The 57,671-nt window shown below is 70.1% G+C and carries 42 protein-coding genes and 7 pseudogenes (1 of these 49 running past the window's edge); 30 read left to right on the plus strand and 19 right to left on the minus strand.

Annotated elements, in window-relative coordinates; all coding sequences use genetic code 11:
• Positions 1 to 18 precede the first annotated feature (18 nt).
• The 8 genes and pseudogenes from SSOG_RS36985 to SSOG_RS49475 form a co-directional block, all read left to right on the plus strand.
• Positions 19 to 13,941, plus strand: a complete 13,923-nt coding sequence (locus SSOG_RS36985) for a non-ribosomal peptide synthetase (protein WP_245606455.1) — start codon at positions 19 to 21, stop codon at positions 13,939 to 13,941.
• On the plus strand, positions 13,938 to 17,129 hold the full coding sequence (fabD, locus tag SSOG_RS36990; RefSeq protein ID WP_050800072.1) for an ACP S-malonyltransferase: 3,192 nt from the start codon (positions 13,938 to 13,940) through the stop codon (positions 17,127 to 17,129). The genes SSOG_RS36985 and fabD overlap by 4 nt, the downstream gene beginning before the upstream one ends.
• Before the next feature lie 34 nt (positions 17,130 to 17,163).
• Positions 17,164 to 18,387, plus strand: coding sequence for a cytochrome P450 (locus SSOG_RS36995; protein ID WP_009719400.1), 1,224 nt, complete (start codon positions 17,164 to 17,166; stop codon positions 18,385 to 18,387).
• Between the two features lie 45 nt (positions 18,388 to 18,432).
• Entirely contained in the window at positions 18,433 to 19,668 is a 1,236-nt protein-coding gene (locus SSOG_RS37000; protein ID WP_009719401.1) for a cytochrome P450, read from the plus strand.
• Between the two features lie 1,639 nt (positions 19,669 to 21,307).
• The gene (locus SSOG_RS37005; protein ID WP_009719402.1) at positions 21,308 to 22,453 is read left to right on the plus strand and encodes a PLP-dependent cysteine synthase family protein; all 1,146 of its coding nucleotides are present in this window, start codon (positions 21,308 to 21,310) and stop codon (positions 22,451 to 22,453) included.
• Positions 22,453 to 23,778 carry an MFS transporter gene (locus tag SSOG_RS37010; protein ID WP_009719403.1) on the plus strand — a complete coding sequence of 442 codons (1,326 nt, stop codon included), beginning with the start codon at positions 22,453 to 22,455 and terminating at the stop codon, positions 23,776 to 23,778. Before SSOG_RS37005 ends, SSOG_RS37010 begins: the two co-directional genes overlap by 1 nt.
• A 130-nt stretch (positions 23,779 to 23,908) precedes the next feature.
• The gene (serA, locus tag SSOG_RS37015; protein ID WP_009719404.1) at positions 23,909 to 25,498 is read left to right on the plus strand and encodes a phosphoglycerate dehydrogenase; all 1,590 of its coding nucleotides are present in this window, start codon (positions 23,909 to 23,911) and stop codon (positions 25,496 to 25,498) included.
• 144 nt (positions 25,499 to 25,642) lie between these two features.
• Positions 25,643 to 26,221 (plus strand): annotated as a pseudogene (locus SSOG_RS49475) (helix-turn-helix transcriptional regulator); the annotation flags it as partial.
• A 40-nt stretch (positions 26,222 to 26,261) separates the two neighbouring features.
• Here the strand turns inward: SSOG_RS49475 and SSOG_RS37020 are convergent.
• The 5 genes from SSOG_RS37020 to SSOG_RS37040 form a co-directional block, all read right to left on the minus strand.
• On the minus strand, positions 26,262 to 26,945 hold the full coding sequence (locus SSOG_RS37020; RefSeq protein ID WP_050800073.1) for a M23 family metallopeptidase: 684 nt from the start codon (positions 26,943 to 26,945) through the stop codon (positions 26,262 to 26,264).
• Positions 26,946 to 27,322: 377 nt separating this feature from the next.
• Positions 27,323 to 27,829 carry a HoxN/HupN/NixA family nickel/cobalt transporter gene (locus SSOG_RS37025; protein WP_009719407.1) on the minus strand — a complete coding sequence of 169 codons (507 nt, stop codon included), beginning with the start codon at positions 27,827 to 27,829 and terminating at the stop codon, positions 27,323 to 27,325.
• Between the two features lie 83 nt (positions 27,830 to 27,912).
• The gene (locus SSOG_RS37030; RefSeq protein ID WP_009719408.1) at positions 27,913 to 28,773 is read right to left on the minus strand and encodes a F510_1955 family glycosylhydrolase; all 861 of its coding nucleotides are present in this window, start codon (positions 28,771 to 28,773) and stop codon (positions 27,913 to 27,915) included.
• Positions 28,774 to 28,910: 137 nt separating this feature from the next.
• Positions 28,911 to 29,621, minus strand: coding sequence for a DUF305 domain-containing protein (locus tag SSOG_RS37035; RefSeq protein WP_009719409.1), 711 nt, complete (start codon positions 29,619 to 29,621; stop codon positions 28,911 to 28,913).
• Positions 29,622 to 29,707: 86 nt separating this feature from the next.
• On the minus strand, positions 29,708 to 30,160 hold the full coding sequence (locus SSOG_RS37040; RefSeq protein WP_009719410.1) for a DUF6153 family protein: 453 nt from the start codon (positions 30,158 to 30,160) through the stop codon (positions 29,708 to 29,710).
• 512 nt (positions 30,161 to 30,672) lie between these two features.
• On the opposite strand from SSOG_RS37040, the gene SSOG_RS37045 reads away from it, so the two are divergent.
• The 4 genes from SSOG_RS37045 (at position 30,673) to SSOG_RS37060 (ending at position 33,201) form a co-directional block, all read left to right on the plus strand.
• On the plus strand, positions 30,673 to 31,041 hold the full coding sequence (locus SSOG_RS37045; RefSeq protein WP_039942314.1) for a BlaI/MecI/CopY family transcriptional regulator: 369 nt from the start codon (positions 30,673 to 30,675) through the stop codon (positions 31,039 to 31,041).
• The gene (locus tag SSOG_RS37050; RefSeq protein WP_009719413.1) at positions 31,038 to 31,946 is read left to right on the plus strand and encodes a M56 family metallopeptidase; all 909 of its coding nucleotides are present in this window, start codon (positions 31,038 to 31,040) and stop codon (positions 31,944 to 31,946) included. The genes SSOG_RS37045 and SSOG_RS37050 overlap by 4 nt, the downstream gene beginning before the upstream one ends.
• Positions 31,877 to 32,290, plus strand: a complete 414-nt coding sequence (locus SSOG_RS37055; RefSeq protein ID WP_009719414.1) for a BlaI/MecI/CopY family transcriptional regulator — start codon at positions 31,877 to 31,879, stop codon at positions 32,288 to 32,290. Before SSOG_RS37050 ends, SSOG_RS37055 begins: the two co-directional genes overlap by 70 nt.
• 539 nt (positions 32,291 to 32,829) lie before the next feature.
• Complete coding sequence (locus tag SSOG_RS37060; protein WP_245606665.1) at positions 32,830 to 33,201, plus strand: DUF6228 family protein; 372 nt, start codon at positions 32,830 to 32,832, stop codon at positions 33,199 to 33,201.
• Here the strand turns inward: SSOG_RS37060 and SSOG_RS57630 are convergent.
• From SSOG_RS57630 to SSOG_RS37075, 5 genes are all read right to left on the minus strand, one after another.
• Positions 33,188 to 33,310: a hypothetical protein gene (locus SSOG_RS57630; protein WP_267893800.1), complete on the minus strand. Its 123-nt coding sequence runs from the start codon at positions 33,308 to 33,310 to the stop codon at positions 33,188 to 33,190. The genes SSOG_RS37060 and SSOG_RS57630 overlap by 14 nt on opposite strands.
• 148 nt (positions 33,311 to 33,458) lie before the next feature.
• Positions 33,459 to 33,611 (minus strand): hypothetical protein, encoded by a 153-nt coding sequence (locus SSOG_RS52730; RefSeq protein ID WP_154686020.1) that lies wholly within the window; start codon positions 33,609 to 33,611, stop codon positions 33,459 to 33,461.
• Entirely contained in the window at positions 33,589 to 34,893 is a 1,305-nt protein-coding gene (locus SSOG_RS37065; protein ID WP_009719417.1) for a replication-associated recombination protein A, read from the minus strand. Before SSOG_RS37065 ends, SSOG_RS52730 begins: the two co-directional genes overlap by 23 nt.
• Positions 34,894 to 34,992: 99 nt before the next feature.
• On the minus strand, positions 34,993 to 35,361 hold the full coding sequence (locus tag SSOG_RS37070; protein ID WP_039939578.1) for an MmcQ/YjbR family DNA-binding protein: 369 nt from the start codon (positions 35,359 to 35,361) through the stop codon (positions 34,993 to 34,995).
• Positions 35,358 to 35,753 (minus strand): MmcQ/YjbR family DNA-binding protein, encoded by a 396-nt coding sequence (locus SSOG_RS37075; RefSeq protein ID WP_039939579.1) that lies wholly within the window; start codon positions 35,751 to 35,753, stop codon positions 35,358 to 35,360. The genes SSOG_RS37070 and SSOG_RS37075 overlap by 4 nt, the downstream gene beginning before the upstream one ends.
• Before the next feature lie 131 nt (positions 35,754 to 35,884).
• Here SSOG_RS37075 and SSOG_RS37080 point away from each other — a divergent pair, with 131 nt between their 5' ends.
• Entirely contained in the window at positions 35,885 to 36,817 is a 933-nt protein-coding gene (locus SSOG_RS37080; protein ID WP_009719419.1) for a helix-turn-helix domain-containing protein, read from the plus strand.
• A gap of 321 nt (positions 36,818 to 37,138) precedes the next feature.
• On the opposite strand, the gene SSOG_RS37085 is transcribed toward SSOG_RS37080, so the two are convergent.
• The 5 genes from SSOG_RS37085 to SSOG_RS55085 all read right to left on the minus strand — a co-directional run bounded on the left by SSOG_RS37085 (position 37,139) and on the right by SSOG_RS55085 (position 40,714).
• Positions 37,139 to 37,510, minus strand: a complete 372-nt coding sequence (locus SSOG_RS37085; RefSeq protein ID WP_039939580.1) for a hypothetical protein — start codon at positions 37,508 to 37,510, stop codon at positions 37,139 to 37,141.
• A 35-nt stretch (positions 37,511 to 37,545) separates the two neighbouring features.
• Positions 37,546 to 37,686 (minus strand): hypothetical protein, encoded by a 141-nt coding sequence (locus SSOG_RS52735; protein ID WP_154686021.1) that lies wholly within the window; start codon positions 37,684 to 37,686, stop codon positions 37,546 to 37,548.
• A 65-nt stretch (positions 37,687 to 37,751) separates the two neighbouring features.
• A complete protein-coding gene (locus tag SSOG_RS37090; RefSeq protein WP_039939581.1) occupies positions 37,752 to 38,774 on the minus strand; it encodes an alcohol dehydrogenase catalytic domain-containing protein in 1,023 nt (340 codons plus the stop codon).
• 59 nt (positions 38,775 to 38,833) lie between these two features.
• Positions 38,834 to 40,270, minus strand: coding sequence for a carboxylesterase family protein (locus SSOG_RS37095; RefSeq protein WP_009719422.1), 1,437 nt, complete (start codon positions 40,268 to 40,270; stop codon positions 38,834 to 38,836).
• Between the two features lie 225 nt (positions 40,271 to 40,495).
• Entirely contained in the window at positions 40,496 to 40,714 is a 219-nt protein-coding gene (locus tag SSOG_RS55085; RefSeq protein WP_208867401.1) for a Rossmann-fold NAD(P)-binding domain-containing protein, read from the minus strand.
• 173 nt (positions 40,715 to 40,887) lie between these two features.
• Between SSOG_RS55085 and SSOG_RS58645 the strand changes: the two are divergent.
• Positions 40,888 to 41,100 (plus strand): annotated as a pseudogene (locus tag SSOG_RS58645) (GMC oxidoreductase); the annotation flags it as partial.
• Between the two features lie 98 nt (positions 41,101 to 41,198).
• Here the strand turns inward: SSOG_RS58645 and SSOG_RS37105 are convergent.
• The gene (locus SSOG_RS37105) at positions 41,199 to 42,080 is read right to left on the minus strand and encodes a helix-turn-helix transcriptional regulator (protein WP_009719425.1); all 882 of its coding nucleotides are present in this window, start codon (positions 42,078 to 42,080) and stop codon (positions 41,199 to 41,201) included.
• A 183-nt stretch (positions 42,081 to 42,263) separates the two neighbouring features.
• Here SSOG_RS37105 and SSOG_RS37110 point away from each other — a divergent pair, with 183 nt between their 5' ends.
• The 4 genes and pseudogenes from SSOG_RS37110 to SSOG_RS37125 all read left to right on the plus strand — a co-directional run.
• Positions 42,264 to 42,914 (plus strand): SDR family NAD(P)-dependent oxidoreductase, encoded by a 651-nt coding sequence (locus tag SSOG_RS37110; RefSeq protein WP_039939587.1) that lies wholly within the window; start codon positions 42,264 to 42,266, stop codon positions 42,912 to 42,914.
• 33 nt (positions 42,915 to 42,947) lie between these two features.
• The gene (locus SSOG_RS37115; protein ID WP_009719426.1) at positions 42,948 to 43,640 is read left to right on the plus strand and encodes a type 1 glutamine amidotransferase domain-containing protein; all 693 of its coding nucleotides are present in this window, start codon (positions 42,948 to 42,950) and stop codon (positions 43,638 to 43,640) included.
• A gap of 34 nt (positions 43,641 to 43,674) precedes the next feature.
• The gene (locus tag SSOG_RS37120; protein ID WP_039942317.1) at positions 43,675 to 45,225 is read left to right on the plus strand and encodes an NAD-dependent succinate-semialdehyde dehydrogenase; all 1,551 of its coding nucleotides are present in this window, start codon (positions 43,675 to 43,677) and stop codon (positions 45,223 to 45,225) included.
• A 3-nt stretch (positions 45,226 to 45,228) separates the two neighbouring features.
• Positions 45,229 to 45,711: pseudogene (locus SSOG_RS37125) on the plus strand (Tn3 family transposase); the annotation flags it as partial.
• A 99-nt stretch (positions 45,712 to 45,810) separates the two neighbouring features.
• On the opposite strand, the gene SSOG_RS37130 reads toward SSOG_RS37125, so the two are convergent.
• The gene (locus SSOG_RS37130) at positions 45,811 to 46,428 is read right to left on the minus strand and encodes a TetR/AcrR family transcriptional regulator (protein WP_009719429.1); all 618 of its coding nucleotides are present in this window, start codon (positions 46,426 to 46,428) and stop codon (positions 45,811 to 45,813) included.
• A gap of 121 nt (positions 46,429 to 46,549) precedes the next feature.
• Between SSOG_RS37130 and SSOG_RS37135 the strand changes: the two genes are divergently transcribed.
• Together SSOG_RS37135 and SSOG_RS37140 are read left to right on the plus strand one after the other, a co-directional pair.
• Positions 46,550 to 47,383, plus strand: a complete 834-nt coding sequence (locus SSOG_RS37135) for an alpha/beta fold hydrolase (RefSeq protein ID WP_039939588.1) — start codon at positions 46,550 to 46,552, stop codon at positions 47,381 to 47,383.
• Between the two features lie 52 nt (positions 47,384 to 47,435).
• Positions 47,436 to 48,173 (plus strand): annotated as a pseudogene (locus tag SSOG_RS37140) (IS701 family transposase); the annotation flags it as partial.
• Here SSOG_RS37140 and SSOG_RS56710 read toward each other — a convergent pair.
• A pseudogene (locus SSOG_RS56710) lies at positions 48,174 to 48,864 on the minus strand (integrase core domain-containing protein); the annotation flags it as partial.
• A 187-nt stretch (positions 48,865 to 49,051) separates the two neighbouring features.
• Here SSOG_RS56710 and SSOG_RS37145 point away from each other — a divergent pair.
• The 5 genes and pseudogenes from SSOG_RS37145 to SSOG_RS56715 form a co-directional block, all read left to right on the plus strand.
• Positions 49,052 to 49,900, plus strand: a complete 849-nt coding sequence (locus SSOG_RS37145) for an oxidoreductase (protein ID WP_009719433.1) — start codon at positions 49,052 to 49,054, stop codon at positions 49,898 to 49,900.
• Positions 49,900 to 50,514 (plus strand): TetR/AcrR family transcriptional regulator, encoded by a 615-nt coding sequence (locus tag SSOG_RS37150; RefSeq protein WP_009719434.1) that lies wholly within the window; start codon positions 49,900 to 49,902, stop codon positions 50,512 to 50,514. Before SSOG_RS37145 ends, SSOG_RS37150 begins: the two co-directional genes overlap by 1 nt.
• A 163-nt stretch (positions 50,515 to 50,677) precedes the next feature.
• Positions 50,678 to 51,022: a hypothetical protein gene (locus tag SSOG_RS58650; protein WP_009719435.1), complete on the plus strand. Its 345-nt coding sequence runs from the start codon at positions 50,678 to 50,680 to the stop codon at positions 51,020 to 51,022.
• Positions 51,023 to 51,088: 66 nt separating this feature from the next.
• Positions 51,089 to 51,508: pseudogene (locus SSOG_RS49500) on the plus strand (IS110 family transposase); the annotation flags it as partial.
• A gap of 64 nt (positions 51,509 to 51,572) precedes the next feature.
• A pseudogene (locus tag SSOG_RS56715) lies at positions 51,573 to 51,802 on the plus strand (NF041680 family putative transposase); the annotation flags it as partial.
• A 158-nt stretch (positions 51,803 to 51,960) separates the two neighbouring features.
• On the opposite strand, the gene SSOG_RS37160 reads toward SSOG_RS56715, so the two are convergent.
• The gene (locus tag SSOG_RS37160; RefSeq protein ID WP_009719437.1) at positions 51,961 to 52,671 is read right to left on the minus strand and encodes a GntR family transcriptional regulator; all 711 of its coding nucleotides are present in this window, start codon (positions 52,669 to 52,671) and stop codon (positions 51,961 to 51,963) included.
• Positions 52,672 to 52,790: 119 nt separating this feature from the next.
• Between SSOG_RS37160 and SSOG_RS37165 the strand changes: the two genes are divergently transcribed.
• From SSOG_RS37165 to SSOG_RS37185, 5 genes are all read left to right on the plus strand, one after another.
• Positions 52,791 to 53,627, plus strand: coding sequence for a fumarylacetoacetate hydrolase family protein (locus tag SSOG_RS37165; RefSeq protein ID WP_009719438.1), 837 nt, complete (start codon positions 52,791 to 52,793; stop codon positions 53,625 to 53,627).
• A gap of 14 nt (positions 53,628 to 53,641) precedes the next feature.
• Positions 53,642 to 54,568 carry a VOC family protein gene (locus SSOG_RS37170; RefSeq protein ID WP_009719439.1) on the plus strand — a complete coding sequence of 309 codons (927 nt, stop codon included), beginning with the start codon at positions 53,642 to 53,644 and terminating at the stop codon, positions 54,566 to 54,568.
• A gap of 280 nt (positions 54,569 to 54,848) precedes the next feature.
• Entirely contained in the window at positions 54,849 to 56,057 is a 1,209-nt protein-coding gene (locus tag SSOG_RS37175; RefSeq protein WP_245606456.1) for an MFS transporter, read from the plus strand.
• An 11-nt stretch (positions 56,058 to 56,068) separates the two neighbouring features.
• Positions 56,069 to 57,556 (plus strand): bifunctional 3-(3-hydroxy-phenyl)propionate/3-hydroxycinnamic acid hydroxylase, encoded by a 1,488-nt coding sequence (locus SSOG_RS37180; RefSeq protein ID WP_039939592.1) that lies wholly within the window; start codon positions 56,069 to 56,071, stop codon positions 57,554 to 57,556.
• On the plus strand, positions 57,553 to 57,671 hold the start of the coding sequence (locus SSOG_RS37185) for an SMP-30/gluconolactonase/LRE family protein (RefSeq protein ID WP_050800075.1). 724 nt of this gene lie beyond the right edge of the window; only the first 119 of its 843 coding nucleotides appear in the window; the start codon lies at positions 57,553 to 57,555; the stop codon falls past the right edge of the window. The genes SSOG_RS37180 and SSOG_RS37185 overlap by 4 nt, the downstream gene beginning before the upstream one ends.

Raw genomic sequence — 57,671 nt, forward strand, 5'->3', positions numbered from 1 at the left:
CGGGACAAGTTCCAGCGGTTGCACGACGCGCTGCTGGACCTGCTGGCGGAGGCCGGGTTCCTGACCCGGGACGGTGACCACGTCATCACCACCGACGCGGTGGCCGGGGCACACCAGGCCGAGGGGGCGGACCGCTGGGAGGCCGAGTTCGAGCGAGTGGCGGACGCGTGCCCGGACATCGAGCCCACCGTCACCCTCAACCGGGAGTTCCTGCGGGCCTACCCACGGCTGCTGCGCGGTGAACTGGTGGGCACCGAGGTCATGTTCCCCGACTCCTCGATGGAGCTGGTGCAGGACCTCTACCGGGGGAATCCGCTCACCGACTTTTTCAACCTGCTGGCGGCCGACACCGTACGCGCCTTCCTCGGCGCCCGGCTGCCCCAGCTTCCGGCCCACGAGTCGGTCCAGGTGATCGAGCTGGGCGCCGGGACCGGTGCGACCAGCGAGCGGGTGCTGTCGGCGCTGGTCGAGCACTCCGGCCGGGTCGGCTTCACCTTCACCGACATCTCACCGCGCTTCCTGGAGCACGGCCGCGAGCGGTTCGCCGCGGCCTACCCGTTCGCCGGGTTCCAACTGCTCAACCTGGAACGCGGACTGGCTGAGCAGGACTTCGTACCCGGTTCCGCCGATGTGGTCCTGGCCACCAACGTGGTGCACGCCACCAGGAATCTGCGGACCACCCTGCGCAAGGTCAGGGAACTGCTGAAGCCCGGTGGCCTGCTGGTGCTCAACGAGCTGACCGCCATCCGGCCGTACCTCACGGTCGGTGGCGGCGTGATGGAGGGGTGGTGGGCCTTCGAGGACAGCGAGCTGCGCATTCCGGGCTCGCCGCTGGCCACGCCACCCGCCTGGACCCGGCTGCTCCAGGAGGAGGGCTACGCACGGGTCAGGGTCCTCGGCGCGGAGGAGGGCGAATGGGGCCAGCGGCTGCTGGTCGCCGAGAGCGACGCCGCCGTGCCCGGCGGTCCGTCGGCGGAGCCCGCCGCCGAGGTGGCAACCACGGGCTCGCGGCCGGATCCGGCCGACGGGATCGAGGACCGGCTGCGGGAGCTGTTGGAACGGGTTTTGAAGCTGGACGAGCGGATCGATCCGGATCGTCCGCTGGCGGACTACGGCTTCGACTCGCTGAGCGGACTGAAGATCGTGGCCGCGGTGGATGACGCGTTCGGTGTGCCCGTGCCGCTGGACGAGTTCTTCGAGCGCCCGACGCTACGGGAGTTGACGGCGCATCTGACGTCCGGCTGGCTCACCGCAGTGGTGGCACCTGCCGCGGCCGCCGAAGCCGCCCCCATGACCCAGCCGTCCCCGGTGGCAGCCGCGGCGGCACCGGTCCTGCGCCCGCGCACCGATGCCGAACTGATCACCCACCCGCTGTCGGAGGGACAGCGCGCGCTGTGGGTGATCGAGCAGATCGCACCCGGCAACCACGCCTACAACCTCCCGCTCGCCTTCTGGCTCGACCGCGACGTCGACGTCCTCGCCCTGCGCATCGTCCTCCAGGACGTCTTGGACCGGCACGACGCGCTGCGCTCGACCGTCCGTACCGGCGAGGACGGGCGGCCCTTCGTACGGATAGCCGCCGAACCCGAGCTGCCGTTCCAGCAGGTCTTCCTCACCTCGGACGACGAAGCGGACCTCCGTGACCGGATACGGGTGGACATGCGGCAGCCCTTCGAGCTGTCCCGGGGCCCGCTGGTGCGCGCCACGCTGTACACCCTCGGCGACGGCCGCCACGCGTTGCTGCTGACCGTGCACCACCTGGTGCTGGACGGGGTGTCCATCCCTCTGCTGCTGGACGACGTCGAGCGCGGTTACCGCACGGTCCGCCAAGGCCGTCCGTTGCCGGACAGCCGGCCCACCCGCACTTTCGCCGACTTCACGGCCCATCAGCGCGATCTCCTGGCCGGGCCCGAGGGAGAGCGCCTGCGCGCGTACTGGACGGACCGGTTGCGCGACCGTCGGACGACCGTCCCGCTGCCCCTGGACCGGCCGCGGCCGCCGGTGCCCGGTTTCCGGGGCGCGGTGGTGGAAGGGCGACTGCCCGCGGCGGTGACCGAGGGGGCCCGGGCTCTCGCCACCGCCGAGCGGACCTCGCTGTCCAGCGTCATGCTGGCTGCCTTCTTCGCCCTGCTGCACCGCTACAGCGACCAGGCCGACATCGCCGTCGGTACCCCGACGGCGAACCGTCCGGCCGAGGGCTACGACGATGTGCTCGGCTACTTCATGAACATGGTGGTCCTGGCCGAGCGTGTGGACGGGCAGGAGCCCTTCCACACGCTGGTACGCCGGGTGCACCGGACGGTGATGGACGCCCTGCGGCACGGCGCCTACCCGCTGATCACCCTCGCCGAGGAGCTGAGGCGCGAGCACCCCGCCGCCCATGACAGGCTCTTCGACGTCGCCTTCTACTTCCACAACTGGGCCCGCGACATGCGCAATGACGGCCTCGTCCGGGACCGCGTCGAGGGCGTGCACCAGGAGGGCGAGTTCGACCTGACCCTCGACCTGATCGACCACCCGGAGGGCTGCCGGTACACCCTGAAGTACGACCCCGACCTGTTCGACGCCGCCACGGTGGAGCGGATCGGCGGCCACTTCGGCACCCTGCTGGCCTCCGCGGTCGGCGCCCCCGGGGCCACGGTGGGCGATCTGGAGCTGCTGACCGAGGGCGAGCGTGCCATGCTGGCCCCGCCCGCCACCGCCGCGTACCCGGCCGACACCCTGGTGTGGGAGCTGGTGCGGCGCCAGGCCGAGGCACGCCCTGACGCGGTGGCGGTACGTTTCCAGGGCACGGAGCTGACCTACCGCCGGCTGCGGGAGCGGGTGGACGCGCTGGCCGCCCGTCTGGTCGCCGCGGGCGTCGGACGCGGCCGTACGGTCGGTGTCCTGCTGCCGCGTGACGCCGGACTGCCGGTGGCCCTGCTCGCCGTCCAGGCCGCCGGTGGCGCGTACGTACCGCTCGACCCGGCGTATCCCGCGCAGCGGCTCGCCTACATGGCCGAGGACGCCGGACTGCACCTGCTCCTCACCCACTCCGCCGTCGAGGCCACCTGCGGTGACACGGCGCCCCGACTGCTCGTCGACGGCGACGGGCAGCCGCCCGCGGCCGCCTCGCCGGGCCCCGCGGGGCCGCTGGACACCGCGTACGTGCTGTACACCTCCGGCTCCACCGGCCGTCCCAAGGGCGTCCGCGTCCCTCACCGGGCACTGGTCAACTTCCTCTGGTCCATGCTCCGGGAACCCGGATTCGGGGCCGGGGACACACTGCTCGCCCTCACCACCGTCTGCTTCGACATCTCCGGTCTGGAGCTGTACCTCCCGCTGATCAGCGGCGGCACTGTCGAGATCGTGCCGACCGAGGTCGCCCAGGACGGACTGCTGCTGCGGGAGGAGGTCGAGCGCGGCACGGCCACGGTGATCCAGGCGACCCCGGCCACCTGGAAGATGCTGCTCGCCGCGGGCTGGCAGGGGAATCCGGACCTCAGGGTGTTCTGCGGTGGCGAGGCGCTGCCGTACGACACGGCGCAGGCGCTGCTCGCCACCTGCCGCGAGGTGTGGAACCTTTACGGCCCCACCGAGACCACCATCTGGTCGGCGGTGAGCAGGCTGCGGCGCGGCGAGCCCGTCACCATCGGGACTCCGGTCGCCAATACCGGGCTGTACGTGCTCGACAGCGCGCACAGGCCGGTGCCCACCGGTGTCGCTGGTGAGCTGTACATCGGCGGCGACGGCGTGGCCGACGGCTACCTCGGCCGCCCCGAGCTGACCGCCGAGCGCTTCCTGCCCGACCCCTTCGCGACCCGCCCGGACGCCACGATGTACCGCACGGGCGACCTGGTCCGCAGGCTGGCCGACGGGCGGATCGCCTACCTGGGCCGGATGGACGCCCAGGTGAAGGTGCGTGGCTTCCGGGTCGAACCGGAGGAGATCGAGTCGGCCCTGCGGCGGCTGGAAGGCGTACGCGAGGCCGCGGTGGTGGCACATGGCCGCGGTGGCGGCGACAGCACGCTGCTGGCGTGCTACGTGCTCGACGACGGTGCCCCCGAACCGGCCCGGGACCGGCTCGCCGCCTGGCTGCCGTCCCATATGCTCCCCGACGCACTGATCCGGATGGCTTCCCTCCCGTACACGCTCAACGGCAAGGTCGACCGCACCGCGCTGGCCACACTGGCACCGGCCGACCTGCGGGCGCGCTTCGGCAACCCGGCGACCGAGCGGCCACCGCGGTCCGCCGAACCCGCCGCGGCCACAGGCCGCGTTGCGGCACTGATATCCGAACTCGCTCTTATGACGGGCGAGTTGGCGGACGTACGACCGCAGGACATCGGTCCGGAGACCCCGCTCGGCGAGGTCGGCATGAACTCGGTGCGCTTCACCGCGCTGAGCGCCGAACTGCGCAATGCGTACGGCATCGAGGTCCGTCCGACCCTCTTCTACCGCAAGGGCACGCTGTCCGCGCTGGCCGAGCACCTGTGGGAACACCACCCGGCCGAGCTGACCTCACGGTTCGGTGCCGCCGCGGAACGACCGGCGGCCGAGCCGCGGCCAGCCGGGCAACCGGCCGGGCCGCGGCCCGGCGGCGATGCCGCGATCATCGGCATGGCCGGGCGGCTGCCCGGCTCGGAGAACCTGGACGCGTTCTGGTCCCATCTGGCCGCCGGGCACGACTTGGTGGGCGAAGTGCCCGCCGAGCGCTGGGACTGGCGCGACCAGCCGTCCTCCCGCTGGGGCGGCTTCATCCCCGGCGTGGACCGCTTCGACGCCGCCTTCTTCGGCATCTCGCCGCGCGAGGCGGAGCTGATGGACCCCCAGCAGAGGCTGCTGCTGGAGGTGGTCTGGGCGGCCGTCGAGGACGCCGGTTACCGCCCGTCCGACCTCGCCGGACAGCGCGTCGGAGTGTTCATCGGGGTGGCCAACGCCGACTACCTGGAGGCCCAGCGGGCCGCCGGCCACGCTCCGCAGAGCCACACCGCCACCGGCGCGGCGCTGTCCGTCATCCCCAACCGGATCTCCTACCTGCTGGATCTGCGCGGCCCCAGCATGGCCGTGGACACGGCCTGCTCCGGTTCGCTCTCCGCCGTCCACCTGGCCTGCGCCGCGCTGCGCGACGGCACCTGCGACCTGGCCCTCGCGGGCGGCGTCAACCTCATCCTCACGCCCACGGTGTACGAGGTGCTGAGCCAGGGCGAGATGCTGAGCCCGGACGGCCGCTGCAAGACCTTCGACAGCCGGGCCGACGGCTACGTACGCGGCGAGGGCGTCGGCGCCGTGCTGCTCAAGCTGGACGACCGGGCCAGGCGCGATGGCGACGCCGTGCACGCCGTCATCCGGGCGGCCGCGGCGGGCCACGGCGGCCGTACGACATCGCTCACCGCACCCAGCCCGGACGCCCAGGCGGATCTGCTGGCCGAGGCATACCGCACCGCCGGTGTGCCACTGGAGACGGTCGGCTACATCGAGACCCACGGCACCGGCACCGCGCTGGGCGACCCGATCGAGACCACCGGGCTGAGCACCGCCTTCCGCCGGCTGCGCGCGGAACAGGGCACCACCGCCGCGCCCGGCTGCGCCATCGGATCGGTCAAGACGAACATCGGCCACCTGGAGGCCGCGGCCGGCATCGCCGGGCTGTTCAAGGTGGTGCTGGCCATGAGGCACGGCACCATCCCGGCCAGCCTCCACCTGCGTGAGCAGAACCCCTACCTGGAACTCGACGGCGGCCCGTTCGAGGTGGCTGCCACCGCCCGCCCCTGGCCGCGGCCGCGCGACGCGGCCGGACACGAGCTGCCGCGGCGCGCCGGTGTCAGCTCCTTCGGCTTCGGCGGGGCCAACGCGCACGTCGTAGTGGAGGAAGACCACATGCCGGACACCCGCGAGGACGGTGCGGTGCAGCAGCTGTTCGTCCTCTCCGCCCGCGACCCCGAGGCGCTGCGGCGCTCCGCGCGGCAACTCGCCGACCACCTGGCGGATCACGATGTCCGGCCGGGCGACCTGGCATACACCCTCCAGACCGGACGGGAGCCCATGGGCCACCGGCTCGCCGTGGTGGCGGACGGCACCGCGGGGCTGCGCGCGGAGCTGGTCGCGCACCTGTCCGGTCACCCCTCGGCGGTGCGCACCGGACGGGCCGAACGGGGCGCCACCCCGCACCCGGCGGTCAGCGATACACCCGATGTGGCCACGGTCTCCCGCGCGTGGCTGTCCGGTGCCGACATCGACTGGCGGTCGCTGCACCGGGGCGCCGCCCCGCGCCGGGTGCACCTGCCCACCTACCCGTTCGCCGCCACTCGCCACTGGTTCGCACCAGGGCCGTCCCCGGCGGTGGCACCCGGCCGGGCCGTCACCCCGCCGCGTCCGGCCCTGCTGGATGCCGATGTCCCCACCGAGGGCGGACCGGCCTTCGCCAAGACCCTCACCGGAGAGGAGTTCTTCCTGCGCGACCACGTCGTCGGCGGCGAGCCTGTGCTGCCCGGCGTGGTGTACCTGGAGATGGCCCGGCTGGCCGGTGAACGCGCCCTGGGCGCACCGGTTCGCGGCGTCGACGGCCTGGTGTGGGCGAGCCCCATCCGGGTCCCCGCAGGCAGCGAGCACCGGGTGGTGGTCCGGCTGACCGGCGACGGCGGCACCTCCTTCGAGGTGTGCACCGCCGGTGACGACGTCACGGTGCACGCGCACGGCACGCTGCTGGTCGGCGAAGCCGGGGACCGCCCCGCCCGGATCGACCCGGCGGGCGTGCGGGCGCGCTGCACGGCCGTCCGGGCCGGTGCCGACTGCTACACGGCCTTCTCCCGGCTGGGCCTGGACTACGGTCCCAGTTTCCAGGTGATCGAAGAACTCGCGGTCGGCGAGCGCGAGGCGCTGGCGTCCTTGCGCCTGCCCGGGGCGCGCGTCGCGGATGCCGCTGACTACGTGTTCCACCCGTCGCTCCTGGACGCTGCCCTCCAGACGGCGGGCCGACTCGCGCCCGGCGCCGACGACCTGACCCGCCCGCTGCCGTATCTGCCCTTCTCCCTGGGATCGGTGCGGCTGTACGGCGAACTGCCCGAGCTGATGTACGCGTACGCCACCCCCTCGGCGCGCCCGGCCACCGCCGGAACGCTCTGCTTCGACGTGGCGCTGCTGGACCGGGCGGGCGACGTGGTGCTCGCGATCGAGTCCTTCACGCTCCGCGCGGTGCCCGCGGGCCACATGGTGGCCGCGCGGGGCACGGCGGCCGCGGACGATGCGGTGGCCGCGTTCGAACCGGTCCGGGAGCCCGCGCCTCTCGCCACGCGGCAGTGGCAGGGGACCGTTCTGGTGCTGGATGCCGGATCCCACGGCCCCGCTGTCGGCGCCGCCCTCACGGCAGCCGGTGCGACCGTCCAGCACATCGAGCTGACCGCCGGATTCGACGCCGGGGCGGCGGTCCGCGCCGGAGGGCAGGGACCCGGCCCCGTCCATGTAGTACATCTGGCGGGGGAGGACGCCGACCCCGGCAGCGCGGTCGAGCACGGCTTCCACGTGGCCTTGGCCTTCTGCCGGGAGTGGGAGCACGAGCGGCGCGACGCACTGCGCTACCTCTACGTCCACCGCGCCCCGGCCGTATCGCCCGCCCATCCGGCGATGGCCGCGTTCGCCCGCTCGGTGCGCAGCGAACACCCGTCCCTCGACTTCGGTGTCTTGGCCGTCGCGGACGGCTCGCTCGCCGAGGCGGTGGCCGGTGAACTCGGCGCCGAGGGCGGACCCGAGGTCCGGATCGACGCCACCGGGCGAACCCGCGGCTCCTGGCAACGGGTGAGCCTGCCCGCCGCCACCGGGTCCGCCTTCACGGGCTCGGGAGCCCACGTCATCACCGGCGGGACCGGGGCGCTGGGACTGCTGCTGGCGGAGCACATCGCCGCCGCACGGCGCGCCGCGGGAGTCACGGAGGGCGGCATCGTGCTCGCGTCGCGGACCGCTCCCGACCCCGGGACCGAGGCCCGCGCCCGGGCGATCGGCGCCCGTGTGGTCCAGGCCGACGGCTCCGACGCCGCGGCGGTCCACGCGCTGATCGCCGGGGCACGCCGGGAGCACGGTGCGGTGAGCGGGGTCGTGAACGCCGCCGGGGTGCTCAGGGACGCCCTGCTGCGCCACAAGTCCCGGGCGGATGCGGAGGAGGTGCTGGCCGCCAAGGTGCACGGGACCGCGCTGCTGGACGAGGCGACCCGCGAGGACGCGCTGGACTACTTCGTGACGTTCTCCTCCGCGGCGGCGGCGTTCGGCAACGTCGGCCAGACCGACTACGCCTTCGCCAACGCCTTCCTCGACCACTTCGCCGAGCGGCGCGAGGAACAGCGCCGCCGGGGCACGCGGCACGGCCGTACTCTCGCCGCCGCCTGGCCGCTGTGGGCCGACGGCGGTATGCGCGTCGACAGCAGTGGGCAGGAGCACGCGGCCCGGGTGCTCGGCATGCGTCCGCTGCGCACCCGCCCGGCGCTGGACGCGCTGGAGCGGGCCCTGGCCGGGACCGCGCCGAGGCTGCTGCTCGGGGCGGGCGACCCGGCCCGGATCCTGACCGCCCTGCGCGGCGAGGAGAAGACGAAGCACACGACGAACCCCACCGCGCCAGGGGCCCAGGCGGCCGAGGTGGCGGATACGACGGATGTACGGGCCCGGGCCGAGCGCCTGGTGCTCCGGATCATGGCGGAGGAGCTGAAGCTGCCGGAGGCGGAGATCGCCGTCACCGAGACCTTCGACCAGTACGGGGTGGACTCACTGATCACGCTGAGCGTGACCCGGCGGCTGGAGGAGCACGTCGGCCCGCTGTCGAAGACCCTGCTGTTCGAGTACGTGACGGTCCGCGAACTGGCGGACCACCTGGCCGGAGCACACCCGGAGGCGCTGGCCACACGGCATCCCGCCGCCGATCCCGCCACCGCCGATCCCGCCGCCGTTGAAGCTGTCGCCACCGGGGCCGCCCCCGCCGATCCCGCCACCGCACACACCACCCCCCGCGGCCAAGACATCGCGATCATCGGCGTCGCGGGCCGGTATCCGCAGGCAGACGACGTGGACGAGTTCTGGCGCAACCTGCGCGAGGGCCGGGACTGCGTCGAGGAGATCCCGTCCGAGCGGTGGAACAACGACCTGTTCCACGACGCCGACACCTCGCGGACCGGCAAGACGTACGGCCGGTGGGGCGGCTTCATCCGGGGCGCCGACCGCTTCGACCCGATGTTCTTCCGGATGTCACACATCGAGGCCGAGCACACCGACCCCCAGGAGCGGGTGTTCCTGGAGACCGTCTGGCATCTCCTGGAGGACGCCGGCGTCACCCGGGAGGGGCTGCGGGGCTTCCGCACCGGGGTGTTCGTGGGCATGATGTACGGCCAGTACCAGCTCTACGGTGTCCAGGAGGCGCTGCGCGGCGAGGGCCTGCCCCCGCACTCCTCGTTCGCCTCGGTCGCCAACCGAGTGTCGTACTTCTTCGACTTCACCGGGCCCAGCGTCGCCGTGGACACGATGTGCTCCTCCGCGCTGGTCACCATCCACCAGGCGTGTCAGGCCATCCGCGACGGTGACTGCGATGTGGCGGTCGCCGGTGGCGTCAACATCACCAGCCACCCGGCGAAGTACCTGCAATTGGCGTGGCGTGGCTTCCTCGCCGAGGACGGCCGCTGCCGCAGCTTCGGCGAGGGCGGCACCGGATACGTCCCGGCCGAGGGTTCCGGCGCGGTCCTGCTCAAGCGGCTCGACGCAGCGCTGGCCGACGGCGACCGGATCCTGGCGGTCGTCAAGGCGTCCGCGGTCAACCACGGCGGCACGGGGCGCGGCTTCAACGTCCCCAGCCCCAGAGCGCAGGGAGATCTGGTGCGGGCCGCGCTCGACCGTGCCGGGATGCGCCCGGCGGACCTGGACTACGTGGAGGCACACGGCACAGGTACGGCGCTCGGCGACCCGGTCGAGGTGACCGGCATGATGCGGGCCTTCGGGGACGACATGCCGGAGCGGCTGCCGATCGGCTCGGTCAAGTCCGCCATCGGGCACGCCGAGTCGGCGGCCGGCATCGCGGCCGTCACCAAGGTGCTGTTGCAGATGCGCCACGGTGAGCTGGTTCCCACCCTGCACGCGGACCCGCTCAACCCGAACATCGACTTCGCGGCCACCCCGTTCGAGGTCCAGCGCGCCCTCGCGCCCTGGCCGCGCCGTCCGCTCGCCGACGGCACCACGAGGCCGAGGACCGCGGGCGTCAGCTCCTTCGGTGCGGGTGGCACCAACGCGCACGTCATCCTCCAGGAGTACCCTGCCGTCGCGCTTCCACCGGCCCGCCCGGCCGGTCCGCACCTGGCGGTCCTCTCGGCCCGGGAGCCGGATCGGCTGGCCGAACAGGCCCGCCGCCTGGCGGCACACCTGCGCGCCGAGGGCTCCGGCGCGGCCCCGCAGGAAGTCGCCTGGACGCTACAGTCGGGACGCGAGGCCATGGCGCACCGGCTGGCGGTGCGCTTCGACGACCTCCCGCAACTCGCCACCCGGCTGGAGGAGTTCGCGGCCGGGGGTGAACCGGCCGACTGCTGGACCGGAACAGTCGACCCCCGTAAACCGGCCGACGACGCGACGCCGTCGACCGATCCGACGGCCTGCGCGGTCGCCTGGGCCGCGGGACGGCGGGTCGACTGGGCGGCCCTGCACGGCGAAGCACGGCCCGGCCGGGTGCCCCTGCCCGGTTATCCGTTCGGCGGTGGCCGGGTCTGGCTGGCGGCGGCCGACGCCGAACTGGCGGCCCTCGAAACCGGCCCCACCGCCGGGGGACTGCTGCTGACCAGGCAGTGGATGCCCGCCGAACCCGCGCGGCGGACCATGCCGCCAGGCAGGACCGCCGTCCTGGCCGTACCGGGGACCGAGGGCCCGGCCGCCCGGCTGGCCGCCACCCTGCCGACCGCGGAAATCCTCACCCGCGAACGGCTCCGAGCCGACCTCGACGCCTCGGACACCCGCTGGGACCGCTACGACGCAGTGGTCGACCTGGCGGGCTGCGCACCGGCCGGGGAGCCCGTCGACCGCTCCGTACTGCACACCTGGCTGGGCTGGTTGCAGCGCGTGGTGGACGGGGGCGGGCGCGGGCTGAGCGCCTTGCTCGTCTCCCGGGGTACGACACCGGCCCCCGCGGGCGCGGCCCGGACCGGGCTCTACCGGATGCTGCAGAGCGAGTACCGCCATCTGCGCTCCCGCCACCTCGACCTCGGGCAGGCCGACGACGAGCAGCTGTGCCGGTGGGTGGCCGATGAACTCGGCGCCGGGGATGAGCCGCCCGAGGTCGCCTACCGCGACGGGATCCGCCACCGTACGGTGCTCCGCGAACTTCCGGACCGTACGGGTGAGCCCGTACGGTTCCCGGCCGGACACGTGCTCTGGGTGACCGGTGGCACCCGTGGCATCGGACTGCTGACCGCGCGCCACTTCGTCGCCCGGTACGGCGTCCGCAAGCTCGTCCTCACCGGCCGTGAGGAGCTGCCGCCCCGGGCGGACTGGGCAGCGCACATCGCCGAAGGCGGCGTGCTCGGCCGCAAGCTGCGCCCCCTGGCGGAGCTTGCGGACCAGGGGGTGGAGCTGGAGGTCCTGTCCGTCCCGCTGGACGACCGGCAGGCCATGGCCACGGCACTGGCGGACGTCACCCGCAGGCTTGGCCCGGCCGGCGGGTTGATCCACAGCGCGGGCGTCACCGACACCGCCAACCCCGCCTTCGTCCGCAAGCCGCGCACGGGCATCGAGCAGGTGATCGGCCCCAAGGTCTTCGGCCTGGACACCCTCGTGGAGTGCTTCCGCGACCAGCCACTTGCCCTGTTCGTGCTCTACTCCTCAGTCGCCGCCACCGTGCCCGCACTGGCCGTCGGGCAGAGCGACTACGCGATGGCGAACGCCTACCTGGACGCGGTCGCCGAGGCGCGCCCGCACGGGCTGCCGCTGGTGAGCGTGCAGTGGCCGAGCTGGAAGGACACCGGCATGGGGGAGGCGCGCAGCGCCGCCTACCGGGCCTCCGGGCTGGCCACGCTGCCGGACGAGCAGGGGCTCGCGCTGCTGGACCGGGCGCTCGCCAGTGGCGCCCGCGTGGTCATGCCCGCGGTGGTGCGTCCGGACGCCGACTGGCAGCCCGAGCGGCTGACCGGCCGCCACCTGGCGCCCGCCCCTGTACCGACCGAGGCCCCGGCAGCCCCACCGGAGCCGTCCGGGGCGCACCCGGGAACGGCCGAAGGAGCAGCCCAAGGAGCGGTCCAGGCCGCGATGGACGCCGCGGCCTCATGGCTGCTCGACCAGCTGGCGGTGGAGCTGCGGTTCGACCGCGCCCGGCTCAGTGGCGATGTCCCGGTGCACGACTACGGCATCGACTCGATCCTGGTCACCCAGCTCGTACAGACCCTGGCCAAGCAGCTGGACGTGTCGATCGACCCGTCGGCGCTGCTGGAGCATCCGACCGCCGACGGCTTCGCGGCCCATCTCGCCCGGGAACACCGGGACGAGCTCGTCGCCCGCTTCGGCGGCGCCCCGTCCGATGCGCCGCTGCCCGCGGCATACGTGGCACAGAAGGAGGCCGTCGCCGATCCCGTATCAGCCGTGTCCGTGTCCGCCGAGCCGGTACCCGCCGGTGCGGACATCGCCGTGGTCGGCCTGTCCTGCCTGTTCCCCGGCGCCGGTTCCGCGGGGGAGTACTGGGAGCTGCTGCGCGAGGGCCGCTCCGCCCTGCGGCCCGTACCCGAGGGGCGCTTCGGCGGGTCGGCCGGTCACCTCGCGGGGCTGCTGCCCGATGTGCTCGGCTTCGACCCGGAGGCGTTCCTGCTGTCCGAGGCGGACGTCGCCGCCATGGACCCGCAGGCGCTGCTGCTGCTCGAGCAGGTCAACAGCGCGGTGCACGACGCCGGTTACCGGCCCGCCGAGCTGAAGGGGCGCCGGGTCGGTGTGTACGTCGGCGCCCGGTCGGGCTGGGCCCCGGACGACATCCGGCTGGGCCAGGCGAAGAACCCGGTGATGGCCACCGGACAGAACTACCTCTCCGCGAACGTGTCGCAGTTCTTCGACTTCCGCGGGCCCAGCATGGTGGTCGACACCGCCTGCTCCTCCGCCCTGGTGGCGATGGACATGGCGGTACGGGCCCTGCGGGCCGGCGACATCGAATCGGCGGTGGTCGCCGGGGTGAGCCTGCTCATGGACGGGCGGGCGCACGAGGTCTTCGCCCGGCGGGGACTGCTGAACCCGGGCTCCGAGTTCCACCTGTTCGACCGCAGGGCGGCCGGACTCGTCCTCGGCGAGGGAGCCGGTGCCGTCCTCCTCAAACCGCTGGCCCGGGCGCAGTCCGACGGGGACCGGGTGCTCGCCGTCCTCAAGGGCATCGCGGTCAACAACGACGGCCGCACCGCGGGCCCGGCCACCCCGAATCCGCAGGCGCAGAAGGAGGTGATGGCCCAGGCGCTGGCGCACAGCGGCCATCTCCCCGGGGACATCGGCTGGGTGGAGGCCAACGGATCCGGCTCGACCGTCACCGACCTGCTCGAACTCAAGGCGATCCAGGCGGTCTACCGGTCCGGTTCCGCACAGCCGGTGGCGCTCGGCTCCGTCAAGCCGAACATCGGACACCCGCTGGCCGCCGAGGGGATCGCCGCGTTCATCAAGGTCGTGCTGATGCTGCGGCACCAGGAGCAGGTGCCGTTCCGCTCCGGGCAGGAACCGCCGGCCCACTTCGACCTGGCCGCCTCGCCGCTGTACTTTCCGAGGGAGCCCCGGCCATGGCCGGGGACGGCGGGCATCGCCGCGCTCAACTGCTTCGCCGACGGTGGCACCAACGCACACCTGCTGGTCGGCCCCGCGCCCGTAGGCCACCACCCGGCCCGGCGGCCGCTGCCGGAGGCCGCGCTGAACCGGCGGGTCGTCATCAGGGGCGCCGCCGCACCCGCCGCCCCGGCCGGGGGCCTGTTCTGGGACACCTACCGATGAGCGGCACGGCGGCGGACCGCGCCCGTCCCGGCCGGGCTCCGGAAGGCCCGCTGCCCGTGGTGTTCATGTTCTCCGGTCAGGGCTCGCAGTACTTCGGGATGGGCAAGGAGCTGTACGACGAGAACGAGGTGTTCCGTACCGAGCTGAGGCGCTACGACGCCGTGGTCGCCGAGGAGCTGGGCGAGTCGGTGCTCGCCCGGATCTTCGACCCTGAGCAGCTGAGGTACCACCCCTTCGTCGACACCCGGATCACCCACCCGGGCATCGTCATGATCGAGATCGCGCTGGCGGACACTCTCCGGGCGGCGGGCATCGAGCCCGACCAGCTGCTCGGAGCCAGCCTCGGCGAGTACGCGGCGGCCGTCGTCGCGGGCAGCCTCGACCCGTCCGACTGCCTGCGGGTGCTGGTCCGGCAGGCCGACGCGCTGCGTATGACCCCCCGCGGTGGCATGCTCGCCGTGTTCGGCGACCCCGGGCTGATGGAGTCGGTGCCGGGCCTCGACGCGTGTGAGATCGCCGCCCGCAACTACCCGGGCAGCTTCGTGGTCGCGGGCGCGGAGGTCGCGCTGACCCGCGCCGAAGCCGGACTTCGCGCCCGGAACGTGGTGCACCTGCGGCTGCCCGTCGAATACGCCTTCCACTCCCGGCTGATGGACGGGGCGGTGCAGGAGAGCCGGCGGAGCTTCGACGGAGTGGCCTTCGCGCCGCCGCGCATCCCCTGGGTGTCCTGTGTGGACGGCGCACCGGTGGAGCGGCCCACCACGGAGCACTTCCAGCGGGCCGCGCGCCGGCCGATCGAGTTCGAGCGCGCCATGGCGTGGTTCCAGGAGCGCGGCGACTTCCTCTACCTGGACCTGGGCCCCTCGGGCACGCTGCACAACTTCCTGCGCGCCGTCCTCCCCAAGGACACCCGCTCCACCTCGCTGCCGCTCCTCAGCCCGTTCGCCAAGGACACCGACCTCTTCGGGACGGCCCGGGCACACGCCGCCCCGAAGACACCAAGGAAGGCACACGCCATGAAGGTCTACGGATTCCCGGGTCAGGGGGCGCAGCGGCGGGGGATGGGCGCGGGCCTGTTCGAGCAGTTTCCCGAACACACCGCGATCGCGGACCGCGTGCTCGGCTACTCCATCCGGGAGCTGTGCGTGAGCGATCCGGAGCGCCGCCTGAGGCACACCGAGTTCACCCAGCCCGCGCTGTACGTGGTCGGCGCGCTGTCGTACCTGCGGCGCGCCGACCAGGACCCGGTGCCGCCCGACATTCTGATCGGGCACAGTCTGGGCGAGTACGTGGCGCTCTTCGCGTCCGGGGCCTTCGACTTCGAAACCGGGCTGCGACTGGTGCGGCGGCGCGGCGAGCTGATGGCCGCCGCCGGTGGCGGGGGGATGGCGGCGGTGGTCGGCACCGACGAGCCGACCGTGACCCGTACGCTCGCCGAACCCGGCCTCGACGGCCTGGACCTGGCCAACCACAACGCCATGGACCAGTTCGTCATCTCCGGCCCGGGCGAGCAGATCGATGCGGCGTGCGCGGCCCTGGAGGCCACCGGTGCCAGAACAGTGCGGCTCAACGTCAGCGCGCCGCTGCACTCCCGCTACATGCGCGGGGCGGCCGAGGAGTTCGCCGCCTTCCTGGCCGGGTTCGACCTGCGCGCCCCGGCGATTCCCGTGCTGGCCAACGTGGACGCCATGCCGTACACGTACGACACGTTCAAGGAGCGGCTGGCGGCGCAGATCGCCTCCCCGGTCCGGTGGACCGAGACCGTGCACACCCTGATACGGCAGGGCGACTTCGACTTCGTCGAGCTGGGCCCCGGACAGGTGCTCACCAAACTGGTCCGACGCATCAAGGCGGCCGGTGAGCCCTCTCCGGCCCTCCCCACGGCCACGCAAGCGGCGGCGGTGGCCGATCCTGCTACGCCCGCTGTGCACGCCGACGCACTCGGCGCCCGGAGCTTCCGCGAACGGTACGGGCTGCGGCGCGCCTATCTGGTGGGCTCGATGTACGGAGGTGTCTCCGGAACCCACCTGGTGCGCTCGGCGGCGAAGGCGGGCCTGCTCGGCTTCCTCGGTGTCGGTGGCCTTTCCGCCGACGAGACGGAACGGCAACTGCGCGATGCGGTAAACGAGTTGGGGCCCGGCGGTGCCTTCGGGGTCAACTTCCTGTACCGGTACGGGGCAACCGAGCAGGAGGCCGTGTTGGTCGACGCGCTGCTGCGGCACGGGATCGACCTGGTCGAGGCATCCGGCTTCCCGCTGATCACCGAGCAGTTGGTGCGTTTCCGGCTCAAGGGCGGCCGGATCCTGGCCAAGGTGTCCAGGACCGATGCCGCCGCCGCGTTCCTGGCGCCACCGCCCGAACCGCTGGTCGCCCGGCTGCTCGCGGCGGGCGCCGTGACCGAGGCCGAGGCCCGGGCCGCTGCGGACCGCCCGATGGCGGACGACCTGTGCGTCGAAGCGGAAGGCGGCTGGCTGAGTGGCACGGCCGATCTGCTGTCGCTGCTCCCCGCGACGCTGCGGCTGCGGGACTGGTCGGCCCTGCCCGGCCACCGGGTGCACATCGGATGCGCCGGTGGCATCGGCACCCCGGAGGCGGTCGCGGCGGCGTTTCTGATGGGCGCGGAATTCGTGCTGACCGGTTCGGTCAACCAGTGCGCGGTGGAGGCGGCCACCAGTGACCAGGTGAAGGAGATCCTCCAGGAGCTGCACGAGTACGACGTGGCCGCCGCGCCCTGGGGCGAACTGTTCGAACTCGGGGTCCAGGCCCGCTATGTGAAGCGCGGGCTGCTCTTCCCCGCCCGGGCGTCCCGGCTCCATGAACTCTGGCGCCGTCACGGCTCCCTGACCGAGATCGACGACGACACCAGGACCCAGGTGTTCCACCGCTACCTGGGTGCGGAGGCGTCCTCCCCGCCTCCGGCCCCCGGCACGGAGCCCAAGGCGGCCCTGGCGGCCCTGTTCCGCAAGTACTTCGCCCGTGGCCTGCGCCTCGCGCTGACCGGCGATCAGCGGTCCAGGGTCGACTACCTCATCCACTGCGGCCCGTCGATGGGCGCGTTCAACCAGGCGGTCGCCGGGACCCCGCTGGAACACCGGCGGGCCCGCACGGTCGAGGCCATCGCCGACACCCTCATGGAGGGCGCGGCCGAGCACGTCAACGGCCGGCTGCGCAGTCTCCAGACGCAATAGACCCATGCCCACACATCCGGAACAGGAGCACACCATGAGCACGGTGCCGGAAGGCGAGCCGTTGATCTTCAATCCGTTCACACCGGACTTCATGAACGATCCGTATCCGCACTACGCGGAGTTGCGCAGGGAAGTGCCGGTGCACGAGCACCCGGGCGGCTTCTGGATGCTCTCCCGCTACCAGGACGTGTTCGACCTGCTGCGCTCCAGCCTCTCCGTCGAACAGCGGCATGTCGCCCCGGGGCCCTTCCGCGACGCGTACGAGAAGGCGGGCGTCACGGACGAGCCGCGGTTGAAGGGCCTCGCCCTGCTGGACCGGGACCCCCCGGACCAGACCCGGCTGCGCAAGCTGGTCACCCAGGCGTTCACGGTACGCGCGGTCACCGCCATGGAGCCCCGCATCCGCGCCCTCGTCACCGACGCCCTGGACACCTTCGCCGAGGCCGGGGGCGGCGACCTGGTCGAGACGCTGGCCTTCCCCCTGCCGTTCACGGTCATCTCGGACATGCTCGGCATGCCCCCGACCGACACCCGGCACATGCGGGAGCTGACCGGCACGCTGATGCGCTCGGTCGAACCGACCACCGATCCCGTGGTGATGAGGGCCGTCGAGGCCGCCGACGCGGAGCTGTTCGAGCTGGTCGGTGACGCCGTCGCATGGAAGCGGAACCACCTCGCCGACGATCTGCTCAGCGCGCTCATCGCTGCCGAGGACGACGGGGACAAGCTCACCCACGACGAGCTGGTCGCCCAGGTCACCATGCTCTACGTCGCCGGTCACGAGACCACCGTGAACCTCATCTCCGGCGGCACCCTCGCCCTGCTCCGCAACCCCGACCAGCTGGAACTCCTGCGCGCCAAGCCCGAGTTGGAGGCCAACGCGGTCGAGGAGATGCTGCGCTACGACGCCCCCGTGCACAACAGCAGGCGGGTCACGCTGGAGCCGTACCAGGTCGGTGAGTACGAGATCCCTCCCGGCTCCTTCATTCTCGCCAACCTGGCCGGGGCCAACCGGGACGAGGAGTTCTTCGGACCCGACGCGGAGGAACTGCGCCTGGACCGGGAGAACGCGCGCCGCCACGTGTCCTTCGGCGGCGGTATCCACCTGTGCCTCGGCGCCACCCTGGCCCGTATCGAAGGCCGGGTGGCGATCGGAGAGCTGGTGCGCCGGTTCCCCGATCTCGCCCTGGACGGCGAGGTCGAGTGGAACGGACTGCTCAGCCTCCGCGGCGCGGCACGCCTGCCCATACGGGTCTGAGCCCGCACCGCGGCAGACCGAACCCCTTCGACGACGAGAGTGACGATGAACGAATCAGCACCCACGACGACGGTCGGCCACGACACCGTGCAGCACGTCAGGGACCTCCCGGTGGCCGAACGACGGGACGACGCCTGGCGGACACTGGCCGCCCTGGGCGAGCCCGCCCCCACGGCGGACGGCCTCGCCCTGACCAGCTTCGCCGTCGTCAAGGCGGTGCTCAAGGCGCCGGACCGGTTCTCCCTCGCGAAGGTCTTCGAGGCCGTGGAGACCGGATACCCCCTCATCCCGCTGGCCTTCGACCCACCCGAGCAGACCCACTACCGGCGCATCCTGCAACCCCTCTTCAGCCCCCGCCGGATCCGGCCGCTCACGGACGCGCTGCGCGCCCAGGCCGTCGACCTCATCGAGGCGGTCAAGGCCCGCGGCGGCTGCGACTTCGTCGCGGACATCGCCGTCCCCTTCCCAGCCCAGGCCCTGCTGACCCTCCTGGACATGCCGCTCGCCGACCGGGACCGGCTCATCGCCTGGAAGGACGCCGCCCTCCAGCTCACCGCCGACGCCGCCGGTGAACTCGTCCTCACCGACGAGGAACGGGCCGCCAGGGTGGACCAGACGATGGCCATGGCCGGCTACCTCGCCGAGCTGATCCAGGCCCGTCGCACCCACCCCGGCGACGACATGCTCAGCGAGATCCTGGCCCTGGACGGCGAGGACCGGTTCTCCGACGAGGAGGCGACAGGGCTGTGCCTGATGCTCGTCCTCGCCGGTCTGGAAACCGTCACCGACGCACTGGGCCTCGCCATGGAGCGCCTGGCCACCGACCCCGCTCGACGCCGTGAACTGGCGGACGACCCCTCCCTCGTCCCGGCCGCGGTGGAAGAATTGCTGCGGCTCGACCCACCGGCCCCCTTCCTCCCCCGCATCACCACCGAGGACGTCGAGATCGGCGGTTGTCCCATCCCCGCCGGCACCCTCGTCAACGCCCACCTGACCACCGCCAACCGCGACGAGAGCTGCTGGCCGCACCCCCACGACACCGACTTCCACCGCCCGGAAAACCCCCACACCAGCTTCGGCGTAGGTGTCCACCGTTGCCTGGGCACCCACCTCGCCCGCCTGGAAATGCAACTGATCCTTGAGGAATGGCACCGCCACATCTCCGACTACGCGATCGCCGAAGGCACCCCGCACCGAGCCAGACTGATCCGCGCGAATATCGGCCTGGAATCACTGCACCTGACCTTCGACCCGAGCCCCCCGCCCCACTCGGCCGTCTGACACTCCGGCCCCCGGCGGGCCGACGGACGGAGTCCGTGGCGCGGTGTGGTGGGCTGCGGTGGCCAGCGCCGCGAGCGTCATGGCGACGAGCAGCGTCCGCCATCGCCGCAGGGCGACTTCGGCGATGCTCCCCGCACGAGTGAGGCCATGAGGCCGTCGACGGAGCCGTGAGGCGGATCACGTCTGACGGCGGTCAGATGACCGTGGCTCGTGCGAAAGGGCGCCGAGGGTGGGGCGACCTGCCGTTTCATGAGGACCGAAGCATCAGCCTGATCCATTGCGTGAAATCTGTGTACCGCTGTTAACTCGTTGTTTCGGAGAGAAGTTTGCACCGCGCCGCCGGGCAATGGTTACGATCACGGCATGGTTACGGCTTGGTCGCGCTCCGGCATGCTGCGGCCCCGCTCTGCGGGGCCGTTGCGTCTGCTGTGGCTGGCCGTTCTGGTGCTCGGTGTCCTGGTCACGCACGGCGCGAGTGCTGAGAGTGCGAAGGGGCACGCAGGGGCCGGTGCAACCGGGCCCGCACACGCGCCCGCCGTGATTCAGGCAGGTCACACGAGCGGGGCCGGAGGAGGCTGCGCTGTCGCGAGCGCGTCGCCTGACGTTGCGGCAGCCGATGGCCAGCACGAGGACGATGGCTCGCACCACCCGGTCGAAGACTGCGTCTCCGGCCAGCCCCAGCAGGACCTGCACCTGGCCGCTCCAAGTCTGTCCACCTGGGGTCGTATGCCATCGACGCACGCGTTTGCGTTGGGGAACCCCGATCCCTTCCGATCGGGGTCGGCCGTTCCTTCGTTGACAGGTTCGAGAGTCTCCGTGGTGCAGCAGGTCTAGATTCCGGCGTCCCCCACTGGCCGCCGCTCTCCTGAGAAATGGCAGCCCCGTCCTGCGGGACGGGTCGGCCACGTGCGGTCAGTTCCCGGCACCCTGGACGTCCGTAGCCACGCTTCCTCGCGTTGAACGGACCGCTCCCCGGTGCCTGCCTGCTCGGATGCCTGCTGATCCCGATCCGCCGCTCCCTCCCCGCGCCGTGGGAGCGACGGCCGCTACCCGGAGGAACCGTGCCGTTCCACCCCCTTTCCCGCGCTCACATCAGCCGCCCGGCTACCAGGGCTCAGCTGCTGCGGCTGCTGGTTTCCGTCCTCGGAGTCTTGCTGCTGTGGGCGTTCGACTGTTCCGCCACGCACGCTGACGACAGCCACACGCAGGACCGGCCCTCGGTCTCGGCCGATCTCGTCCCGCTCGCGTCGGCGGACACCGAGCGTGCGATGCCACACGGACCGCATCCACACTCCGGTGCGCATTGCGCGCCGTACGTGATCAGCCAACTACCTTCGCAAGCACGGCAGTTGGTCGCGGACACCGCGGCCCCGGCCGTCTTCGCCGGAGTGGCGGCCGGAGTGACTGCCGCCGTGGCCGGCCCACAGTGGGTAGCTCGACACGGAGGAAGCAGACCCCGGATACGGCGTTCAGGCCGCGCCACCCTCGCCGTCGTCTGCCGGTGGCGGATCTAGACGGGCCTTTCGCGGCCATCGACACGGGCCGCGCGTGCTGCCACCAGGTTCCGAGGCGGATGCCTCTTCCTGGCCCGGACGGCGCGCCCGACGAAACCCCGTCACACCACCGATGAGAGCGGAAGATGCACCCGCAGACCACAACCGAGATCACACTGCCCGCCCGCTCGGCCCTGTCCGGGCTCGTGGGCGACACCCCGGTTCTCCGGATCTCCGATCCCCTCACCCCCGCTGACCGGGGGTTCTGGGCGAAGCTGGAGGGTTTCAACCCCGGCGGGATCAAGGACCGGCCCGGCCTGTACATGGTCGAGCGGGCCCGCGCCCGCGGCGATCTGCGCCCCGGCGCCAGGATCATCGAGTCCACCAGCGGCACCCTCGGCCTGGGACTGGCCCTGGCCGGCATGGTCTACGGCCACCCGGTCACCCTGGTCACCGACCCGGGTCTGGAGCGGTCCATGACCCAGTTGCTGACCACCTACGGAGCCCAGGTCGACGTCGTCTCCGAACCCCACCCCACCGGCGGCTGGCAGCAAGCGCGGCGCGAGCGAGTGGCTCAGCTCATGGCGCAGCACCCCGGCTCGTGGTGCCCCGACCAGTACAACAACCCCGACAACACCACCGCCTACACCCCACTTGCGCTGGAGCTGGCCTCCGAACTGGGCCACCTCGACGTGCTGGTGTGCAGCGTGGGTACCGGCGGTCACTCCGCCGGTGTCTCCCGGGTGTTGCAGGCCCTGTACCCGGAGCTGAAGCTCGTCGGCGTCGACACCATCGGCTCGACCATCTTCGGGCAGCCCGCCCGCACCCGGCTGATGCGGGGCCTGGGTTCAAGCATCTACCCCCGCAACGTCGCCTACGACAACTTCAGCGAGGTGCACTGGGTGGCACCGGCCGAGGCGGTGTGGACCTGCCGCCGGCTCGCCGCCTCCCACTACGCCACCGGCGGCTGGAGCGTCGGCGCGGTCTCCCTGGTGGCGGGCTGGCTGGCCCGCACCCTGCCCGCGGACACGAAGATCGCGGCGATCTTCCCTGACGGCCCGCAGCGCTATCTCGGCACGGTTTACGACGACGACTACTGCGCCGCCCATGGTCTGCTCGACTCCCCGCCGCCCGTCGAACCGGAGACGATCGGCCGCCTGGACGAGAAGGAAGTCAGCCGCTGGACCCGGTGCACCACCGTGGTCGACCCGCTCACCCTGTCCGATCCGGCACAGGGGAACGACGCTGCCGAGCTTGCTGAGTTCGACACCCAGGAGGAGGGAGACCGGTGATGGACCGGCAGTCACATTCCGGGGGAACCCTGGCGCAGATGCGCTCCTACCCGCGCAGCGTCCAGTTGTTGATGGTGAACCAGTTCTCCATCAACCTCGGCTTCTACATGCTGATGCCGTACTTGGCCGCGCACCTGTCCGGCACGGTCGGGCTGGCAGGCTGGGCCGTCGGGCTCGTGCTCGGCATACGCAACTTCAGCCAGCAGGGGATGTTCCTGGTCGGCGGAACCCTGGCCGACAGGCTCGGCTACAAGCCGCTGATCATCGCCGGGCTGATGCTCCGCATCGTCGGCTTCGCGACCCTCGGACTGGTGGACGCGCTGCCCGCGCTGCTCGCCGCGTCCGCGGCGACCGGGCTGGCGGGCGCCCTGTTCAACCCGGCGGTGAGGGCCTATCTGGCGGCGGACGCCGGGGAGCGCAGGGTCGAAGCGTTCGGGCTGTTCAACATCTTCTACCAGGCCGGCATCCTGCTCGGCCCACTCGTCGGCATGGTGCTCACCGGTGTCGACTTCCGCGTCGCCTGCCTGGTGTCGGCCGGGATCTTCGCGCTGCTGAGCATCGTGCAGCTCCGCAGTCTGCCCGCGCGCCGGGCAAACGACGCGCCGACCACCAAGGGAAGCGGCCGGCAGGACGGCGTGCTGTCCCAGTGGCGCACCATCGTGGCCAACCGGCCGTTCCTGCTGTTCTCGGTCGCCATGATCGGCTTCTACGTCATGCAGTTCCAGGTCTATCTCGCCCTGCCGCTGGAAGTGCGGCGCCTGGGCGGCGACGGAACGTCCGGGACAGCGGCGGTGGCGATGCTCTTCGCTGTTTCGGGCTTGAGCACGATCCTCTTCCAGACCAAGGTGACCGCGTGGTGCAAGGCCCGCATGGAGCCGGGCCGGGCACTTGCCTGGGGGCTGTTCACCATGGGCGTGGCATTCCTGCCCCTGCTGGTACCGACGGCCGTGCCCGTGCCGGAGGGCGGAGTGGGGCTGTGGCTGCTCGCGGCCGTGCCGCCCGCGCTCTCCGCTCTGCTCCTGGCGGTGGGGACGATGATCGCCTACCCGTTCGAGATGGACACCATCGTCCGGCTCTCCGGTGACCGCCTGGTCGCGACCCACTACGGGCTCTACAACACCATCTGCGGCGTCGGAATCACGCTCGGGAACCTGCTGACCGGGGCCTCTCTGGACGCCGCCCGCGCGGCTGGCGTCTCCGCGCTCCCGTGGATCGTGCTCTGCGCGCTCGGCTTGGCCTGTGCCGCAGCCCTGTACGGACTGCAGCGCACCGGCCGCCTCGCGCCGCCGGTACGCGAGACACAGCCCGAGTCGGTGTCTGCCTGACCGATGGTCCTGCGGCAGGGGGGACGAGCTTTCCTTCGTCCTCCCTGCCGGCAATGCGTCGAAGCCGCCGCCGTATGCGGCCGCCGGGGGCGGCCGTTCCTCAACGAACCAGTAGGGATGGAAACCAACCGTGAGCTCGAAACCTGTCGTACTCCTGGCTGAAAAGCTGTCGCCCGCCACTGTCGGCGCCCTGGGTCCGGACTTCGAGATCCGGCTCTGCAATGGCGCCGATCGAGCTGAACTCCTTTCCGCCATCGCGGATGCCGACGCGATCCTGGTACGAAGCGCGACCAAGGTCGACGCGGAGGCCATCGCCGCTGCCAAGAAGCTGAAGGTCGTCGCCCGCGCCGGGGTCGGCCTCGACAACGTCGACGTCCCCGCCGCCACCAAGGCCGGCGTCATGGTCGTCAACGCCCCGACCTCCAACATCGTCACCGCCGCCGAGCTCGCCTGCGGCCTGCTCATCGCCACCGCGCGGAACATCCCACAGGCCAATACGGCGCTGAAGAACGGCGAGTGGAAACGCAGCAAGTACACCGGCGTCGAACTGAGCGAGAAGACCCTCGGCGTGGTCGGCCTCGGCCGCATCGGCGTGCTGGTCGCCCAGCGGATGTCCGCCTTCGGCATGAAGGTCGTCGCTTACGACCCGTACGTGCAGCCCGCCCGCGCCGCGCAGCTGGGCGTCAAACTCCTCTCGCTCGACGAACTGCTGGAGGTCTCCGACTTCATCACGGTCCACCTCCCGAAGACCCCTGAGACCGTCGGCCTGATCGGCGATGAGGCACTGCACAAGGTCAAGCCCGAGGTCCGGATCGTCAACGCCGCACGCGGCGGGATCGTCGATGAGCAGGCGCTGGCCAGCGCGCTCAAGGAGGGCCGCGTCGCCGCCGCGGGCCTGGACGTCTTCGCCCAGGAGCCGTGCACCGACTCCCCGCTCTTCGAGTTCGACAACGTCGTGGCCACCCCACACCTGGGCGCCTCGACCGATGAGGCCCAGGAGAAGGCGGGCGTCGACGTCGCCAAGTCGGTGCGGCTGGCGCTCGCGGGAGAGCTGGTCCCGGATGCGGTCAACGTCGAGGGCGGCGTCATCGCCGAGGACGTCCGCCCCTGTGTGCCGCTCGCCGAGAACCTCGGCCGGATCTTCACCGCCCTGGCCGGCGAGGTCGCGGTCCGGCTCGACGTCGAGGTGTACGGCGACATCACCCAGCACAACGTCAAGGTCCTGGAACTCTCCGCACTCAAGGGCGTCTTCGAAAACGTCGTCGACCAGGCGGTTTCCTACGTCAACGCACCACTGCTCGCACAGGAACGCAAGGTCGACGTGCGCCACACCACCAGCTCGAAGTCCCCCGACCACCACCATGTGCTGACCGTCCGCGGTACCCTGAACAGCGGTGAACAGGTCGCGGTCTCCGGCACCCTGACCGGCCCCAGGAACATCCAGAAGATCGTGTCGGTGGGTCAGCACACCATCGACCTCGCGGTCAGCGACCACCTGATCTTCCTGCGGTACAAGGACCGGCCCGGCGTCGTCGGCACCGTCGGCCACGTACTCGGCGAGGCGGGCCTCAACATCGCCGGCATGCAGGTCTCCCGTTCCGTGCCGGGTGGTGAGACGCTCGCCGTCCTGAACGTCGACAGCAACGTCCCAGCCGACGTACTCAACGAAATCGCCCAGGAGACCGACGCCACCTTCGCCCGCTCGGTCAGCCTCGGCTGACCCGCATCAAGGTCGCAGAACCCGGGCCGCTCACTGCTTCGGCGGTGGGCGGCCCGAGGCCGCATGCTCGGTTGAGTACGGTTCTCCTGCTTGGCCGGTGATTCTCCGGCGCCGGGCGCGAGCGCTGGGGCGTCGCTGCGTTGTGTTCTGCCGCCTACCAGGGCGCTGTGGCTGCCCGCAGGAGTCCTCCACCGGACCGGCGCGACCCGGGACGCGGTGCTGTGCGGCATCTACCTCGAACGAGACCGGTGCGGCGTGGACTGGACGGAGCCCACACCGGTTGCTGTGAACGGGCTGCTGGGCGCGCCGAGTCGGTCCTTCCCGATCTGTTGCACCCGTTGCCCGCTCTGCCCATCGACGTGCCGCAACCCGTCGACGAACGGGTGCGTGCCGTGGCCGACGCGCTGCTCGCGGATCCCTCGGACCGGCGGAGCCTTGCGTCGCACGCGCGGGCTGTAGGGGTGAGTCGACGCACCCTGACCAGGCTGTTCGTCGACGACACCGGGATGAGCTTCGACCGCTGGCGCGTCCACGTGCGGCTGCGTGCCGCACTGTCCCTCCTCGCCGAAGGGCAGCCCGTCTCCCGGGTCGCACACGCGGTGGGGTATGCGACACCGAGCGCGTTCCTCGCGGCATTCCGGCGAACCGTCGGCACCACCCCGGCGCTACCTCAACGGCGATGTTCTTGACCCTCAGAACGGCTCTCGGCGATCTGTGCCGTAAAAACGGCTCCACCTGCGCGGGGGCGAGCTGAACCGCACCGTTATGTGGGGTCGAGGCCATGGCTGCGAAGCCAGGCCAGAGGGTCTATCGCACCACCGCCGCCGGGATGCACTTCGAGGTGCAAGTGCGGCCCCGACGAGTTGCCCGAGCTTCCGGAGTAGGCGATGGCCTCTCCCGCCTTGACGTGGCCGGTGCGGACTTTGGCACTGGCGAGGTGGCAGTACCAGGTCTCGGTGCCGTCGGGGGCCGTGACGATGACCATGTTTCCGTAGAACGGATTCCATTTGGATTCGACCGTGCCGTCGGTGACGGCCATCACCGGGGTGTTCATGGGCACGGGGAAGTCGAGACCAGTATGCCGACTCGACCACATGGAGCCAGCCGCGCCGAACAGTTCGCCGACTCCTCGCTGTGCAACGGGGAGAGCGAACTTCGGGCGGAGCGCCTCCTTGCGCGCCGCTTCCGCCTTTTTTCGTGCCGCTTCGGCTGCCTTGCGTCTCTGCTCCTGCTGTTGACGCTGCTTGAGATCGATGCGTTGCTGCGTACGGCTGGCGCGGTCGGCAAGGTCGTCCACGCCGCTTGTCAGACCGGTGAGCTGAGCGTCGAACTTGCCGTTGGCGGCCGATGGCTCGACGGCCGCTGTCGTGTCCGGGGCGGCTTGTGTGGCCTTCTCATCCTGGTTGTCGACGCTGATGGAGACGGCAGCAGCCCCCGTGATGGCCATCACGACAGCGGACGGGACGGCGACGGTCAGGAACGCGGATCGCTGGGCGGACGCACGACGGTTACGGACGTCGGCACGGCACGGGCCGGGAGAGGCGCTCTCGCCTTCCTCGGAGGCGGCGTCATGGAGGTGCGCTACCGCATTGCGCCACTGGCCGGTGAAGTCGTCCCCCCCACTGGGCTATGTACCCGCTCGGTTCTGCCAGGCCAGGGTCGGCCGCGGACGAGCTCATCCCCGCATGACCGGGCGCGTCCCACATCGTGGTGGAGTCATAGCCCGGGTATGACAGCGGATAGGCGGACTCGTCGTAATGGGCTGCCGTGGTGTCGTACACGCTGGGCATCGCACCGAAGAGCGGGTCCTCATCGCCGTAACCGCTAGCTCTCACACCGCCGTGCTGGGCGATCCATGTCACCAGGAATGTCACCACGATGACGATGCCGATCGCATTGAGGTCGATGCGGGTGAGCCACGACCACGGCCGGTGGTCGGCCGCGCGTGCCGTCCGCGGCCGAACCCGCCGCCAGGCCCAGCGCGCCGACCTGGGTGGCGGTATCGAATCCGAGGCCGAAGAGCAGGCCCACGAAGTAGTGCTGCCAGCTGTGCTCGATGAACCGGTTGTAGCGGCCCTTGAAGACGCGGTTCATCAACCCGCGGTCGGCGAGCAGCTGCTCCAGTTCCTCCGGTTCGTGGCGGCCTGCCTTGGCCTCGCGCCAGGTGCGGACGATGCCGCGCAGCACCGCCAGGTTCAATGCGGCGATCGCGTAGAGGAAGACGCCGGAGACCAGAGTCCCGATGACGCCGCCGATCTCCGCGAACCCGGCCTGGAATCGGTTTGCGGCGCCGGCGTATCTCGCCTCGATCCAAGCGGCGGGCTCGTGCACTCGGTAAGCGGGCGCGGGGCAAGCCCGTGCCCCGCCACCACGGCATGATTGCCGACGCGGCCGACATGGCGTTGCATGGCGGGTCAGTGGCCGCCGCTCGACTCGACGGCGAGGCGCTTGGTAAAGGTCTTGCCGCCGTCCTTCGACTCGTACACGCCGCTCTGCGTCGCGGCCAGGACGTGCTGGGCGTCGACCGCGGTGAGTGCTTGAGGCTGTCCGCCGGGGACGGTGGCGAGTTTCTTCCATGTGGCGCCGCCGTCGGTGCTGCGGCTCATCCTGCCGGAGGTGTCGATGCCGTAGAGGGCGTTCTGGGCCTTCCAGGAGAGGAAGGCCATCACCGGCTGCTTGCCCTTGGCGAAGGTCTTGCCGCCGTCGGTACTGCGGGCGACTCCTTCCGCGGTGGTGGCGAGGACGAGGTCGGCGTGGTCCGGATCGACCGCGATGTCGAGCGCCTGGAACGTCGCCCCGTCCTTCCAGGTGGTGCCGTCCTTGGTGGTGCGGAGCAGGCCGTTGGTGGAGTCGTAGCCGTAGACGGTGTCGTGTGCGTAGTCCAGAGCGTGGAAGTCGGACGTCCCTGAGAGGGAGAGCGACTTCCAGGTCCTGCCCGCGTCGGTGCTCTTGATCAGTCCCTTGTTTCCGGGGCCGTCCCCTCCGGAGGCGGGGTGGCCGCTGGCGTAGAAGGTCCTGCCCTGGGCCACCGTGAAGCCCATGAAGTCGTCCTTGCTGTCGCCCACCAGCTTGGGATTGCCCTTGGAGTCGGGGGTGTAGATGCCTTCGTGGGTCGCGACGTACAGGCGCTGCTCGGACGGGTCCAGCCCGAGTCCGTGGATGTGACGGACGGTCGTGACGGCATCGGACGAGTCCGTGTCGCCGTCTCCGCTGGAGCAGGCGGCCAGCGTGAGGCCGAGGGCGACGGCGGTGGCTGCCTGGACGGCGCGGTGCATCGTTATGAGTCCTCGGGAATTGTGGGGGCGGGCCGGGACATGACCGGGCGCGGCCCAAGTAAGGAGTGTGAGGGGGTGACCGCCCCGGGCTCCCCGGAGTGACCGGCGGAGCCCGGAACGGTCAGCGTGTGATCGGATCAGAGCTTGTCGAGGATGCCCTGGAGCGTCTTGACCTCGGCGGTCTGGTTCTTGACGACATCGTCGGCGAGCTTCTTCGCGGTGGCGTTCTTACCGCTCTTCTGCTCGTCCTTGGCCATGTCGATCGCCCCGTTGTGGTGGTCGATCATCATCTGCGCGAACATCTTGTCGAAGTCCGTGCCCTTGGCGGCCGTCAGCTCCTTCATGTCCTTGTCGGACATGATCCCGGGCATGCCCGACTTCCCGGAGCTGCCGGAACCGTGATCCATACCGGGCATGCTGCTGTCGGACCCGTGGTCCATGCCGGGCATGCTGCTGCCCGACTCGGGCTTGCCCCATGCCTTGAGCCAGGACTTCATCGTCTTGATCTCGGGGTCCTGAGCCTTCTCGATGTCCCCGGCGAGGGTCTTGATCTTGGCGTCCTCGGCACGCTCGTCGGCGAGCTTGGACATCTCGACGGCCTGCTCGTGGTGGGGGATCATCATCTGCGCGAACTTCACGTCCGCGTCGTTGAACGCGCCCGGTGCGGGGTTCTCCCCGGTGGTCGCGCTCGCCGAGGCGGAGCTCTTGCTCTTGCTCCCGTGGTCCATGCCGCTCATGTCGTCGTCGTTGCCACAGGCGGCGAGGACCAAGCCTGCGGCGGCGACGGTGCTGACGAGAGCGATGCGGCGGACGCGCGGACGGAGCGTGCTGCGCTTGCTGGCGGTCATGTCGAAAACCTCGTGGTGTCTGTTCTGCGGAAAGTCTGTCGAACGGGGTGCGTGGGCAGCACAAGCTGCCCACGGTGGCGTTCGGCCTAGATCCGCAGGACTGACAGTTGAGCGAGGTCAGGCGGCCTGCGCGGAGGAGGATTGGGGCGCAGTGCCGCCACGGCGCCATCGCGAAGCCGTGCCAGCCAGTCCGTCCTGCGGCTCAGAACCGCGCGGAGAAGACCGGCGAGAACCCACGTGCCGAGCACGGCCACGCACAGCGAGGCCATGTCCATCCCCATGGCCGGGGAGTGGGAGGACGCCTTGGTGTCCTGAGGGGAATCCGAAGAGGGCGAGGAGACGGCAACGTCCTGCGTCGAGGACATGCCTGCGCCCTCGTGGGCGGTCGTGGCCGATGCGTGAGCCGCTCTCATGCTCGGGTTGGAGGCGCTGTCGGGATGGCCCATCGAGTGCATCACGAAGACGCCCATCGCGAGCACGACGACGAGCAGCAGGTGCCCGAGGGCGCCTCCTGTTCGTACGTATCGGCTCACATGCACGTCGTGACTCCATCTGTGGTCGCTCCGCTCTCCGACAGTATCGAAGCGGACCGGATCATGCTGCGCGGGTCGGGCGCGGGGGTGACCTACTAAGCTGTTTGGCAGTAATCGTAAATCGTAACGGCAGAGGGGCGGGCGCATGCGCACGTGGACGCCACGTCAGTGGGTGGCGGCGGTGGCCGTGGCTCTTGTCGCCGCGGCCGCGATCGGTGTGCCGACCGGAGTCGTACCCACGCCCTTCTACGCCCGGATGACCCCGGTGTTGTGGTGGAACTATCCGGTCTGGGTGGCGGCATCGCTGCTCATGGGCCTGCTGGTGGCGACGTACGTGAATGGCCCTCCGGCCGCGCGGCCCGATGAGCCACGAGGGCGCCGGGCGCTGCTCGCGGGCGTGCTGTCCGCGTTCGCCGTCGGCTGTCGCCGAGGCTCCGCAGGGCTCCAGGACTCTGCCCCCTACGATGAGCGGTCACTGGTGCCGGAAGCTCCGCATTCCGGGGGCGAAGGGAGCGATGGTGCGTCAGCTGGGTGAGCTCGAGGCGGAGATCATGCACCGCCTATGGGCCTGGGGGCGGCCGGCGACCGCGCGCGACGTACTGGTGGACCTCAGCAAGGAGCGGCCCATCGCCTACAGCACAGTGAAGACCGTGGCCGACATCCTGCACAGCAAGGGCATGCTGAAACGGCACAAGGAGGGGCGGGCCTGGGTGTACGAGCCCACGTGTACCCGGCAGCAGTACACGGCGTCGCGGATGCAGGAGGCGCTCGGCGGTAACCCGGATCCGGTCGGAACTCTGGTCAGTTTCATCGAACAGATCACGCCCGAAGAGGCGGACGCCCTGCGCTCGGCTCTCCGCGCCGCCAAAAAGCGGAGCGATGCATGATCACAGCGATGGCGCTGGGCGGATACGCGGCCTTGGTGGGCACCGCGATGCCCCCTCTGCTGTCACGGGCACGATGGACCCACCGCGCTCCGGTCCTGGCGGTCCTCGCATGGCAGGGACTCATGGTGACGTTCATCGTCGCCACCGCACTCACGGTGTACCACTTGGCCCTCACCGAGCAGCATGTACACGAAGGGTTCCTCGGGCTGCTCAGCGTCTGCGGTCTGGCCGCCGACGCCCCGGTGACCGAGTCCGCGCCCACTCCCAGGGACGCCCTGGCGCTCAGCGCCCCCGCCGTGATCGTGCTGCTGCCGCTCGGCTGGTTCGTGCTCTGTACCTGGAGGGCACGCCGAGCGCGGCAGCGCCACCTCGACATGCTCGCCCTGATCGGTGAGCCGGCCCCCGGATACGACGCCACGGTCGTGGACCATGGCGCACCCGCCGTGTACTGCCTTCCCGGGCGTCGGCGTCGTGTCGTCATCACCCGGGGGGCCCTCGACGTCCTGTCCGATGCGCAAATGCGTGCCGTACTGGAGCATGAGCGCGCTCACATCGAGAGCAGGCACCACCTTCTCCACCTGCTCGTGGACGCGTTCTCCCGTGCCTTCCCCGGCCTGCCGCTCGCCCGGCATGCCAAGGAGCAGATCACGCTGCTGGTAGAGATGATCGCGGATGACAGAGTCCTACGAAGCCATTCCAGGGACGCGCTGGCGACCGCCATGTGTGAGGTCGCCGCAGGGCAGACGCCGCAGGGAACTCTGGGCGCCGCCGGGCCGGGTGCCCTCATCCGACTGCGCCGCGTCCTCACACCCCAACCCCGGCCGCACCGTGTGACGTGGCTGGGTGTCGTGGCAGCCAGTACCGCGGCTCCGCTGCTGCCACTGCTGGTGGCCTGCGGACCCTGATCACACCAGCCCCGGCCCGGCTGCGCATACGCGAGGTCCTGGAGCGGTTGAACCGCGACCCCGAGCCCGCGTACAACACCGTGCACACGGTGACCGAGGTGCTGTACCGCAAGGGCTGGCTGTCCAAGGAGAAAGACGGGCGCGCCTTCCGCTACGGGGCTACCGCGAGCCGTGAGGCGTACGTCGCCGGGCTGATGGGCGAAGTGCTGGCTGTAGCCGACGACCGAGCGGCGGCGGTGGTGAACCTGGTCGAGACGATGGAACCGGACGAGGCCGCCGAACTGCGCCGACTGCTCGTTGCCGCGCGGGGGACCGGCGCCCGGAGTGAGGAGCGCGAGCGTTGATCATCGCCTTGGCGCTGCTCGGCTACGCCGTCGTGCGGGGCTCGGATATTCATCGCCGCGCCTCAGGTTGCATACGGGTGCTCGTCGGGCATCCGGTACCGGGATCGTGTTCGCATGGCATTGTCGCGTCTGGCGGTCAAGTGCACCCGCCTGCTCATTTCGGGGGCTGCCATATCGGCGGTGTGGAGCAGGCTGGAAGTATACCCAGACCGGTCGTCGTCGTGGCCCGCGCCGGCAGCATATGGCGGAGAGGCCCAGGAGTGGCGGTTTGAAGGGGCTGGCGTGCACGTTCGCGCCGGAGATCGCGACGGCCAGCGGGATGCCCTGTGCTTCGGATAGCCATGCAGCTTGCTGCCCAGGTCCCTTGCAAGATCCACAGCTATAGCGGACGATCATGCCCCAAGTGGCACCTGCGGCCCGTGCCCTGCGTAGTGTGGGGATAGCAGTTGGCTATCAAGTCCCACGACTTCTAACCTGCTCGAATGATCGAAGATGGCCCCGCGGTACGCGTGGGAGACTCCGGACCGCGACCAGTCCATCTGCTCTTCTCCGAGCCGACAAGACCGTTCGGGGACGACCCCACACTCGACTTCCTTGTGAAAGCTCGCGGGCAATGGGTGAGCATCGAGACCCTGGTGCGGACGTGGAACGGCGACGGCCTCGACACCTTCCTCTCCTCGCTGGCCGAGGATTTCCGTGGTTGGGAAGGAGCGCGTGCCTGGCGCTCTCTGGAACGCGACCTGACGATCTCGGCGGAACACCGTCCGGGCGGTTACGTCCACCTGGCGTGGGGCATCCACGACCGGCCTCCGTCCGAGGAGTGGCACTTCGAGACCACCACTGTGCACGCGGCCGGCGAGGAGATGCGAAACCTCGCCACCGAGTTCCACACGTTTCTCACGGGCACGTGAACCGGATCTTGTCCTTGCCGAGTTGGTGTTCCAGTGCGGTGATCTGGTGGCGCAGGGCGAGGATCTCCGCTTCCTTGTCCCGATCGGTCGTCCGCAGCAGGCGAAGCATCGCGAACGCGTTTTCGGCACACCCAGGTAAGCCAGTCGGAGCAGCACGATCGATCATCAAGACGCGCTGACAGCAGCTGTGCCAGAGCGTCGGACCGAGCGACCGCGGCCAAAATCTGGGGACCCGAAGAAGCGTCCTCACAGGTGCGTCAGGAGGCGATCACAGTGGCGTCGGTGACCGGGGTGGTCCGGTCGGTGAACTCGCCATCCACAAAGCGGTCGGCAATGGTGATGCGCAGTGAGGGTCCGGACGACGAATTCTTCGCGGGCGGCGGCCGGTCAGCCGCGCTGTCTGCGAGCACGCAGAGCGGCCCAGTGGCGCAGGTGCTCGGTGATCTGGGCCTCGTAGCCGTTGCGGGTGGGTTTGTAGTAGGTCTCGCGGTCCATGGTGTCGGGGAAGTAATCGGCGCCGGAGAAGCCGTCGGCGGTGTCTGGGTCGTACTGGTAGTCCTTGCCGTAGCCGAGGTTCTTCATCAGCCGGGTCGGGGCGTTGAGGATGTGGGCGGGTGGCATGAGTGAGCCGGTGCGGTGTGCGGCGTGGTGTGCGGCGTTGAAGCCGCGGTAGACGGCGATGGATTTGGGGGCGGTGGCGAGGTAGACGACGGCCTGGGCGATCGCCAGCTCGCCTTCGGGGGAGCCGAGGCGTTCGTACACGTCCCAGGCGGCGAGGGCCTGCTGGATGGCGTGCGGGTCGGCCATGCCGATGTCCTCGACTCCGAAGCGGACCAGGCGGCGGGCTACGAACAGGGGGTCCTCGCCGCCGTCGAGCATGCGGGCGAGCCAGTACAGGGCCGCGTCCGGGTCGGAGCCGCGCATCGACTTGTGCAGCGCGGAGATGAGGTTGTAGTGGCTCTCCTGCGCCTTGTCGTACAGCGGGGCGCGCTGCTGGATGTGATGGGCGAGCGCGGTGGTGTCCATGGTGGTTTCGGTGTCGGGGAGGGCCTGGAGCTGTTCGGCCATGTTGAGGAGGTAGCGGCCGTCGCCGTCGGCCATGGCGATCAGGGCGCGGCGGGCGTCGTCGCCCAGGGGCAGCCGGTGGCCGGTGAGCTGCTCGGCGCGGTGGAGCAGCGTGGACAGGGCGGCTTCGTCGAGGCGTTTGAGGACGAGGACCTGGGTGCGGGAGAGGAGGGCGCCGTTGAGTTCGAAGCTCGGGTTCTCCGTGGTGGCGCCGATCAGAGTGATCGTGCCGTCCTCGACGTAGGGAAGGAAGCTGTCCTGCTGGGCGCGGTTGAAGCGGTGGATCTCGTCGACGAACAGCAGGGTGCCCTGGCCGATGCCGCGCCGGCGTTGTGCGGCGGCGAAGACCTTCCGCAGCTCGGCCACGCCGGAGAAGGTGGCCGATACCGGTTCGAAGGCCAGGTTGCCGGCGCGCGCGAGGAGCCGGGCGATGGTGGTCTTCCCGACGCCGGGCGGCCCCCACAGGATGGCGGAGCTGAGGCGCTGCTGGGCGACCATGCGGCCAAGTGGGGCGTCCGGGGCCAGGAGGTGGTCCTGTCCGACGACATCTTCCAGCTGGGTGGGGCGCAGGAGGTCGGCGAGTGGCCGGGTGGGCTCCTCGTCGAAGAGCGGCAGGGTCGGTTCCATCGGTCTCTCGGGTCGGTGGCGGACATGTGCGGGCGTGGCGAGCCTTGCACGGGACACTGACGAGCGAGGCTCAGCCGCTCGCGGGGAAGCTCGCGGCGCTCACCCAGCACCGGGGCGGTCGCGTCGCGGCAGCCGCTCGACGACCAGGTCGTAGGAATCTTCGACCGCCTCGGAGACCAGTCGCTCGGTGATGCCGGGTCCCGGCCCCAGCGAGATCCAGTGCCGTTTGTCGAGATAGCGGCCCGGTGTGATCGAGGCGTAACCGCGTTCTCGCGCGCGGGCGTGTTCGGGTTCGCACTTGACCGTGATGATCTGCTCGTCCGGGTCGTCGGTGACGATCAGGAACACCTTGCCCGCGACCTTGTACACGTCGAGTCCAGGTGTGAAGGGGCGTCCGCGGCTGACGTCGGGGAGGGCCAGGGCCGCCCGGCGGGCGGTGTCCTGGAGCCGGTCACCGGCCGCGCTCACCGGGCCGCTCGCGTTCCGCTGCCGTAGGTGTGCGGGTCGACGGGCTGCTCGGCCTTGGGCAGGTGAGCGACGACGAGCCGGTAGGACTCGGTGACGAGCTCCCTGACGAGCTCCTCGTCGATGCCGTCCCCGCCCTCCAGCGTGATCCAGTGCTTCTTGTTCATGTGGTAGCCGGGGGTGATGTGGCTGTTGTGTTCGCGCAGGGCAAGGGCCTCGCCGGGGTCCGACTTGAGGATCACGACGGGACGCCCGGGGGCCTCGGTCATCAGCATGAACACCTTCCCGCGTACCTTGAAGACCTCCCAGTCGGGGCCGAAGGGATGCTCCAGCTGGGCTCCGGGAAGCTCCTCGGCGCAATCGGCGGCGGTCTTCTGCAGGGTCGATCCGTTCATGGGAGGTTGCCTTCCTCAGGTCGGTGACGGGCTGCGGCCTCGTAGGACGCGGAGGGCGTGCCGTGCGGTCGCGGCGGCACAGCTCATCCTTTCCCTGGAACAGATGAAAAGGGGCAGTAGGCTGCGGACACGTGATGGTCGACAAGCGACACCCCAGGCCGAGTGGCCAGGCCGGATCGGCCGCGGTTCCGCTGTACGGTTTCCAGCCCCCGGTCGGCACTCCCTACGGGCTGGAGGTGAGTACCGTCGAGGACTTCTTCGCCCAGCACGACGACTGGCCGTGGAACCCGCCCCGTCCGGGCCGCGCCACCTTCCACTACCTCATCCTGGTCACCGAGGGTGAGCTGCGGCACGACGTCGACCACGTCACGCGGACCGTCGCCCCCGGCCAGTGGCTGTGGGTGCGTCCCGGGCACGCGCAGTGCTGGCATCCGCCCGGCGCCGCCCGCGGCCCGTTCATCTTGTTCGAGCCCGACGTGCTGCGGTCCGACATCGCCCGCCTCCTGGCCCCGCTCACCACGCACGAGGCCCCTGCCGTACTGAGCCCGCACCCCGGCGACGCCGCCTGGCTCCAGCAGACAGCCCTCCAACTCCTGGACGAACACCGAGCCCTCGGGCGCCGCCCCCTCGATATCCACCACGCCCTGCGGCGCAGCCTGCTCGAATCGCTGCTGCTCCGCCTCGCCAACGCCCCCGGCATCACCCCCACCGACACGTCGGCCGGCACGGGCCGTGGTGACACCTACGGACGGTTCGTGGACGCCCTGGAGCTGCACTTCCGCGAACTGCACCGGGCCGCGGACTACGCGGAGCTGCTCGGCTGCTCGGTCCGTACCCTCAGCCGCGCCGCCCGGGACGTCACCGGCAAGGGGGTTCGGGAGCTCATCGACGAGCGGCGGCTGCTCGAGGCCCGGCGCCTGCTGGGAGGCGCCCGGTGGGTCGCCCAGGCTGTGTCTGTTCATCTCGGTTTCTCTGATCCCGCGAACTTCGGCCGCTTCTTCCGCGGCCACACCGGTCTCACCCCTGCCGCCTTCGCGGCCGGCGAAGGGAGGACCGGTACGTGAGGCGAGCGCGGCGGAGGCCCGCCCCCACATGGCCGACCCGGACCTGCTGCCGCAGCGGACCGTCACGACCCAGGCGAGCTTGAGCCGCTGCGCCTCGCCGCCGGACAGCGCGGGGGTGGCCTCGTCGAGGGTGAGGTAGCCAAGGCCGAGGTCGACGAGCGTCTGCAGTCGGGAACGGACCTTGTTCAGGTCGCCTGTGTGCTCGATGGCCTGGGTGACGGTGCAGGCCCCAGCAGTTGAGGCAGGGTCACCCCATCCTCCTCGTCGCCTCCGCGGGGCACGCGGTGGACCTCGTCGGCCTCGGGGGCGTAGCGGGTTCCTTCACAGTCGGGGCAGATGATGTCGACGTTGGGCAGGAACTGGACGTCGAGTTCGATCTTTCAGGCCGCGTTCCTTCGCGGCGGGGGTGGCGGCGTAGGCGCGGCGCAGGTCGTCGAGGACGCCGCTGTAGGTGGCGATGGTGACCGCGGTGAGCCGGCCGCGTGGACTGCCCGGGGCGAGGGCGTGGCGGCGCACGAGGAGGTCTTCGCGGTCGGTGAGGTATCCGCCGCTCCGGGACGCCTTGGTGTGGGTTATTTGCCTGAGGGTGCCTTCGGCGATGACGGTGCCGCCGCCGCGGCCGGAGCCGGGACCGATCTCGATGAGCCAGTCGGCCTGGCGCAGGACCTGGATGTCGTGGTCGACGATGACCACCGAGTTGCCGTCGGCGAGCAGGCTGCGGACAACCCTCAGCAGGCCGTCGACGTTGGCGGGGATGTGATGCGGTTCAGGCCCTTGGCGTCCACAGCTGCCCGCACGGCCTGGGTCAACCGGCGCCGGGTGTAGGTGGACAGGGCCTCCAGGTAGCGGCGCGGCCCCTCGGCGTACATGGCGCTTCCTTCCGTGCATGCCGCGGCCGGCTGTGGCCTGGCCGACGCGGCGTGGTGCGTGTTTCTCAGTCGTCGAGGAGCACGACGTGCTTGCCCGGCGTGGTGCCGGCCTCGACGTCGGCCTGGGCGGCACGAACCTGCTCCAGGCCGTGGTAGACCTTCGCGACCGGGGCCTTGAGCCGCCCTTCGGCGATGGACTGCAACTGGTGCCGGAACACCTCGGCGGGCAGGTCGGCGGCCTCGCCCGCGTAGGCGGTCAGCCGCACTCCGCCCGGGATCACGAACGGAGTGAAGTCGGGGATCGTCCACTGGCCCGCCAGGGCCCCGGTGAAGCAGACGGTGCCGTGGCGGCGGACGGCACGCAGGGTGTCGGCGAGGACCGAGCAGCCCACCAGCTCCAGTGCGGAGTCGACGCCGTCCGGCATCAGCTCGCGCACCTGGTCGGCGATGGTGCCGTCGTCGACCAGGGGGTGGTCGACGCCCACAGCCCGCAGTTCCGCGGCCCTCTTCGGGCTGCGGGTGGTGGACAGCACCGTGGCGCCGAGGTCTTTCGCGATCGTGGCCGCGCTCAGCCCGACCGTGGAGGTGCCGCCGCGGATCAGCAGCGTCTGCCCCGCGCTGAGACCGAGTCCGGTGGTGAGAGAGCCGTACGCCGTCTGGAACATCTCCGGTAGCGCGCCGACCACCTCCCACGGCAGAGCGGTCTCGAACGGGATGACCTGCGTCGCGGGGACGGTGACGTACTGGGCGTACGAGCCGTCGAAAGAACGGCCCATGCCGCCCATCATGGTCGCGACCTGCTGCCCCGGGCGCAAGCCGCTGTCCTCCGGGGCCTGGTCGATGACCCCCACGCCCTCGATACCGGGGATGCGCGGGTAGGTGACCTCCGGGTCCGACTCGCCCTTGCGGGTGGTGACCTCGGATTCGTTGACGCCGAACGCCTTCACCTTGATCCGTACCCAGCCGGGCTGGGGCGCGGGCACCGGCACATCCTTGATCTCGAGTGCGTCGAGGTCGCCGGGCCGGGTGACGACGACGGCTCGCATCGTCGCAGGTGCGGCGTCGCCGGCGGCTGTCGGTTGGCTCATGGCAAGCTCCTTGATCGGCCAGCGGTGGCCTTGTGCGGTTCCTTATCGCCTGGGGACCGTCAGGGGCGGTCGATGTCCTCGAACAGGTCGAGGGCCGCCTGGTAGTGGGCGGTGGCCTCGAAGGGCGGGTTGCCGACGCTTCCCGAGGTGGGCCGGGTGATGACGGCGGGCCACAGACGGGCCCGCTCGCCGGTGGCGAAATCGAGCACGATGTCGCGGATACGCGTGTCACGCTCGGCCTGTTCGGCGCTGCGGCCCGGCTGCTCCTGGCCGACCAGGGCGTACATCTCGGTGCCGTGCACGGCGGGTGCGCCCTGGGAAGGCCCGATCACCAGGAGATGGGCGTTGCCGCCCGCAGCGGCGTGGGCCAGGGCGCCGCGGGCCGCGGGCAGGGCGAAGGCGTAGTCCGTCAGGAACGCGGCACGGACCTCGGCCGGAGTGCGGCCGCCCCGGTCGTAGGCGTCGACGATCTTCAGGGCGCGGGAACGGGGAAGGCGCCACCCTGCGACTTCGTCGGTGACGGCCTCGACGGTGTGCGGGTCGAACCGGTCGAGGTCGTTCGCCACCCACCAGCCCATCTCGTCACTGCCCGCGCTCAGCAGGATGTCCACGTCCCGGTGCGTACCGGAGGCCAGGACGTTCATGGGGTGGGCACGCAGTACCGCTCCGGGCTGTCCGGCGTCCAGGACGACACCCATGCTCGTGCCCAACATCCCGCCGCGGACGCCCATGTCTCTCGGGGTGACCTTGTACGCGGCGGCCACCAGCGCGGCCGTGTCAAGGTCGAGCAGCTTGTTCGGGTTGTCCGCGACGCCGAGTTCGGTGACGAACCGGTGCGCGTGTTCCTCGGCCCACCAGACCGGCTGGATACGCGAGGGGCCTCCGGAGAATCCGGCCAGGCGCTTGTACAGGCCGTTGGCGGCAGGGGCGCCGAGCAGGCCGAAGGCGGAAAAGGCACCGGCGCTGTGGCCGTAGACGGTGACGTTGCCGGGGTCGCCGCCGAAGTAGGCGATGTTCTGCTTGATCCAGGTCAGCGCGGCGATGACGTCCTGCAGACACAGGTTGCTGGCCTCGGCGAGGGCGCCGCCGTATTGCGACAGCGAGACCGCGCCCAGGGCGCCGAGCCGGTAGTTGATCGACACGCCCACCACGCGCCCCGTCGCGGCGAGGCCGGAGGCGTTCGAGGTGATCTGCGTGTTGGCGCCGTACTCGAATCCGCCGCCGTGGATGTACACGGCCACCGGGAGCGCCTCCCCGGCAGGCTCCTCGGGAGTCCACACGTTCAGGTTCAGGCAGTCCTCGCCCATCCCGCTGTCCGCCTCCAGCCAGTCGCCGGTGTCGGGCTGGACGGAGGCGACGCCCTTGCGGTCGTAGGGACGGTCCGGATCGAAGTCCGCGAGCACGGGGCGGCGGTATCGCTCGGCGGTGGCGTACGGGATTCCCCACCAGGACCGTACCCCTGGTGCAGTCGGGGTCGTGGGTGCGGTGGCGGTCATGGCGTGGCCTTTCGGTTCGGTTCGGTGTTTCGCGCGGTGTGTGGGCGGCTGGTTGCTCGCTCTCACAGCATTCCGCGGGATCCGACGCATCGTCCGGTGGGTAGCGGTCACCTGTTAGTCATCAGGTGACACTTCTCTACTCCTCTTCACGTGCGTGCCTGACGACACCTCCGGGGTGTGCTCCGAGGTGGCGCCAGGCGCGGGCGCGTTCCAGGTGCTCATGGTTCAGCGGATGGATGGTCCGATGCCGATGCCACCGTCGACGTCGACGTCGAGGACGACACCGGTGATGTAGCAGGCGGCCGGTGAGCAGAGGAACGTGGCCGCCTCGGCGATGTCCACCTCGTCGGCCCGCCCGGTGTACGACGGGTCGGCCGCCGCGCCCCGGGGCTGGAGGCGCGGCGGCCGGTGGGGCTCGCGGACGGTGGGTCTGGGCAGGAACACCGCTTCGCCGGCAGTCGGAGGAACCGCGTCGCCGACCGGCGGCATCAGCCAGCATCGACCTTGCCGCACGAGGAGGAACCCCGCGACGGCGACAAGGGAATCCGGAAAGCCGGTCGTCGGCGCAGTTCTTGGCGGTACGGGCCTGAGGCTGAGCGTGCGCGCAGACGCAGTGGCAGCCGGTCGGCACCTGCCGCATCGATAATGATCCGCAGACGGTGGTAAGGCCGGAGCTTGCGGTGAACAGCGTGGAGAACTTCATGGTCGCCAACGCATCTGTTGTGCCCGCGATCGGGGCTGCCCAGACTTGGGCGCGGTCCATAGTCGTTGACCGTGTAAGTGAACAACGCCCTTGTGATTCCGGGGCGGTTACGGGGCGCTGCGCATGATCAGCAGCTGGTCGGCGAACGAAGGGGCCAATGCGGCGGCCTGTCGCAGGTCGAAATCGCCCCGCGATGCTGCTGTTGCCGGCGAACTCGGATGGGCGTTACTGCTCGGCGATGTTGGGTTTCGGTTCGAGGGTGGGAGTGGTTGCGGTCCAGCTGGCGAGGATGTCGATGGCTCGTCGTGAGGGTGATTCCGGTTCAGTGGTGTAGATGAACAGGGTGGTCTCGGGGTCGCCGGGGAGGGTGAGGGTTTCGTATTCGACGGTGAGGTCTCCGACGAGGTAGTGGCGGAGGCGTTTGGAGCCGTGGGTGCGCTGGTGGACGCGGTGTTGTTCCCACCATTGGTCGAATTCGCGGCTGTGTCCGCGTAGTTCGGTGACGAGGTCGGTGGTGGCGCGGTCGTCGGGGTTGCGGCCGACTTCGAACCGGAGGCTTTCGACGGCGGCGCGGGCTTGGTCGGGCCAGTCGAGGAAGAGGGCTCGGGCGTCGCCGTCGAGGAACATCCAGCGGGCGTAGTTGCGGTGGGCGGCGGGGAGCTGGTCGAAGTCGGTGAAGAGGGCTTTGGCCATGCGGTTGGCGGCGAGGATGTCGGTGCGGCGGCCGAGGATGAGAGCGGGTTCGCCGTCGAGGGCGTCGAGGAGCTGGTAGAGGCCGGGGCGGACGCGTTGGACGTCGTGGGTTCGGCGGGGGGTGGGTGTCGAGGTCAGGCCGATGAGGTCGTTGAGGTGGGCGCGTCCGGCGGCGTCGAGGCCGAGGGCGCGGCCGATGGCTTCGACGACGGCGGCGGAGGGAGTGATGCGGCGGCCTTGTTCGAGGCGGGCGTAGTAGTCGGTGGATACGCCGACGAGGCGGGCGACTTCTTCGCGGCGGAGGCCGGGTACGCGGCGGACGCGCCCGTCGGGGGGCAGGCCGGCGCGGGCGGGGTCGATCTGGCTGCGGGCGCGCCGTAGGAAATCGGCGAGTTCTTGGTTGGTTTTGTTCACGATTCGAGTATCCCTGAGCCGGCGCGGTCCTGGGTGGACCGGCGAGTCCTAGGTTCCGAAGACCGCGCCTCCACAGGGCGCGAGATAGGCCCCCAGAGGGGTTTGCGGGGGGTCACTCTTGAAGCACGCCACCACGCAAATAGCCCGGAGGCGCATCACCGGAATCGTGAGCAAAGGACGACCATGAGTTTCCCGACGGATCGACCCGCGACCTGGTTCGTGACCGGTACTTCCCGCGGTCTGGGCCGGGAGCTGGTCACGCAGCTGCTCCAGCGTGGCGACCAGGTCGCCGCGACGACCCGTTCCACGGAGCGGCTGCTGGCAGCCCTCGGTGACCGCGTCGACACTTCGCGGCTGCTGCCGCTGACCGTCGACCTGCGTGATGACGAGCAGGTCCGGCAGGCTGTCCGCCAGGCCACGGAGCGATTCGGCGGCCTCGACGTGGTCGTCAACAACGCCGGCTACGGCTACCTGGCCGCGGTGGAGGAGACGAGTGCCCGCGAGGTTCGCGACATGCTCGACGTCCAGGTCGGCTACTTCCGCACCGATTTCCTCACCACCGACTCGCTCGCGCTGCCCGCCTCGACGACGGATGCGTACCCAGGTCTGCGTGAGATGACCGAGAACCACCTGAAGCTCCAGGGCAGCCAGCTGGGCAACCCGGTCAAGGGCGCGGAGGCGATCATCCGCCAGGTTGTCAGCGGCGAGGGCCCGCTGCGCCAGCTGCTCGGCTCGGACGCCCACGCCTACGCCACCGCGAAGGTCGATGCCCTGCGCGCGAACCTCAAGGCCACCGCGCAGACCGCCGACGCCACTGACTTCGCCGACGCCTGAGAATGCACCAATCCATCACAGGAAGGAACAATCGTGAGCAAGATTCTGATCGTCATGTCCGCCGCGAGTATCTGGGAACGCACCGACGGCTCGGAATACCCGACCGGGTACTGGGCCGAAGAGCTCGCCGCGCCCCACGAGAAGTTCGTGCAGGCCGGCTTCGCGGTCGACTTCGCTTCCCCGGGCGGCGTTCTGCAGCCGCTCGACGCCCACAGTGCCGACCCGGAGATCGCCGGCCCGGACTGTGCGCACTACGTGGAGCACGCCGCGCGGGCCCTGAGTGAGTTCGGTCCGCTGCTGAAGCTGGACGAAATCGACATCAACGACTACGTCGCTGTGGTCATCCCCGGCGGGCACGGTCCGGTGGTCGACCTCTACAAGGACCGTGACCTCGGCCGCCTGCTCACCGAGGCGGACGCGGCCGGGAAGATCATCGGGGCCGTCTGCCATGGCCCAGCCGGCCTTCTGTCCGCCGTGGACGAGAACGGCAAGTGGCTGTTCGCAGGCCGGGAGATGACGGCCTTCACCGACGAGGAGGAGCAGAGCTTCGGCACTGCGGAAGGCGCTCCGTGGCTGCTGGCCAGCACGCTGCGTCAGAAGGGTGCGAAGCACTCCGGGGGACCGGCGTACCAGGCGTACAACGTGCAGGACCGGAACCTCTTCACCGGCCAGAACCCGGCCTCCAGCGCCCCCATGGCCGAGGCCATGATCGGCGCGCTCAAGTAGGCATCATGATCGCTCAGGAAGAAGCGTGGAATCCATGGTCACATCTCTGCCTCAACCCGATGCCGTTGGACGTGTCGAGAAGGGCTTGTTCATCGGCGGTCGATGGCGATCGGCATCCGGCGGGGGTAGCTTCTCGGTGGAGGATCCGGCCACCGGGCGGACACTGTGCGAGGTGTCGGACGCGACCGCGGCGGATGCGCTGGCCGCCCTTGACGCTGCAAGTGCCGCACAGGCGAAGTGGGCTGCGGTACCCCCGCGCCGACGGGGCGAGATCCTTCGGCGTGCCCACGATCTGCTGATCGAGCGCATTGACGAGTTCGCGTTGCTGATCACCCTGGAGATGGGCAAGTCACTGGCCGAGTCCCGGGCGGAGGTCGAGTACGGCGCGAACTACTTGCGCTGGTTCGGTGAGGAAGCCGTCCGGATCGACGGAAGCTGGAAGGTCAGCGAGGACGGCACCGCCCGAGTACTGGTCACCCGTCAGCCGGTCGGGCCCTGCCTGCTGATCACGCCTTGGAACGCGCCGCTGGCCATGCCGGCCCGCAAGATCGGCCCGGCCGTGGCTGCCGGCTGCACCATGGTTGTCAAACCCGCGCCGCAGACACCCCTGACGACGGCTGCGTTGGCGGCGCTTCTGACCGAAGCCGGCCTCCCCGGTGGCGTGCTCAACATCGTTCCCACCACACGAGCCGCCGCGATCACCGAGTCCCTCCTCCTGGACGGCCGGCTGCGCAAGTTGTCGTTCACCGGCTCCACGCCCGTCGGCCGCACGTTGCTGTCCCAGGCAGCCGACACCGTCTTGCGGACCTCGATGGAGCTAGGGGGCAATGCTCCGTTCATCGTCTGCCGCGACGCCGACATCGACGCCGCGGTCGAGGGTGCGATGACCGCCAAGCTCCGGAACGTCGGTGAGGCCTGTATCGCCGCCAATCGCTTCCATGTACACGCCGACGTCGTCGACGAGTTCAGTGAGAAGCTCGTCGCGCGCATGAGCACCATCACTGTCGGACCCGGCACGGACCCTGCCTCCGACCTCGGGCCGATGATCGACGTGCGCCAGCGGCGCAGGGTCGCGGACCTGGTCGACGAAACAGTCGATGCGGGCGCCCGGGTGCGCACCGGCGCTCGGGTTCCCGGGGGACCGGGCTACTTCTACCCGCCCACCGTACTCACCAACGTGCCCGCCGGAACTCGCATCACACGCGAGGAGATCTTCGGTCCGGTCGCTGCCATCCAGACCTTCATCACCGAAGCCGAAGTCCTTCACGACGCCAACAACACCGAGTTCGGTCTCGTGAGCTACCTCTACACCCAGGATCTGGGTCAGGCGCTCCGGATGAGCGAACAGCTCGAAACGGGCATGGTGGGTCTCAACCGCGGCTACGTGTCCGACCCCAGCGCTCCCTTCGGTGGCATGAAGCAGTCCGGCATCGGCCGGGAAGGTGGTAACACCGGGATCGACGAATACCTGGAGCAGAAGTACGTAGCCATTCACATGGGTACTCCCCAGTCCGGGGACAACGGTGCCCGCGCCGCGGCAACGCCGATCCGATCCGGCGTCGGTGGGCCGGAGGGCGGGCGATGACCGGGGCGCCCGACTCCGCTGGGTGCGGCGTTCGCGGAGTACGGGCGGATCGCCAAGACGGAGCATTTGCTGCGGGTGGTCGACCCCGTGGACGACACCTACCGCCGTCAGATGAACCGGCAGCTCACCGTGCAGGAGTCCCGCCACAAGCTGGCCCGGGACGTATGCCACGGCAAGCGCGGCACCATCCACCAGGCATACCGCGACGGAATGGAGGACCAGCTCGGCGCGCTCGGCCTGGTCCTCAACGCCACCGTGCTCTGGACGACGCGCTACATCGACACCGCCGTCGCCCAGCTGAAGGCCGACGGCCACGAGATCCGGGACGAGGACATCACCCGGCTCTCCCCGCTCAAGCACCGCAATCCGAACCTGCTCGGCCGCTACAGCTTCGCCGCCTCTACCCCGGCCGCTGGCACCCTGCGCCCCCTGCGTGACCCTGACGCGTCGGAGCTGGACGAGGACGACGGGAGCGGACGAGAGTAGGTCCCGTCCGGCGGATCTGGCTGCCTGGGCAGCCGCAGAGGCAGAGCGGCCACCGGGTGATCGGCAGGGTTCGGCGCAGCAGACAGACAGCCGAGAGGCTCAGGATTTGTCCGTGGCCCCGTCCAGCAGCGCCGCTGCCAGCGTGCGGGCGTGCGCCAGCCGGCTGCCATCGCCCTCCAGGCCGGCCCGCGCCATCGCGCCCTCCAGCAGGAAGGACAGGTGCTCCCCCAGCGCGCTGGCCTCTCCGGGGCGCTCGGGCAGCAGCTGCCCGAGGTGGCCGACGATCAGTTCCTCGACTGTCTCCTTGTGGCGGCGTACGACGTCACGCCCGGCGTCCCCGACGGGCAGCTCGGCCGCCACGTTGAGCAGGCCGCAGCCGCGGAAACCGGTCTCCCGCGCGGCCTCCGCACAATCGGCGTAGGTGTCGAAGACGGCCAGGACCGCCTCGCGGGGGCCCGCCGTCCCCTCCAGTCGTGTGCGGTACGTCGCGAGCCACTCCTCATGCCGGGTGTCGAGATAGGCCCTGACCAGCTCAGCCTTGGAGGAGAAGTTGTTGTACAGGCTTGTTTTGGCCACGTCGGCTTCGGCGATGACCGTGTCGATCCCGGTGGCTGTTACACCGTCGGCATAGAAGCGGCGTGCGGCAGCCACCAGCAGACGCTCCCGGGCCGGCCGCCGCCTGCCGACCGCGGCCGCTCCCGTCTTGATCTCGCTCATCCCACGCTTCCCGAGAACGATGGACAGACAGTTTCCACTATGACGCGCCATCCCCGTTAAATGGACAGACCTGTACAGTTTAGCGCGGCAAGACAGATCTACCCAGTCGGGAGCCGACCGCATGCATTTCCTGCCCAGTAACCTGATCGTTGACGGGGTCCGCATCGCTTACCGCGACCGCGGTGAGGGCGAGCCGGTGGTGTTCGTCCATGGCACTCCCTCGTACTCATACGAGTGGCGGAACGTCGTGCCGCACGTTGAGGCCGTCGGCCACCGAGCGATCACCTACGACCTGCTGGGTTACGGGCGCTCCGAGCGCCCGGTGGACCGCGACACCTCGGTCGCCGCCCAGACGGACCTGCTGGGTGGCCTGCTCGATGCCCTGGGCATCGAGCAGGCCACCATCGTCGCCCACGACATCGGCGGCGCCATCGGTCAGCGGTTCGCCATCGCCCACCCTGAGCGGGTGCGGCGGCTGGTGATCATCGACACGGTCAGCTACGACTCCTGGCCTTCCGAGACCTGGCGGAAGCTCATCGAAGAGCAGGTGGAGGAACACATGCAGCTGCCGCAGGAGGCATTCGACGCCCTGCTCACCCGGCAGCTGGAGATGACGGTGGCCGACGGCGCGGCGACGATGACCGGTGACATCCTCGATGCGTACCTGGCGCCCCACCGGTCGGCGCTGGGCCGCGTCTCCTTCTTCGAGCACCAGGTGCGGCACTACGACTCCCGGTACACCGAGGAGATCACCGACCAGCTCGCGTCCCTGACCATGCCGGTCCGTATCCTCTGGGGCGAGCGCGACCAATGGCAGCCCCTGACCTACGCGCGGCAGCTCGCCGAGGGCATTCCCGGCGCCCGCCTCACCGTCATCCCCGGGGCCGGACACTTCGTGATGGAGGACGCACCCGAGCGCGTCACGGAAGAGATCCTCGACTTCCTTGCCGACTAGTAGGACTCCGTTAGGTCTATCTGTCGGTCGTGTTCAGCGGCATGGTGAATGTGTGGACGCACATGAAGTGAACCGTGTTCGGGCGAGGTTGGCGTTATTCGTAGCTGATGTGTTCGCCTCAGTGCCGCGGAAGGACCAGCGGGCCAAGGGCGACTGCTATCTGCGGGGACTGATGATGGACGGCCGCCGCAAGTCCATCCAGGCCATGGCCTCGCGGTTACCGGACGGCAACGAGCAGAACCTGCAGCAGTTCGTGAACCAGTCCACGTGGGATCCGGTGCCGGTGCGTCGGCGGATCGCAGAGCGGATGGTGCCGCAGATCGGCCCGGACGCCTGGGCGGTCGACGACGTGTCGTTCCCCAAGGACGGAAGGATGTCGGTGGCGGTCGCTCCCCAGTACTGCGGTGCGCTGGGCAAGCAGGCCAACTGCCAGGTCGCGGTCAGCGTGCACGCGGTCTCCGAGACGGCCTCGTGCCCGCTGAGCTGGCGGCTGTTCCTGCCCCAGGGGTGGGCGGATGACGCCCTCCGGCGCCGGCGGACCGGCGTTCCCAGGGACGTCGGACACCGGGAGAAGTGGCGGCTGGCACTGGACGCCCTGGACGAACTGGCCACGTGGCACCTTGTGCCACCGGTCGTGGTGGCGGATGCCGGCTATGGCCAGAACGCTGACTTCCGCGCTGGCCTGGCCGAGCGGGGACACGCCTACGCGGTCGGCATCCGCGGCGACATAACCGTCCAGCCGCACGACGCGGTCCCCACGGCCCTCGCCTGGTCCGGCAACGGCCGCAGGCTCGGCCTGGAAGACGGCGTCGAAGGCCTCGCCGTACTTGCTATCGCGGTCGCGCAGCAAGAAATGCAGGGACTGGATGCGTGTGCCCAGGTCGGCGGTGAGATTCCGCGCCTGCTGCACCGCCCAGTTCCGGGTCGGGTGGGCGGTGATCCCGGTGATGTGCAGCCGCCGGGTGCCGTGCTTGAGGAACACCAGCGCGTACATCCGCCTGCCGAGGGCTGTGTCGATGTGAATGAAGTCTGCCGCGATGATGCCCTCGGCTTGCGCGGTCAGGAACGCGCGCCGGGTGGGGCCTGAGCGACGTGGCGCGGGGTCGATACCGGCCGCGTTGAGGATCTCCCACACCGTCGAGGCGGCGATCCGATGCCCGAGTTGGGCAAGTTCCCCTTGGGTCCGCCGGTGCCCCCTCCCATTTCGCGGCGATGAATCTGCGGTGCCAGGCAAGCAGGGTGCCGGGGGTGACAGGGGAGATCTTGAGCCAGTGGCGTCGGGGTATGAGCGCGGACAGGGCGGCGAACGAGAACCGGTCGGCAGGCTCATAGCGGAACGGTCCGGCCAACTGGCGGCGCGGGACCGCGTTCTCGTGCCGCAGCACCAGCAGTTCCGCGTCCTTCGCGGTCCCGTGGCGGGGGAGCACCGATGGAACAGTCAGCAGCTTCCGGGTCACGTTGTACAGCAAGGACACGATCACGGAGAAACATGATCCCAGCGGACTGGCCGTACCACTCCCACCTGCGACGACGACTTTTCGAGCGGCACAGGGTGGCGGAGCCGTAAGGCGTCACCAAAATCTGCATGGCGATGACAAAAATCGACGTCGTGTAGAGTTTGAAGTGAGGGAGCGGTCCCGCTCCCTTCGAGTCTTCTCTGGAGGAGCAGTGCAGAAGCAGAAGTGGCTGATCACCGGCGTCAGTACGGGCCTTGGACGTGCCTTCGCCCAAGCCGCTCTGGCCGCCGGGCACACCGTCGTCGGTACGGTCCGCTCCGAGGAGGACCTGCGGGCCTTCGAAGGGATCGAACCCGGGCACGCTCACGGCCGCATCCTGGATGTGACGGACGGCGACGCCGTCGCGGGTGTGATCGCGGAGGTGGAGCAGAGCGTCGGCCCTTTGGATGTCGTCGTCGCCAACGCCGGCTACGGCCTGGAGGGCACCTTCGAGGAGACCCCGCTGGCCGAGGTGCGGCGGCAGTTCGAGGTCAACGTATTCGGCGCAGTGTCCACCCTTCAGGCGGCGCTGCCCCACATGCGTCGGCGCCGCCGCGGGCACCTGATGGCCGTCACCTCCATGGGTGGGCTCATGGCCGTGCCCGGCATGTCCGCCTACTGCGGCAGCAAGTTCGCCCTGGAAGGCATCCTCGAGGCGCTGGGCAAGGAGGTCGCGCAGTTCGGGATCCACGTGACGGCGATCGAGCCCGGCTCCTTCCGCACCGACTGGGCCGGACGGTCCATGACACGCGCCGCGCAGTCCATCGACGACTACGACGAGCTGTTCACCCCCATTCGTGAAGCGCGGCAGAAGGCAAGCGGGAACCAGCTGGGCAATCCGGCCAAGGCCGGGGAGGCCGTCGTGCACATCACGTCAGTCGACCAGCCGCCGGCCCACCTCGTCCTGGGCTCGGACGCGCTGCGACTGGTCGCCGCCGCGCGCACGGCCGTGGACGAGGACATCCGCGCATGGGAGACGCTCTCCCGTACGACCGACTTCGCCGAGGGTGCTCAGCTCTGATGCCCGGCCACCACCCCGCCCGGAGCCGGCGCACCACCGAACGCAAGGGCGATGTCCGGGAGCGGGTCATTCTGGACACCTGCGAAGCCCTGCTGGCGCGGAAGGGCTATGACGCCATGACCGTCGGCGACATCGCCCAGGGCGCCGGCATCACACGCGGTGCCCTGTACTTCTACTTCGGCTCCAAGCAAGAAGTGGTCACGGCACTGGTGGCCCGGACCGTTGAGCACCTGTGGGAGCGGTCCCGGGCCACTGCGCAGGCCGACGAGCCGCGCCAGGCCATCGCAGCGGCCATGCGGCGCACGGTCGAGCTGTGGAACGAGCACGGCCTGGTCATGCGCACGGCGATCGACCTGTCGTTGTCGGTGCCGGAGATCGGCGAGTTGTGGAGCCGTACAGCCGACTTGTTCATCACGGCCATCACCGCTGTCCTGGAACGAGCCGGCGTTCAGCCCGGCACCGAACCAGATCAAGCGTCCGCGATGGCACGCGCCCTGTGCTGGATGATCGAGCGGACCTTCTACCACGCCTCACAAGAATCCCGCGAGAAGTTGCAAAAGGCATCCTCGACCTGCGAACACATCTGGCTGGTCAGCGCCGGCCTGACCGTCTGATACATCTGGCATGGACGGTGGAGCATACGACGTTGTCCTATGTGGGTGTGTGAGTCAAGGAGTTGGGTAGGCCGATCGTTCTGTCCCTGAGCACAAGCAGGAGCAGTGGGATCGGTAGCCACTACCGCCCTGGAACGACGAGTACGAGTGGTGAGCAATTAGCATGACTGAACCCCCTGCCCCTGCCGGCAAGTACATCTTCGGGCCCAAAGTTGCGGAAAAGCACACAGAACGGCAGGCAAATGGCTGCGTCTCCGTCGTGTGGGGCGTCTGCGCTCTGAGCGTCAGCGCGTACACCGCATGGAAGCTGTCGGCGCACTACCAGCTGTCGACTGTACTCCGCGCCGTGTTGGTAGCGGCAACAGCACTCGTCGTCGGTGGGGGCGCCGCGCTGATCTCCGGCCTGGTGGCGCGGCGCGGAACGGAGGACAAGCGGGTCGCACAGCTCCGCGCGGAGTACGGAATCGAGGAGAGCGGCAGCGATCCGCAAGGGGACGCCGAGCGATGAGCAACCGTGGAGGACTGCGCTGCTCGGGCCCAGCTTCGTAACGGCTTGTACTGGAGCGCCTCAGGCGTCGAGGACGCGCTCGGCAAGCAGGCTCTCGCCTTCCTGCGGCAACTGGAAGCCGCCTGCCTCGCCGCCGACGAGCTCGCCGAGGCGGTGGAAGCCTCTTTTCTCCAGCACCCGGACGCTGAAGTGATCCTGAGCTTCCCCGGCCTCGGGGTCCAGCTCGGCGCCCGGGTGCTTGCCGAGATCGGAGACGATCGACAGCGGTTCGCCGACGCCCGGGGCCTCAAGGCCTATGCCGGATCGGCACCCATCACCCGCGTCTCAGGCAAGAAACACCACGTCGGACGCCGCATGGTGAAGAACGACCGACTCAACCATGCCGGCTACCTGTGGGCCTTCTCAGCCTTGCGATCTTCGCCCGGAGCCGACGCCCACTACCGCCGTCGACGCGAACAAGGGGACCGGCATGCAGCCGCCCATCGACGAACACGTCGCGTGCCCCTCCGAACTGGCCGCAGCCGCTCGACACGTTGGCATCGTGAGATGTCTGGGCTGGACCGTGCCGAAGGTCCGCGATCCGCACACTGCCGACCTGTGGACGTGGCTGATCATCGCCGCCCACACCCAACTCCGCCTTGCCCGGCCCCTCGCCGAGGATCTTCGCCGCCCCCCTGGGAACGGTCGACGCAGCCTCGTCGGCTCACCCCTGCCCGGGTCCGACGGGGGTTCCGCCACCTCCGCGTGAAGACCGCCCATCCCGCCGACGTGCCCAGACCCTTCAAGTTGAAACGAATGGAAACCCTCACCGAACACGTCCGCCTGAAACAGCAGCAAGGTTAATGATCAAGCTTAGATGACACCGACTGCCTGGGCGCGGTGAACGACCGCCGCCGAGACCACGGCGCGAGGCAGGCTCGCTGACCAGCACCTTTCTTTCAACAACCACATGGGGGGCCGGGGTCCTGCTTGCCTTTTTCCTCGTGCCGCCCGTAATCGTCGAGCAGTAGTTGCGTGGTGATGTTGATGTGCTGGCTGAGTGCCTCGACGACGCCTGGTACATCCCGGGCGATGGCGTGATCGCAGATCATCTGGTGTTCTGCGGCGACATCGCGGTGGCTGTGCTCGGCCGGTGTGCGGGCCCAGCAGCGGTAGACCTCGGCGGCATCGCGCAGCTGTGTGGCGATGTCCCGCAGCGGCCGGTTGGGACATCCTTCCAGCAGGACGCGGTGGAAGCGGGCGTGGGCGTTCAGCCAGCGTTCGCTGAGGGCTCCGTCGTCGCTGAAGTACGGAGTGCGGGCGAGATGGTGGTGTGCCGCGAGCAGATCGGACTCCCACTCGATGGTGCCGGCGGCGACGGACTCCCGGACCACGTGGGTTTCGATGAATACGCGGGCCTCGGTCAGCTCCCGCAGGCGCTCGGGGGAGACGGTGACGACCCGGAACCCTCGCTGCGGCGCGAAGGTCGCCAGTCCTTGGCCGACCAGCCGGGGCAGCGCCTCCCGTATTACCCCGCTGCTGGCGCCGTAGCTGTCCTTCAGAGCTTCCACGCGCAGACGTGAACCGGGCTCGTGCCGTCCGTTGAGGATGTCCGCGCGCAGCCGCTTGTAGATCTCCTCGGCGCGTGTCATGGAGCCGGTCGTGGTCATGTCGAAGATACTAGCCCCTCCCGGGTATTTTATAAAAATCTCGAGATTTCATTGACGTGTCGACGGGGAGGGCGTTGACTCCAGACATTCAGTAGCGAGAGCACCGGAGGCAGCGCACCATGAGGACGACGACCCGATCCGGACGGATGTGTCTGGTGACCGGAGAGGCGGTGATCGATGTCGAGCAAGCCAGTGCTGGTCGGTTTTCGGCTGATCCGCTGGCAGTGTTCGAGGAGTGGGACGCGTTCCGGTCGTGGGCTGCAAAGCTGGAGCCCACGGACGCCCACGGATCGACTGGGCCGGACGGCAGCGTTTCGCCGACGCCGCGGCAGGTGTTCGCGATCGGGTTGAACTACCGCGGCCACGCCCAAGAGGCCAGCCTGGCGACGCCTGAGTCTCCGTCGGTCTTCACCAAGTTCGCCACGGCCCTCACCGGCCCGGACACGCAGCTGAGGCTGCCCAGCGGCCGCGTCGACTGGGAAGCCGAGCTTGTGGTGGTGATGGGGCGCCGGGCGGAGCACGTGGCCGCCGGGGACGCCTGGTCCTACGTGGCCGGGCTGACCGCGGGGCAGGACTACTCCGAGCGCGAGGTGCAGTCCGTCGGACCCGTGCCGCAGTTCTCCCTCGGCAAGTCCTTCCCCGGATTCGCGCCGACCGGGCCGGTACTGGTGACCCCCGACGAGTTCGCGGATCCGGACGACCTGGCGATCGAATGCCTCGTCAACGGGGAGAGCGTCCAGAAGTCCCGCACCTCGTCGATGATCTTCCCGGTCGCGGAATTGATCGCAGGGCTGTCCGCGGTCTGCCCGATGCTGCCGGGCGACCTGATCTTCACCGGCACTCCCGCAGGAGTCGGACACGCCCGCACCCCTCAGCGCTACCTGCGGCCAGGAGACGAGGTCATCACCCGCATCGAGGGCATAGGACAGCTCCGGCAGACCTGCGTCGCCGCCTGAGAGAGGGCACCACCATGGCCTTGCACAGACTGCAGTCACTCACCGTCGGCGTGCCGAACGTGGCCGAGGCTGCCGACTACTACGTCGACTTCGGACTCGAACAGGTGGCACCCGGACGGTTCGTCACCGTCGAAGGCGGTGAACAGTTCTTCCTCCAACATTCCCCCGTCCGGCGCCTGCTGGCGATGACGGTCGCCGCCGACGACGGCGACGACCTGGACCGGATCGCCGCGAACCTGGAACGGCTCGAGCTGTCCTGCGAACGCGACGCCAACGCCCTGCGTACCACGGAACCCATCGCCGGTATCTCGGTGGAAGTGCGCATCGCACCCCGGCTGACCCGGATCACCGTCCCGGCCACCCCGTACAACGGCCCCGGACGCCTGGACCGCGCCGGCACCCGGGCACCCGTACTCTCCCGCACCGACCCGGTCCGGCCCCTGGCCCTGGGCCACGTCGTCATCGGTTCGGTGGAACAGGAGTCGACACAGCGGTTCTTCACCGAAGGACTCGGATTCAAGGTCAGCGATGTCGTCCCCGGCTCGGCCGCGTTCCTGCGCTGCTCCACCGACCACCACAACGTCCTGGTGCAGCAGGCGCCGCTCAACTTCCTGCACCACACCTCCTGGCAGGTGACGGATGTCGACGAGGTGGGCCGGGGCGCCACGCGCATGCTCACCGAGCACCCGGAACGCCATGTGTGGGGGCTCGGCCGCCATCACATCGGCTCAAACTTCTTCTGGTACCTCAAGGATCCGGCCGGCAACTTCAGCGAGTACTACGCCGACATGGACTGCATCGTCGACGACCAGCTGTGGACGCCACGATCCTTCGAAGGAATGCAGGCGCTCTACACCTGGGGGCCTCCGCCGCCGCCGTCGTTCCTCGCTCCCGAAGACCTGGCCGCGCTGATGGCCGGCGCCCATAAGGCCAATAACTGAGAGCGCCCGACACCGTAAACCGCGGCGAGGCGCGTTGCCCCGCGCGCATCACACGGATGAGGCCCGAGCCGCATTCCTGCGCCGACCCGCCGTCGACGAGCCGCACGTAAGACACCTCCGCCCCTTTCCCGCAGCGCCGCGGTCCGCAGTCGCGACGGGTGAGACTGCTGAAATCGGAGCCAGAACATTGAGCACACCAGCCTTCGTCCGTCGGCGCGGCCAACCGTCCCCGGGCCCTTCATCGCCGTCAGGCACCGCACTCGCCGTGGGCCTGGCTGTGATGACACTGGAGGGCTTCGACCTCGTCGCCTACGGTGCGACCACTCCGCTGCTGCTGGACTACCGTCCCTGGCACCTCTCCGTCGCCTTCGTCGGCCTGCTCGGCAGCCTCACTCCGATCGGCATGCTCGTCGGCTCCCTGCTGGTCGGCCAGTTCACCGACCGGTTCGGCCGGCGCCGCACGACCCTGATCAGTATCGCGGTGGTCAGTGCCGGGATGTTCGCCTGCGCCATGGCACCCCTTCCCTCACTGTTCGGCGCCGGCCGATTCGTCGTCGGGCTCGGTGTCGGTGCGATCTACCCGGCGATGGGCCCACTGATCTTCGAACTGGCCCCGGACAGGCGAAAGAACCTTTACTCGGGCATCGTCCAGTGTGGGACCGCCATCGGCGGTTCGTTCGCGGCCCTCGTCGCCAACACACTGCTGAGTGGGCACAGTTTCCACCAGGAGTACCTGGTCGGCGGCATCGCCGGTCTGCTTCTGCTGCCCATGGCCTTCGTCTGGCTGCCCGAGTCCACGGAGTACCACCAGGCGGTCAGCGCGTCGGCCCCCGACCCCGGCAACCGTGGTGTCCGGCTGGTGCTCAGACCGCCCTACCGCGGCACCACCCTGATGTTCTGCGCCATGGCGGCCCTGTCGTTCTTGCTCATCTTCGGCATGAACACCTGGCTGCCGCGGCTGATGCAGACGGCGGACTATCCGCTCCAGGACTCACAGACCTTCCTCGTGCTGCTGAACCTCGGTGCCACCGTCGGCGGGCTCGCGATGGCGCTGCTGGCTGACCGTGCCGGATCGAGGGGCCCGATCACGGCCAGTTTCGCCCTCGGAGCCGCCGCGATCGTCGCCATGAGCGCCCAGCTGCCGCTGCCGGTGCTCTACGGCATCGTGATAGTCGGCGGCTGCGGCGCGGTCGGCGTCCAGGGACTGATCAACGTGTACATCTCACGTTCCTACCCGGTGACCGCAAGGGCCAGCGCGGTGGGTGTCGCGCTCGGGGTGGGCCGCATCGGCGGCATCGCCGGCCCCACGTTCGGCGGCTGGATCCTCGCGGCCGGCCTGGAACCCCGCTGGAACTTCGTCCTCTTCGCCGTCCCCGCCGTCCTCGGCGCAGCCCTCGCCCTGGCTGTCGGCGGACGGACATCCCAGAATCAGGGCCGTCTCGCCCCCGCGCCGCGCGCCAAAGAGCCGACGGCCGGACACACAAAATGAAAGAGCACATCATGGACACCTACGACGTCGCCGTCGTCGGCTGCGGCCCGGTCGGACTGGCTCTCGCACGACTGCTGGCCATGAAGGGGCTCCGGGTCGCCGCCATCGACCCCAACCGGCTCGTCTGCCAGCATCCGCGCGCCACGCATCTCGACGACGAGACCATGCGCCTTCTGCAGACCCTTGGCGCGCAGGACATGGAACACCAGTTCCTGCGCCAAGCCGCCTGGACACTCCACCGGGAGGACGGGCAGGCCTTCCTCCAGCAGAAGCTGCCCGAGGAGGAGTCCGACCAGGGCTGGCGCACCGACTACCAGTTCCACCAGCCCGACTTCGAGTCGCGGCTGCGGGGTCTGCTGGCGGCCGACGCGAACGCGGACCTCTGGTTCGGCTGGATGGCCACCGCGATCGAGCAGGACGACAAAGCGGTGCGGCTCACGCTGCTCGACCGGTCGACCGGAGCCGAAACCACTCTCACGGCCGGCTACGCCGTCGGCTCCGACGGCGCCAACTCCTTCGTCCGGCAGGCGATGAACGCCGAAGTCGAGGACCTCCACGGCACTCAGCGTTCCCTCATCGTCGACATCCACCCCTTCGAACACCCTGCACAGCTCCCGGCGGACAGCGGATTCATCTGGTGCGAGGGGAAGCGGCCCGTGACCTACGTCCCGATCTTCCCGCCCATGCTCCGCTTCGAGTTCATGCTGCTCGACGAGGACGACGCGGCAGAGCTCGAACGACCGCAGTCGGTGTACGACCTGCTGAGCCGCTGGCTGGAACCGGGCAGCTACCGCATCATGCGTACTGACACCTACGAATGGCACGCCCGGCTCGTGCACGGCTGGCGGTCCGACCGTCTGCTGCTCGCCGGCGACGCCGCGCACGAAATGCCTCCCATGCTCGGCCAGGGCATGTGCTCCGGGCTGCGCGATGCCGCGAACGTGGCGTGGAAGCTCGCCGCCGTGGTCAAGGGCGAAAGTCCCCAAGCACTGCTCGACACCTACGAAAGCGAGCGGGCTGCGCACGTGCGCCCTTACATCGAGGAATCCGCTCGGCAGTCCAACCTGATCGAAGCCCTCGGAATGGGCGCGTTCCCGGAGCTGAACGGAACGCAGACGATCGAGAGGTACCGGCCGCTGCTGGGGCCAGGCGTGGTTGTCCAGCCCGGCGGAGGCATCGGGCAACTGAGCCCGCAGCCACGCGGGGCGAACGGGGAGAAGCTGGACGATGTGAGCGGATACGGCTTCACCGTCGTGGGGAAGCCGGAGGTCACGTCCGCCGTGTCCGTGGATGTGCAGCAGCTATGGCGCCAACTCGGCGTGGTGGCCGTCCCGGAGACGGGGCCGGTCATCGACCGCTGGCTGGCCGAACACGCGGCGGCAGCGGCAATCATCCGTCCGGATCGCTACACCTTCGCGCTCGCCGCCGACACGGCGGAACTGGAGCGGGCCACCCGCGACCTGGCGCGGACGGTATCGGTACAGGAGGTGGGCGCGTGAAGGAGTACGCGGCCGGAATGACGTGGGGGGAGGGCCCCCGCTGGCAGCGCGGTGCACTGTGGCTGTCCGACACCCAGGGCGGAAAGCTGTGGACCGACCACGACGGCCCCTGGCG

The sequence above is a fragment of the Streptomyces himastatinicus ATCC 53653 genome, from assembly GCF_000158915.1.
GTDB classification, from domain to species: Bacteria; Actinomycetota; Actinomycetes; order Streptomycetales; family Streptomycetaceae; genus Streptomyces; species Streptomyces himastatinicus.

Excerpts from the sequence above, each read along its gene's own strand:
- SSOG_RS37090 (WP_039939581.1), bottom strand. The coding sequence starts at position 38,774 with ATGAGCCAACCGACAGCCGCCGGCGACGCCGCACCTGCGACGATGCGA.
- SSOG_RS37010 (WP_009719403.1), top strand. The coding sequence starts at position 22,453 with ATGGACCGGCAGTCACATTCCGGGGGAACCCTGGCGCAGATGCGCTCC.
- SSOG_RS37160 (WP_009719437.1), bottom strand. The coding sequence starts at position 52,671 with ATGACCACGACCGGCTCCATGACACGCGCCGAGGAGATCTACAAGCGG.
- SSOG_RS37005 (WP_009719402.1), top strand. The coding sequence starts at position 21,308 with ATGCACCCGCAGACCACAACCGAGATCACACTGCCCGCCCGCTCGGCC.
- SSOG_RS57630 (WP_267893800.1), bottom strand. The coding sequence starts at position 33,310 with ATGCTTCGCCTGCTGCGGACGACCGATCGGGACAAGGAAGCGGAGATC.
- SSOG_RS37135 (WP_039939588.1), top strand. The coding sequence starts at position 46,550 with ATGCATTTCCTGCCCAGTAACCTGATCGTTGACGGGGTCCGCATCGCT.
- SSOG_RS37000 (WP_009719401.1), top strand. The coding sequence starts at position 18,433 with ATGAACGAATCAGCACCCACGACGACGGTCGGCCACGACACCGTGCAG.
- SSOG_RS37035 (WP_009719409.1), bottom strand. The coding sequence starts at position 29,621 with ATGACCGCCAGCAAGCGCAGCACGCTCCGTCCGCGCGTCCGCCGCATC.
- SSOG_RS36995 (WP_009719400.1), top strand. The coding sequence starts at position 17,164 with ATGAGCACGGTGCCGGAAGGCGAGCCGTTGATCTTCAATCCGTTCACA.
- SSOG_RS37165 (WP_009719438.1), top strand. The coding sequence starts at position 52,791 with ATGAGGACGACGACCCGATCCGGACGGATGTGTCTGGTGACCGGAGAG.
- SSOG_RS37170 (WP_009719439.1), top strand. The coding sequence starts at position 53,642 with ATGGCCTTGCACAGACTGCAGTCACTCACCGTCGGCGTGCCGAACGTG.
- SSOG_RS37030 (WP_009719408.1), bottom strand. The coding sequence starts at position 28,773 with ATGCACCGCGCCGTCCAGGCAGCCACCGCCGTCGCCCTCGGCCTCACG.
- SSOG_RS37095 (WP_009719422.1), bottom strand. The coding sequence starts at position 40,270 with ATGACCGCCACCGCACCCACGACCCCGACTGCACCAGGGGTACGGTCC.
- SSOG_RS37175 (WP_245606456.1), top strand. The coding sequence starts at position 54,849 with ATGACACTGGAGGGCTTCGACCTCGTCGCCTACGGTGCGACCACTCCG.
- fabD (WP_050800072.1), top strand. The coding sequence starts at position 13,938 with ATGAGCGGCACGGCGGCGGACCGCGCCCGTCCCGGCCGGGCTCCGGAA.
- SSOG_RS37110 (WP_039939587.1), top strand. The coding sequence starts at position 42,264 with ATGAGTTTCCCGACGGATCGACCCGCGACCTGGTTCGTGACCGGTACT.
- SSOG_RS37120 (WP_039942317.1), top strand. The coding sequence starts at position 43,675 with ATGGTCACATCTCTGCCTCAACCCGATGCCGTTGGACGTGTCGAGAAG.
- SSOG_RS58650 (WP_009719435.1), top strand. The coding sequence starts at position 50,678 with ATGACTGAACCCCCTGCCCCTGCCGGCAAGTACATCTTCGGGCCCAAA.
- SSOG_RS37150 (WP_009719434.1), top strand. The coding sequence starts at position 49,900 with ATGCCCGGCCACCACCCCGCCCGGAGCCGGCGCACCACCGAACGCAAG.
- SSOG_RS37065 (WP_009719417.1), bottom strand. The coding sequence starts at position 34,893 with ATGGAACCGACCCTGCCGCTCTTCGACGAGGAGCCCACCCGGCCACTC.
- SSOG_RS37075 (WP_039939579.1), bottom strand. The coding sequence starts at position 35,753 with ATGAACGGATCGACCCTGCAGAAGACCGCCGCCGATTGCGCCGAGGAG.
- SSOG_RS37180 (WP_039939592.1), top strand. The coding sequence starts at position 56,069 with ATGGACACCTACGACGTCGCCGTCGTCGGCTGCGGCCCGGTCGGACTG.
- SSOG_RS37130 (WP_009719429.1), bottom strand. The coding sequence starts at position 46,428 with ATGAGCGAGATCAAGACGGGAGCGGCCGCGGTCGGCAGGCGGCGGCCG.
- SSOG_RS37020 (WP_050800073.1), bottom strand. The coding sequence starts at position 26,945 with ATGGCCATCACGGGGGCTGCTGCCGTCTCCATCAGCGTCGACAACCAG.
- SSOG_RS37050 (WP_009719413.1), top strand. The coding sequence starts at position 31,038 with ATGATCACAGCGATGGCGCTGGGCGGATACGCGGCCTTGGTGGGCACC.
- SSOG_RS52735 (WP_154686021.1), bottom strand. The coding sequence starts at position 37,686 with ATGTACGCCGAGGGGCCGCGCCGCTACCTGGAGGCCCTGTCCACCTAC.